The following is a 57,671-nucleotide window of genomic DNA, read 5'->3' as shown; positions in this document are numbered from 1 at the left end:
CATCTGCTGAGAATAGCATCAAATCTATAAAATCGCCATGAATTGCGAATACTTTTACTTTCGTAAAAAAAGGTAGGAATTTTGAAAGATCAAAAAATCCAAATTTCAGAATCTCGACACCATCTAATCTTTTATCAAAAATTGTATTATAATCATCATCTTCATTAAACTCTCTAATCACCACCTTTTCTTCCATATCAATTAAAAACAATTTATTTGGAGGGACTGTTCGCTCGTACATAACTGAATCAAGAATTAAATCTGAATCATCTAGCTCTAAATCACTTTTAATTAATTCATATTTTAATTTTTCCGAAGTCAATATTGACAATTCTTTTATTTCCATATCATCTTATTAGGTTCTAGTTTTCATCTTTTTCAATGTTCTTATAAATTATATTAAAACAGCGATTTAACTATAAACACTATTCCCACCACCATAATAATTAGAATAAATATGCTGATAAATTGTGACAGTTTTAAGGCTTACTTCTTCATCAGTATACGCTTCTTGAGGGAGCCATAACAATTGGTTGTAAATTTCACTTTTCACTTGAGCAGTAACTTCTCTTTTTTCTCTCCAACGATCAATTTTTAATTTTTCAGCCTTTAGTTTTTCGAGTGTTTCCTGAGCTACTTTTTTAACTTGTTTAAGCTCTTTACCTTCAAGCTCTTTACCTTCTCGTAGTAAATCAAAAATAGCCAAGGTTTCCTGGTCATTAAGATTTTCTCTCATGGCTCGTTGCTCTTCAAAAGTCAAATCTGTAATATAATTGCTCAGTTTGTCAAATGTGGCAATGGTATCTTCCATCGATTTACCTCTGTTATATTCGGCTACAATCTCTTTGTATCGCTCATAAAAATCCAAACGCAACGGATTTTCTTTAAGCATTTGTTGTAGTTTTTGATCTATGGCCTTTTGCAAATCAAACACTAAGCTGTTTTTGTGAGGTGCTTTTGCAAAAGCTGCTTTTAACTTTTCAAAGTCCAATTTACTTAAATCAACATAGACTTCCTCCTTTGCCTCATTCATTTCGCTTTTCTCTAAATGTACACTTTCGTTTACGATACTTTGCAATTGCATCATAATGGTTGTAACATCCGCAGACTTTACATTTTGATTAAGTAAACTATAAATGGCATCAATAGCATTGAATTCTTTGATGTATGGTTTTGCTTGTTCTTCTGGAAACAAGGCTTTATACTTCCTGAAAACAGAACGAGCCATCATTTCAAAACTGGTACGGGTTGTTTCATTTAAACATATACAATCCCCAGCTTTCTTAAGCAAACCAATTTTTTCCATTGGTTTAACATCAAATAAAATAGAAAGTTTGAAATCTAATGTTTTCAAGTATTCCTTAACTTCTTTGATTGCCTTTTTTAATTCTTTCTCTAAATCAGCAATTTCTTCAACAGCTTTACCTGTTTCTTGGCCTGAACCTCCTTTTCCTCCCTCTCCGTAAACGGAGTATGCTTGTTCCAATTTCTTATAGACATTTCCGTAATCTACGATCAGTCCATTCTCTTTTTCGTCGTCATACACTCGGTTTGCCCTTGCAATGGTTTGCATCAGTGTATGGCCTTTTATGGGTTTATCCAAATAGACTGTCGAAACGCATTGCGCATCAAAACCGGTGATCCACATAGCACAAACGATGGCTAAACGGAAGGGATTTTCAGCATCTTTAAACTCTTTTTCTAAATTGCGCTCCACCATTTTGCGTCGGTGTTGCTCAATATCTAAATTCATTTTCCTGAATTTATCAACTTCATTTTGTTCACTACTAACTACTACACAAATCTCTGTTTCGGCAACCTTGTTGTATTTGCGTTGTAATTCTTGCGCTTCTTGCTGGTCTTGTGCTGCTGCAATTCGAGCTTCAAGTTCTTTTAAGTATAAAGGCCAATATTTGGTTACCAATTGATGCATTCGTACCGCTGTAGGCTTATCTAGCGCCACATACATTGCTTTTCCTTGATAACCCCTTTCGTTAAAATGCCAAACCAAATCTTTTGCAATATCGTCCAGTCGCTTTTCAGCAGTAAGGATCGGATAGTTTTTTTGAAATAAATAGGATAGTTTTTTCTTTTGATCGTCTTCAAGATTTTCATCTTCAAGTACCTCAGCCATTTTATCATCCAACTCTGGATTATCTAACTCTAATTTTTCTCCTCTGTTAATGTAAAGTAATGGAAGTGTTGCTTCATCTTCAATTGCTCGTTTAAAGTCATACACAGAGACATATTCACCAAATATATTTTTAGTTAATTCCTCTTCATCCTTTATTATTGGAGTTCCTGTAAAACCGAGATAAGAGGCATTGGGTAAACCAAAGTAACGCATGTTTCTAGCATAAGTTCCGCCTTGTGTACGGTGTGCTTCATCAGAAATTACGATGATATTTTTACGATCTGTAATTAATGGATATTCGGTTTCTTTATTAGGATCTATAGAAAACTTATGAATTAAAGTAAACACATAACGATGGTTCTCTGCTAATAATTCTCTTAGATGATCGCGTCCTGTTATTCCTGTTTTATTTCCTGCAACAATATTTTTATCATTTACGATGCCTGCTCCAGAAAAAGTGTCATACAATTGATTTTCTAATTCGGTTCTGTCAACTGCAATTAAAAAGGTGTAAGCACCTCCAAATTTACGGTGCACTTTTTCGCACAGGAAAACCATGGAATAGGACTTTCCGCTACCTTGAGTATGCCAATAAACTCCTAATTTCCCTTGAAGGTCTTCAATATTTCTAACATTTTCTAATACTTTGTTTACTCCAATGTACTGGTGGTTTTTGGCCATTAATTTGACCACATCTCCACTATTTTCGTCAAATAGTAAAAAATTCTCAAACAGATCCATCAAACGATGTGGTGCGCAAGTTCCACGAAGCATAGTATCTAAACTCACAACACCTTCCTCGTCTTCTTCAATACGTTTCCAATCCAAAAAGAATTTATACGGACTCGTAACTGTACCTACTTTAGTATCCACACCATTACTCAATACAATAAAAGCATTAGTATGAAACACCTGTGCGATGGTGTCTTTATAATCTTTGATATTGTCATTATAGGAATTACGTAAATCAGTATGATGTCCTTTTAATTCGAAAAAAACTAATGGAATGCCATTTACAAAACCAATTACATCTGGACGGCGGCTGTACAATTCTCCCACAATCTCTAGCTGGCGGACTGCTAAAAAATGATTGTTTGTGTAGTTATTATAATCAAAAATTTTGAGTTTCTTTTTTACTAGTTCACCGTTATCGTTAGTATAGACTACCGGAACACCATTTTTAAGCAGCTCGTACTTTTCTTTATTAATACTTCCTAGCTTTTTATCGGCAGCTTTTTGAGCTATAAGCTCATAGGCCTGTTCATAGACAGAAAGAGATAAATCAGGATTTAAGTTAGCCAAAGCCTGGATAACATAACGTTTTAAAATCACTTCTGATTTGTTCTCACGACCTAATAAACCATGCTCACCAAAGGATTCTTTTGTCCATGCGGTGACTACTTTCCAACCCAACTCTTCTAATACATCGTGAGTGGCTTGTTCTATAAGGGCGTCTTCTGAATATTCGTAGCTCATTGATTATTGAATATGATTTTCAAATAAATTTATAATTTTAACTCTATGTATTTCACACAGACCCCAATTCCAACTATCGTTTTGGAAAATTAAATCAGATTTTAGTGAATCAAGACGTTTTTTATCTCGAAATTCAGCTCGTTTTACATTGTAGGTTTTGTTGCTATATTCTGAATTCATTCCAGGAGATAGTAAAACTAAATTTCCAAAATCATCCTTTTTTGTTTGAATAGTTGTTTGATCATCATCATGACTGAACACAATGTTTATTTCTTCTGGCTTAGGATTTTGAGGTGAAATATGCTCAACTGAATTCTTAGCAGTCATTCTATACTCCTGCCAATGTTCGCACTTTAAATCTTTTCTGTTTTTCCACAGAATATACTCTGTTTTATAAAACCAATAACTTGGGTAACCCGTTCCATAGGAGGAATTTAAAACAGTTTTAGCGAAAGTAAAATCACCTACAAGATCTTCATCATTATAAAACATCATTTCATAACTCATTGTTCTTAAATCACGTTTTTTACTACAAAACATGGCATTATCCAATTTTTCCAAATAGGCATAAAGCTCATCTGTATCTTCAACATCAAGCATTTTATTTAAAAGCGGTGTCAACCAATAATGTGTAATTATTTGTTGTGAATGATAAAGCATACTTTGAAGTAAAGCAAAACCCTCATTTGCTGTAGGTGCTTTTCTTTGAAAAGCAGTTTCGTTTTGGTATAACTTTTTAATTAGATGCACCTCTTCATTATTTTCTTCAACACTAACCCATTTGATAATATGTCGGTCAAAGTTCTTTCTTATCTCCCAAAGTAAATCAATAAAGATTTTAACATCAGTGGGTTCTGCAAAATAATGATTGTGTTTTTTAAAAATTTCAATTAAGTCTTTTCCTTTTACTTCTGCACTGTCCTCAGTATTAATAATATCTTTATACCTATGCTGAAATATACGTAATGTATGTAACAAAAGCATAGGGAAATTAATTATACTTCTCACTTTTCCAGATTCATAATCATTTAGAATTGCTTCAGTATTTCCGAGCTGTTGTAAATCTGTATCATTTATGTCTTCACTTAAAATAGAAAGTAAATTTCTTTGTTTTACTTCTAAATATTCCTTTGTCAATCTGGAGTGAATATCGATTGGAAGTTGAACGATTTTTTCTGATTCATCCGTCACTTTAGCAAATAAATTTTTCCAATTTAAGTTAGCGACAATTTTAATGTTTTTTTCTAAATATTCATCCATTATAGAACAAGCGTCCCACAACAAACTATACCGATGCATCTCGGTTTTGTTACCTTTTAAAGCGCTCAACAATGTTGATTTTAAAATTTCATGTTGCTGTAATTGTACACCACGATTATTCATTGCTTCAAAAACTTTGTTTTCATCTGTTTCCTCAGGCATGTGAGTAGCAACCAAAAAAACTTTTTTATAAATAAATGCTGCAAAATCTTTTCTATTTTCCACCGTTAATTTATTAACGAATGTTTTAATAAGTTCTTCTCCTGATGAAATGGGTTGTAATTCTTCCCATTCTTCTTTTGTTAAAATGAGCTCTGAATTATTCGAATCAAAATAACGATTGGCGAAATCACGTACTGAAAAACTAATTCTAGATTTTTGTAGCTTATTTAAAGTGTAATTTTGAAAATGGACTAAATCATGACCAAGTATTTTACTAATTAACCAAAGAGTGGTAAATCGTTGTTGCCCATCAATTAAATCAAGTTTTTCATCGTTTTGAGTAACCATTATACCTCCTAAGTAATATTTAGGTTGGTCTTCTTCAAAAGCTTTAAATAAATCTTCTAAAAGCGTATTAATTTGATCATTTCCCCAAACATATAAACGCTGGTAAATAGGAATATTATATAAATTCTCGTTTGCTACCACTTTTTCTAAAGTAATATCTGTGGAGACAATAGGCAGTTGTTTACTTGGTTTCAAGATATTCATATATCCAGCTCTTTTTTGATGTTAATTTAGTGTTGTTTTCTTTTTTGTAAAAAGAGAAATTGGCATTTTGGTAAGTCATCCTAACACCATGTCTAGCATCATTTGTTAAGTCTGTACCGTAATGATTATCATTAGTAATTGATCTTATAAAATGAAACACTTCTTCTGGACGATATGCCATTTCAATAACATCTAATAGATTTTGAGAATTCTCTTTTAAAATTTTTAGCACTGTTTGAGTCACTATAGTCTTCTGGTTGATACGATAGCTACCCAGTAAATAATCCATCCACAGAGCAAAAGCTATTAAATGATCGTCTTTAAACTTGTCATAATATACAACACTAGCTAATCTAAAAAATGTTTTTAGATAGTTGCTGTTTTGCGAAAGTAATTTATCATAAACTTTTGTAAAATGTTTACTATTTTTCTTAAAAAACAATTGATTGTAAATCGCATAATATTTTTCAGTATACAGGAAAAATCCAATTCCTTTTTGAATGGGTTGGCGTATTGAAAATGGATAGTCAGAAGCTCTTGTTTGAAGATTTAAAATATTTGGACGAATACTTGCGCCAACTTCTGAATCATAAGCCAATTGATTTGCTAGAGCATTGAATATATTAGGATACAAACGAATAACATCATTGTTTTTCTCTTTTATTGTTTTCTTTTGAAAATCTTTTAAAATTGCATCTTTGTTTTCAAATGTTAGTACACTTCCTTTCCAACTTCTGCTTCTCCAAAGTATTAAATCAAACAACTCTGTTAAAAATTGCGCTTTATTATTACTATCCCATTGTTTAGCAAATAGACGTTGTAAATCTTCTTTACCTTTTAGTTCCCTTAAATGATACGATTTTAAAAAATCAACAGCACTTAAACTAACACCGCGACTATTTTGACTGTCAAAGAATGTAAAAGCTTCATCCTCTGAGTTAGTTTTTATAACTGTAAAGACCAATTTGGAGAAAATAAACTTTATATGTTTTTTGATTTGTAGGTCTACATTTTCCTTTAAATAGCTGTAATTTTGTTTAATGACAGCTGTAGAAAGCATCGAGCTATATTCTAAATTCCACTTCTTTTGAGAAAGGTAGCTTTCGCCTTCATTCCAGGAATGATCAAGAATAAGCAAGCTCGTAATGCGCTGTTGTCCATCAATAATTTCAAATTCATTTTGGCTTCTTTGATATAGTAACACACAACCTAAATAATAATGAGGTGCGTTGTCATTAAATCCATCAATAGTAAAAAAATGATCTTTAAAATCTTTTAGAAGTTGCTTTAATTTCTCTGTATTCCATACATAAGGACGTTGATAATCTGGTAAAGTAACAAAGGTATCTGTATCAAAAAATTCAGTAGTGCTTATTGTCCCTACTTCAAGAAGAAGTTCTTGATATTGTTTTTGATTTTGGTTATTTTCAATTTGCAATATTTCGCTCATATTTTATTCGTGCCAATTTTCAACTTTAAAAACCCTTTCATCTATTTTTGAATGCCCTACAAACTCAAAAGCCTCTGTATTAACCAATATATATTTTAATTGGTGATTATGTTTCCATTTATTAATAGTGTTTCTCAATTTTTGTTTCAAAAAAGAAGGTGCAACATTAAATGCTTCGCCTTCTAATTCTTCACCATTACAATTGATAGTGAAATCTCCTTTGCCGACATGATGGGTAGTGCCTAAGCGAAGCGTAAATAAAGCATTTTTTAAATTTTTGTTCTTCTCGACCAATTGTAATAAACCATTGATGATAATAAGATCTGATGCAATACGATTCGCAGCTTCAAAAACCGTTATGTTTTCATATGCACCTATTTTTAATGCTTGCGATTGATTTTTTCTTTTGAGGTAAGTTATTACATCATGAAAGGATCCCGACTTAGGAGGTTCTGGAAATGGATTATCATTTAATAGCTGTAAATAGTAAGACTTGAAATTCATCAAGCCGATAAAATCTAAATTTTCAATTTGAGTTCTATCAAATAGATAAACTACTTTTTTCATTTGTATACTTATTTCGATTTTTGATGATTCTTAGCCGCATCTTTATCCATTACTTAAAACCAAAATTTATTGTTCTAAAAAGAATCCCAAAAACTGTTTTTTTATATCCGAATTTGTATTTAAAACGTCTAGTATCGTTTCGCAATCACCCAAATACTTATACGCTTCATTAACAGGCATTTTATCGGTTCCAGGATATAAGTAGGCAACATATAACAAATTGTTATTTACCATCATCGCTAAGCGAGAAACAAACTTTTTGGCAATACTATCTGCTCTATGCGGATCAAGCTCTACAACTATGTACATATCAAGCACTTTGTTATATCCATAAATATCAATACTATCTTTCCTGTTTGTATCAGGTTTGAATTCTGTTTGCCATTGGTAATCTTCAAAAGTTGTTCCTAAATAATCTTTAAGACCTTTTTGTAAATGAGTTACCTGCAATTTTAGATCAGCCGTAATTAGATTTTTATTTCGCTTAAAGTCAAATTTAAAATTTTCCAAAGCCATTTTTACTTGCTGCTTTATATCAAGTGATTTGGATTTATCTTTATCTTTTACGTCATTTATTATTGGTAAAATATCAGTTTCAATAGCATTGATATGAAAAAAGAGTCTTTTTGTGCTATTTCCGCCTTTTTCCGTTCCAGATTGTCCAGACAATCTAATTTCCTTGCTTAGTTTTGTTATAAACGTATCAATATCAATTGTAGCAAAATCAATTTTAGATGCACCATCTATAGATAATAATCGATCCGAGAGATTAGGATATTTTGAATTAGTTGCAGATGCAATGTAAATCTCAATATCTTTTGCAGCACTATTTTTTAAAGTTTCTAAAGTGTATTGCAGTAGTAACTTATAATCAGGATTTCGTTGTGCATTTGATTTTTTTGCCCCACCACGAGATTCTAGAATGATACCTTTCATATCTCTAAATTCTCCTTTAAACAACCACTTATTCTCGGTCATATTACTTAGTTTTTTTGTAAAATATCTTTTTTATATTCATACCCATCAATCACCTCACCCATTAATATTGACAGTTAATATCTCCAGTTGCTTTGAGGTTTTAATGGTTAATAGACCTATTTTTTCAATTTCTCCAATGTCAATTTCAACACCTCTTCATCGATATCTTTCTCTATTTGTAACAGAGGTGATTGGTCTAGAGTATTTATTTTTTCAAAGATATCGACATAAAGAGTTCTGAATTTTTCTGGATTCTCAACTTCGTGAGTTTCGATAAAATCAGTTGCTTGTGCGCTTGCAATAATTGGATTGACATAAAAGTAAAAGTCATCATCATTCATTGCTTGCTCAAGATCATGATAATTTTCAGCTATGATCTCGGCAAAATTACAGGTAAATATATATCTGAAACTTTCAGACTTGCTTTTCAGTACCGTTTCTTCAAAAGCCCATGCATAGGCCCTACAATATACTTCAGAATAAAACCCCGCTGCTTTCTCATTTGCATATACTTGTGAGTACAAAAAAGACTTGCCCTTTGCTAGCTCCTTGTTAAATATATCAATATAGGCTTTAGACCTGTGGACAGCTTTTTCAGAAAGAACTCCTATGTCAATTAAATTAATATAATAATTTACCTGCATCGGATCTGTAATTCCTAATGATTTACAAAGAATGATAAGTTCATTCTGAGCCCATAATGTGTCATTTTTTTTTATCTCATCATATGCTTCAGATATAATAACATCCTCTTCTATTTGACTAGACGATGCAAATTCATGAGCCCACTTTGCTGAATGTCCTTTGTCAAGCTGTTGCAATAAGATAGGCATGTAATATTTAAAACAAAAATTTAATGCTCGTTCTGCAGGTGTACCCTCCTCATCCACATTTCCAGTATAAACCTTAAATGCTTGGTTGTATTGTTCTATAAAGTAATTGGCAAATTCAGCATCTCCTTTCACTTCAGAGTACGCGTTAACCAATTCTTCTAATGTATGTTTGGTATATATCGGTGTTTCCAAGTTTTTTTTTTAGCTAGTTTGTATCGTTTCCATTTGCAATTGATCAACATCAATCATCCCGCTCATTAACCTTGGCAATAAAATATCTCGTGCTTCTTTGAGAAGTCGGTTTTGAGATTGTAATGATTGTTTTAAATCAAAAATTGGTTTAACGAGATGATCAAATTCTTTGAGAATATTAGATTCAGGAAGAAATGTTTGTTTTAAATATGCAGAACTGCGATTTAGTCCAGGTACAGCTGCGTCGTTATTAACAAAGGTTTGGCTCAGTAAATTGAAGAAAATAAAATATAAACTTATTTCAGATACAACATAATAAACTGTATCGATTGGAAAAAAATCATTTTCTTCCCAAAATACGGATCCAACATTTCCCTTTCTTCCTACTATAACACCAGGCCCTTTTACTATTGCCCTTTCATGGGTACCAACTATTCCAGAAGAACCATATACATTAAATATTCCTTCTATTCTGGTATCAGCCTTTAATGCTTTACCATAGCTCAGTGTAACAAATTCCCCAATAGTTTTCTTCTCCCACCCCTCAGGCAATCCCGTTACATCATCAAATACTGCCGTTTCATAACCTGGAAAACGCATTTTTACAAACCATTCCTCATACGTGAGTTGGGCTTTTTCTTCTAATAATTTGATGCGCTTGAGGTTATTTTCAATTAAATCATCATAAGAAGATAAGATGGAAGCTATTTTACGTTGGGTTTGTAGTGGTGGAAGTTGGATTTTTGTTTTTTGTATCTTATAAATACCTAGCTTGGGTTGTGCAGAACCAGAAGCAATATTTATGAAATTATCATAAATACTTTGTGTTCTAAAAGTATATTTTAAAAATAATTTGAAAATTAATTCTTTGTTACAAATTAATTTGACCGCATTTTCAGTTAGGCTCGCACCGTTAAATTTGTCATCAACCATAGCGGTTTCGCCAATTGTTCCCGCTATAGTAAGAATGATATCTCCTTCATTTACAGTATAATTTTTAATTAGTGAAAATGTATTCTCGTTTATATAAACAGGTTGATCAAAATTTATTTTGCCTTCCTTTATATCTCTGGCTCTTATATATGGATGACTTGTTATTCCTGCCTGCAAATCATGCCCCTTAGGCAGTCTTTTCCCTCCTTTAATGATACAAATATCTCCTATTTCAACCTCTCTCCATCCCTCTCTCATAACTGCACGCTTTGAATTTGTTGCATCAATTGAATCGCTTCTTTATTCAAAGTTGCCAACTCTTTATGAATTTCGGTTATGCGGCCTTGGTAATCAAAATCCATATCCATATCAACGACTACACCTACATAACGCCCGGGCGTAAGGCTGTAATCCTGTGCGGCTACTTCTTCTACATCTACAATTTTGCAGAGGCCTTCTACATCTTCGTATTTTCCTGTTGGAAACTTTTCGTTAAACCATGCATTGTTAGCTTTTACTTCTGGTTTCTCGCCACGGAAAAGTTGCATGATGGCGGTGAGTCCTTCCAGTTGATCGTCGCTAAAATCACTAATTGTTGTGGTTACTTTACGATACGTATTGCGCGCATCGATCATCAGGATTTTGTTTTTGTTCTCTGGTTTTTTGCCTTTGTTGTAAAACCAAACATGACAAGGCAAAGAGCGGGTGTAGAAAAAGTTGTTTCCTACCGATACAATACATTCTACCGCTCCCGTTTCTATCAGTTCTTTACGGATTCTTTTTTCGGCATTACCTGCATCTGTAGCTGAGGATGCCATGACGAAACCAGCACGTCCTGTAGTGTTCAAATACGAATAAAAGTATTGCATCCAGAGGTAGTTTCCGTTCCCGATAGAACCTGCAACAGTTAGTGGCGCTCCAAAAGGAAGGCGCTCATCCTCGGCTAGGAATTTGTTTTTGGCATCAACCTTATCCACATTAAAAGGAGGATTAGCCATTACAAAGTCGCATTTTCCCGTAAGGTTATGTGGGTTGGTATAAAAACTGTTGCCTTCAATGATTTTACCTTCAATACCGTGAATAGCTAAGTTCATTTTGGCTAGTTTGGCGTTGTTGCTCTTGAGCTCAGTACCATATACGGTAATGGCCTCGTTGACACTTTTGCTATCGTGGTCTTGTATAAAATGAGCTGTTTGTACGAACATACCTCCTGATCCGCAAGCGGGATCGTGTATGATACCGTGATTGGGCTGAATGAAATTGACAATCAAGCTTACCAATGACGGAGGTGTGAAAAACTCTCCACCTTCCTGTGCACCGGCTCCCTGCATGGAGAATTTCATCAAGAAAAATTCGTAAATACGACCAAAAACATCGCCTTTGGCATTTCGCACTGCATCTTTATTAAAAACACGTACTAGATCACGGAGTAATTTATCGTCAAATTCTTGGTAGCTTTTAGGAAGAATACCCGCTAAATCAGGATATTCTGCCTCTATCAATTTCATCGCATTGTTGATGGCTTCGGCAATATCTTCACTTTCAGGCAGCGCCGCAAGGAAATCGTATTTTGCTTTTTCGGGTAACATAATGGCTCCCGCGGCTGCATAATCATCTTTGGTGGCTTCCCTTTGTATGCCTGTTCTTGGGTTTATAGGTAATGAATTAGTTAAAGCAATTTTGGCATCTTCGTAGCGATTTTGCGCAAAGCGTAAAAGTACTAAACCTAGTAAAGGGTCTTTGTATTCGGCAGCCGTTAGTTTGGAATTACCCCTTAGTTCATCGGCGGCATCCCACAATTCTTTTTCTAAATTCTTTATTTGTTCTTGGGTCATGATGTGTTATAAAACGTGTGTTTTGTCTGATTTTTATAATCAAAAGGCTAAAGTAGCTAATATTTATTGAAGTGTTAGGCCTATACCTTCGGTACTCCATTTTTTATAGTTGTGACACTATTTATTTTACTTCTTTTTCTTGAGTTATCGAAAGTAAAATACCAATCGCAATTATAACATCAATGATATTCCAAATGGTTCTACCTAAAGCTAACTTGAAAAAAGGTTGAAATAAAATTGCTAAAGCCATATAAACAAACAATTCATTTTTTCTGTTCTGTTCACTTGCTGAATACGCTAGATAGGCAAAACCAACCATCGCTGCAAAACGCACGAATTGAAAGAAACCATATGGCATGTCTAAAAGACAGAGCAAGAGTAATATTGCTAGTATTATTTTTATGATTGAATTATTCATTTTTCAAATTCTCCACATTTAATTGTTCAAATTTTGGTATTTCAACAGAACTGAAATAATTACTTATAAGTTTATCTAGTTTGCTTTCAATATTAATATCTTCTTCTAAATAAAACTCTAAATCTGGGTATTTAGTTAAAATAATTTCATCGGTAATAGTAAGGCATTTACGAATAGCTTTAAAAAACTTAACCTCTGAATATTCAACTACTTCATCGGCATTTATAGTTTTAATTGCGAAATCAATAATGATAAGTTGCTCTTGTTCGGATAAATTGGAATTGTTGAGTACTTGAAAATAATTTTGAATAAATTCTGTTCCGCGCTCGTTAATTTTTTCGAGAAGAATATTGATTTCATTTGTAAAATCAAAATCATTAAATAGTGGTGATTGACCGCACATAATCTTTATCAAATCAACTTCTCTTGTATCTATTTTCCCATCAGAAGCCATGCAACAAAATGCAGTTTTTAAAAGTAATTTGTCAAAAGTAATTGTTTCCATTTTATTTATTTTTTAAAACCTATGATCGGGCGTTCGTTAGTTGAATTATTTGTCGAAGTATTAAGGCCATCCATTTTTTTTCGGAGCCTTTCGTATTTATGTAACTCCGCAATTGAAACCGAAGGTTGTGCATTTTTTATCACATTTTCAATTACTTCCATCGTAATTCTTCCTTTACTTCTTAAAGCATTTCTGGCAGCATCATTCACTAAAAGCTCAATATCAGCTGCCACAAAATTATCTGTTAACGTTGCTAATTTTTCATAATCCATACCAAAGTCAATCGGTCTTGATTTTAGGCACATCTCAAACATAGCTTTTCTTGCCGCAAAATCAGGTGGGGATAAATAGATTTTTTTATCCAATCTTCCGGCTCTTAAAATAGCAGGATCAATCATATGCGGATAATTAGTAGCACCAATAATAAATATTCCTTTTTCACCCGTTCTGTCCATTTGCGCGAGCATTTCATTCACCGCACTCTTAGACATTTCGTGAGCATCACTGTCTCTATTTGGAGCTAATTCATTTATTTCATCAATGAAAATAATAGTTGGTGCATTTTCTTCTGCCTCCTCGAACATTTTTGCAATGTTTTCTTGAGTAGCATTTACGAACCGACTCTTTAATGACGATGGTTTAATTAGCATAAAATTAAAACCCACTTCCTCTGCAAAATGCTTCGCAAAAAATGTTTTACCGCAACCTGGTGGACCATATAACAACATACCGTTAGGAATTGTAACACCGTATTTTTCATACTCTTCGGAATTTCTTAATGCATCAATAACTTCAACTTGAAGTTGATTTTTTAATTCCTCCATTCCAGCAATAGCGCTAAACCCTTTCCCCTTTGCAACGGAACTAAACTTGGCTTTCTTGTTTATGGTATCTTTGTCAGATTTTTGAATTTGAACAGTATCAATATCATCAACAATTATTTCTCCTCTTAGCGCTTTTATAAATTCATCAGCAGAACTAAATCGTACTTCTGTATCAGTATGTAATGCTCTTTTAATAATTTTGATTATCTCTTCATTGAAATCAATAATATCATCTGAAACGTCTGGAAAATTAATTTTTTTTGTTCTTTCGTTTATAATTTTATCTTCCAACTCAGATTGTTGGCCTTTAAATTTTGATCCATCAATAATCCAAGGTAACGAAATGTAAATCAGTTGGTATAAAATTATACCAACCGAAAATAAATCAGATTGTGGCGAATAAATGTTATGAAAACACTCAGAGGCTAGGAAATTAGGATTTAGTCCTTCTCTATTAAAAACTTTTGATGATTGATGAAACTCTCTAGCATAACCAAAATCAATAATTTTAGGTTCTGGATTGGCTTTAGCTAAATCTAACATTACGTTTTGTAATGTAATTTCGTTGTGAATAATAGGATTGGCTTGTTGATGTAAATACTTTACTCCTTCTAAAATTCCAATAACAAGACTCTTGATATCATAAAGGGAGGTGTATCTTTCGCGGATAATTTTTTCAGATAAAGTTTCTCCAGCAATAAAATCGAGAACCAAAAAGGCATATTTTTTATTTTCAATTATAATTTCACCGCTGTCTTTGTATGTAATTAATTTTGAATGCTGAATTGATTTTACTAATTCAATTTCAAGAATATTTTTGTTATCATCAAAAGCTGATTTATGCAATTTAGAATAATTGAAAAGCTTTAAAAAATAAAGCTTTCCATCATTCCCCTTAACTCGATAAGTATCTGCGTACAGCCCTTGTTTTACGAAGAGTAAAACTTTGTAATCACCATTTATAGAAAAGTTTTTCGACAGCATTTTTTTGAAAATTATAATTTTGTCAGCTTACTATTTGTTGAGCCATTTTCTTGTTTCATTATCTACATCATATCTTAGTCTACATCATAAGTGGATCGCTATTAGAATTTTCTTCAAATCGATCTTTTTGGGTCACAATATGATTCTTTTCAATTTTTGCCAATTGAAAAGTCTCTTCAAATGTACTTATACAGTCGCCATTTAATGAGTTGAAATTTACGAATGGTTCCATTTCACCTGGAGTAAATTCATAAATCCTTCTAATTAATTTGCTCGCAAAATCAGCACCAATTATTTCCTTTATTCTATAATCAAGAGTATACACTATACTGTAGCGGCCAATTTGGTCACAACCTAATGATACTATACAAAATGGAGTAGTGCATTGATAAATAGTAGAAAGATGTGTGGGAGAATTACAATAATCACTTTCAATCTTGTATCTCACCTTATCTTTATCCATTAAACCCTGAATTCTGTTTATGCATTCAATTATAAATTTGTAAGCAGATATCAATTTAGTATTTCTTGTTTGTATAAATTCTGGTGTAAACTCAGCTATTTTGCTATGATGAAAAATTGAAAAATAATTTTTTATAAATTCTACTTTTGATGGATTATATGCTACTTTCTGATAATTTTTTAATTCACTAAGAACAACACTGTCAAACAGGTCATTATAATTTAGTTCGTTCAATAGTTTTAAATGATTGTCTTCATTTTCCTCATTCCATTGTGTATTTTGCATGAAAGTACAGTCATCCTTAATGCCGATTTTTTTAATAGATGAACTAACAAGTTCTTCGAATGTTTCCTCAAACGCATTTGTTTCATTATCTGAACTAACGCTATTAACTTCAGTTTTTTCTTTATTAAATATTTTCTTGAACATAATTTGGTGCTATGATATTTTCGAAATTATCTAGTTAATTTACCTGTTAATTTTTCTGCATCATCTCTATCCATAACTTCCAATATTTGAATCAGTATGGGTCTTAAGTTAGAAACATTACCATTGTTAATAGATTGGATAGCTTGGTTTAATAAAGTTCTAGCTTTACTATTGTCTTTCCAATTTATATTTGAAAAATTAGAGTTAATGTTATTAATCATAGAAATATCCATTTGAGGTCCAGCTAAAACATCTCTAATATTAAAATCCAAGCTATCTATCTCTTCGATTAACTCTTTAGCGTGAATTACACTTTTATCTTTTATAATTTGTTCAATTTTCACCCTAAACTCCTGCATATGAGCATCTATAGCTTCCATTTTTAAATCTCCTTCATCACCATTACTTTTAACTTTATTTAATAATCCTTCTAATTCATAAAAGTTTTCTTTTAATTCTTTTTCCACTTTTGGCCATTCCGTTTCACTATCCAATTTGTCTAAAGCTCTAAGTTCTTTTAACAAGTTATCTTGGACTTCCAGTTTTCCACTATCACCACCACCTTTGTTATCCAACTTTTCGGAAATTTCATTAATGTTGCCAATAATTTTTTCAACTTCTTTTGAATTATTTTCTCCCTGTAACCTTTTTGCTGTTTTTCGTGCTTTATTGATTTCTTTCTCCAACCATTCTTTACTTACCGATTTCCCTTGTATTATTTCAACCGTTTGTTGTTCCGTATGGCTTAAATAAGGGAAGAAAATAGATACTGTCATTTGCTCGGAACGATCTACTTTTAAAGTAATTTCAACATCACTTCCAGCTGGAAGTAATGAAGGTAAGTCTTCACCGTTTACTTTAACATCGTTTATATGGGTGCTATGAATAGCCGTTGTTCCTTCCGCATCGTACCCTCCTTGATAAATAGGGATTATAATTTCGTCATTAACCATTCCTGGACGAATATCTTTTTGTGTTTTCAAACCATAGGTTACGCCTGTTGCCGGTAATGTTTGATTTTTTTCTAATCCTTTTATTGCTGTTAATAAATCTTTTTCTTGAATACGGTCAGTGATTTCAAGTGCAATATGATAGGGTAATGTTGCTTGACCAGGATTAATTCCTTGTAAAATATTGAATGAATTAGGTTGGCATTCTAATTTGTTTCCTTGTTCATCATATAATATGATTTCAAAAGTGTTTGATGCACCCGAATTTAATTGGACATCAACTAAAGTAGCTTTTTCACTAATTTGTTTTTTACCACTTGACCAAGCCTTGTCTCCACGAACCACATCTGCAAAAACTTTATCTGGGACAGTGCCTTCAGTTTTTTCCTTAAGGATTTTAATGTTCACCATTTCTTCCTCTTCAACTGTTGTTGCTTCGTGTTTAATTTCTAACTGTAACTTTGTAGTATCTCTGCTCTGTTCCATCACTTCCTCTGAAACAGAAATAGTCGAAGCAAACAACGCGGCACCATAGGCTACAGAGGTCATTGGATCAATACTTGTGTTGATTTTATCCGTGATTTGCTCTTTTAACATTTTTCTCAAAATAGGAGAATATGTTGGACCACCCACCAATAATACCGTTGTTAATTGAGAACCTTTTAGATTATTTCTTTTTAATAAATCTTTGCATATATCAATTGACTTTTGGAAGATTGGAGCTACAGCAACTTCTAAACTATCCTGTGTTACATCAATATCTAAAGTTAATTCTTCTCCTTCTTCATCTTCTATTGGTAAATCTCCTAAGTCAGTCAATATATTATGTTTATCCATGAATGACATTTGTATTTTACATTCTTCAGCAAAATATTTAACGGAGTTTCTAAGTACTTCTTTTTGATTTGTAACTGACAATGTATTCTTAAAAGAAAAATTACTTTCTATGTAAGGTAAAATAATTTGGTCTAATATTGCCTCATCAAGATTTTTTCCACCCAACCAGTTGTCGCCTTCTGTGTCAACAACTTTCATAATTCCTTCTTCTACTTTAATCAAAGCAGCATCAAAAGTCCCACCACCAAAGTCATAGACCAACCAGATTCCATCTTTGTTTTCAGCATCAAGTCCGTACGCCATTGATGCCGCAATTGGTTCTTGCAACAATTCAATATGTTCAAAACCGGCTAATTTACCCGCTTTTACAGTAGCATCTTTTTGAACCATTGTAAACTTCGCAGGAACAGTTATTACAATTGATTTTACAGCTTCGTCCGTAATAAATGATTTTAATTTCATTAAAATTTCAGCAGATAATTCTTCAGATGAAAAATCTTTTGCCATGTTAGAACTCGGATATTTAATATCTGTACCCATTGTTCTTTTAAATTCAATATATGCATTATGATCCTCGCTCTTCAAGGTTTTAAGTGCTCTTGTTTTATCTAATTTTAAGGCATTAAATGCAGCATCACCTGACAATACATTTTTTTTCTTGTTAACGCTAACACAAGAAGGAATAGTGTCTTTTAAAGTGTCTGATTTTTTAATTACTGGTTTCCCATTTTCAATTCTTGCAATAGCTGAATTTGTAGTTCCTAAATCGATACCGTAGTCTATTTTTGTTCTCATTTTATACTTATTTATTGTCCAACAGAAACTTCTACTTGAGCTGATTGTATCTGTACTCCTTTGTAGTTTACTTGTGGCTTGATTATTTTAGTTATTATTTCAATTCCTTTTTCTAAATTTTCATCCTCAACCATGTTTGCAATCATTTTCATTCTTGGGTCAAATGGTTTGTTTAGTAATTCCGGCATATCATAACCGTTTGCAGCGAAATTATCCTCAATGCGTTTTACAGATGCTGAAAGTTGTTTTAAACCTTTGGTATTTGCATCCATATTAGATAAATTCTTGTTTATACGTACAATTTCATCAGCAACTTTTAATGCCAAGGAATGGTCAACTTCATCCGATTTATTTGCTGGTACTTTAGCTCGTTCTTCTTGTACTAATTTCAATTGTGTTTCCAGTACTTCTGTCAATTTGGTGTCTAATTTAATTCCTTCTTCTTCAAGCGTTTTCTTAGTTTTACTAATTTGTGCTTCAACAATTGTTTTATCGTTAGTTTGGCGTTTACTCACTAACCAGTAAACCAATCCTGAAACGATAATTGCTCCCAATATTCCTATAATTGACCATAAAGAATTTTTGCTTAATGAATTATCAACCTGTGTGAATTTTTGATTCGTTGTTGTTTCTGAATTGGCTATTCTTCCCTTTAACTCTGAATTTGTTTTTTTAATATCGGAAGCATTAGATTGCACTTTTTGATCGAGTGTTTCGAGTTTTTGATTAACCGTTGCTACTTTAGAATTTATTGAACTAATTTCAGATTTCAGTTTATTATTCTCGGATTGAAGTTGTACTATTTTTTGAATTAGTGGTTTTAATTCTTTTGTTTCATCTAGTTTTGCCATTTGTGCAAATACACTGAAAGAAAAAATTATGATAATGCCGAAGGATAGTTTGTATTTCATTGGATATTTAGATTAATTTATTTTTTAAAAAAAGATCTCTGATCAATAGACGAAGTTGAAGCATTGCCGTTTTGAACTGTATAAAGTGTTATTGTTGCATTCGTATAACCCCTTGAACTATCTTCGAAATATTCTTCACCATCAAACTCTGTAAAATTTACATCGGTTTCAAAACTTCCTTTTGTACCGCAACTATTTTCTAAATCTGGATTCCAATCATTTCCAGAAAAAACACGTATTTTGTAATAACCTTGAGCGATACTAGACATTTTAAATGAGGAGTTTTTTTGAACATACTCATTTCTGATTGTTCTATCATTTGAAATACTGTATAAACAAACAATTGCGTCTGAACTACCACCATTTTCTATTGTCAACGTTGCATTTCCTTGATATTCTCCAGAACCAAAACAAGCTGCGAGAGGCGACGTACCATTTATAAGCTGATTACCAATATAAGGACTAGAGTTACTTTCTTCTTGAAAACTTGTTGTGGCCGTATCTAAAACATAGGTTGATGTATCGGGCGCTGACACGATTGCTTCGACAGGTACCGCAGAGGTATCTACTAAACTTTCATTGGATGAGGAATCACTTCGATTATTGTTTATTGCACTACAAGCTTTAATTACAATTATAAAAAGAATAATACTAAAAATCCATCCAACCCAATTCGTATCATTTGAATTAGAAGGTTTGGGTGTTGGCCTTGGAGTTGGTACTGGATCTGGCTTTGGAGTGTATATTGGCCAACTGTTATCATTACTAGTACTAACATCTAATTGATTACAAAGTTTTCTTAATGCTTGTTTGTTTTGGCTAAATCGTCCTATCTTAAAATCATATTCCATATCTAAAGTACCAATTAAATTGGTTACTTCCCATCCGGTTCTTAATGCTGTTTTTATTTTATTTAAAGTTCCATATCTATCCACAGTAATTTTATACTCAAAATTGTCTTGGGCATTGTTTACTTCTTCAATAACATAGCTTTGTGCTTGACTTGCAACACGTGTTGAAAGTTTTAAATACATTTCATCAGAAGCACCTAAAATATTTTTTATGTTATTTAACAGGGGTTTACTCAGAGTAATTAATATACGTGCATTTCCAATTGTTTCTGCTTTTTTTTCAAATTCATCGAATATTTCAATTAAAGCATTTAGATCAGCACTAATCCTGTTGTGTTTGTCTCTCTCTGGTTTTTCATCAATCCAATCTTGGAGGTTCTCTGTGTTTTCCTGACATCTTTGAATTGCTATGCTACCTACTGCAAGTTTTTTTGCTTTCTTGAATAAATCCATCGCTTTAGCACCTGGATCAGTAGTAGTATCTCTGAAATTTTTAAAATAGACAATTCCACATTGTAATATTTCATCCGAAAGTTTATCCGAGATGGAAGTAAATTGAATATTGCTTTTACCTAGAATACTTTGAATTGTGATTATTTTTGCACTTCCAATTTTATAAAGGCTATTTCCTAAAACATATGCCTTACTAGGACTTTCTTTTCTTACTTTTTTATTTTCTTCAATTAAATTTTTAACAACTTCAATTGGCTTTGAAACGAAGTCATTCAAATATTTTTGCTTTGCGTGAAAGTTAATTTTTGAAATACATTCGAGATACCAATCCACAAGGGATGCATCCATTTTTTCGATTTCCTTGTAAACTTGATTTAAGAAGTAAATTTGTAACTCTTCTTTGGATAGTTTATAAGTTTCGTCTGAAGAGAGTTTAATGAAATCATTTATAAAATCACTTCCTAAAAATTTCAATTTTAAAGTAATTCCTTTCTCGAGTTTATTTTTAGAAATAATGGCATTATTAAAAGCACTATTTAGATATAAAGTAGATAGATTTTGAAAAGCCGACGCATTTCTTTTTGTGACTTCATCAGCTGCTGCTAGTTTAATCCAAACATTAATTACTTCCTTCGCTTCTTCTTTCGAAACTTTTAAAGCATCAAACATAGGTTCGTCGGTTATTGCATTTCCAATATAAAACCAGAATAAAGAAGCATTAACACGATCACTATTCAAGTTTAGTTTTGAAATGGCATCATCAATAGTAATTACATTCCTTTTGAAAGAACCAATAATTGGAAAACTATAATCCTCTGGAACTTTCTGTTCCGCCTCAATATACATTTTTAGTTTTCTAATTTTGGTATGCTCTTCTTTGGTAGATGTTCCAACTAATATCCCTAATACCCTATATGGGTTGTTTTTGATTATATCCATTTCTAAATCAATTTTTTAAACTTTGATATGATATTGCTTTTAGTCCTAATTTTTGAATAGTCTAACTTCTCCTGGAAACAATATAAAACTGCCAAGAATATCCTTGATTACTATTTAGATTTTCAGTACCTAAGTACGGAATAACACCTGGAGCTGAAGCTCTGAAGTCATATTCGCCTGGAGTTAGATTAATGTTTTTTGTTTCGTATGGGCTGAAATAAAACAGCTCTGTATTTAACTTCAATGTAAGTGTCTTTCTTGTGTTATTGAATATTTTTACTTCTGAATTGTAATTCGAAGTTTGCCCATTTGGGGTAAATACACTTTCATTACTTTTACTTATCAGTTTACCAATCTTCACAAAAGACTTATGAACATAACCTTCTTTGTCAGTATTTATATCAATGATATTGTAGTAGTCATTCTCTGTTTCAAGTGAGATAATAAAGATTTGTGTCTGTGCTTTTAAGGAACTAATTATCTGATCAGAACTGCTAGCTCCTGCTCTAAAATTTACTTGCTTGGTAATTGAGCCGAGGTAGGATTGGCTGTAAATACAATTTGATAATAACAGAAAAAGTAGTACTATTTGTTTTTTCATATTTCAATTTTAACGTTGTACCGTATAGCATAAGTTTTACCAAACCTACAAAGAATAAAAGATCGCACTTTACGGTTTTCCACATTTACGAAAAAAAATAAACCCGTATTTCATAGCAATTGATTTGGTTGGGCTCTATTTGATTCAAAAAACGTAAAATAGCACCTATTTTTCTTTATTTCCTATACCCACTTTTAGTGATATTTCTTTGCAATGAAATTCATTGAAGTGAACAATGGGCATTTGAAAAACTGATGAAGATATTATATCAAAAAAAGTAAGGTCTCGGTTGATAATTTCAATTTGATTTAAAATGCATCGTCAAGTAAATAATTTCGGATTACTAAAACATCCCCAACCTACTTTCCAATAACTGCAAATACTTCTCTTTCATATCATATGAAAGAAAAGAAATTTCAAGCAACTGCTTCCATTCAGGAGCTGCTTTCTTCATTTGTTCGAGAATACTTGCTATCGTTTTTTCGTTGAGTTGTAATCTTTCCTTACCGTAGTAATCTATGAAATCAGTTGCTTTTAAATTACTTTTTTTTCCCATTAAGGTCAGTGCAATTTCCTCTTCTGGATTTTTAATTGCTATGGTAGAATTTAGAAAATCATAAATAGGTGCCAGTGTTGTTTTTCCATTTTTGGTAATGAGTGAAAAATTTTTCAAATGCATGTCTTCATTTCCGGTCAGATAGCAAAAAAGAATTCTTTTAAAAAAATCAGCTTTTTCAATTGCAGGAAAGGAACAGTACTCGTCCAATACAGGAATCAATTTTTCCATCGTAAAACGATACTTGGTGTCTCTTGTATTCCCAGTCAATTGCGCAAAATCTTCTGTCGCGAACTTTCTTCCTTTCCCATAACGATCAAAACGTTTAATGAAATAAGACAAACTACCATCTTTACCATAAATCATCCCGTGAAATGGCACTTCTAAACCAAATACTTTCGCCATTCGCATAGTCACATCTTCATTTTCTGGTAATTGTGGAAATAAATCATTTTGAGGCTTTATAATGTAGGTTCCAAATTGGTCCACAATTTTAAATTCTTGATCCACTATTGAAATAGCGGCACTAAGCTTTGGCTGCACACCCTGTATAGATAGCTTTTTAGCTCTATTTGCGGCTTCCTGACGAAGTTCAACAACTGTATAGGGTAAATCATTTAAATACGTCAGTTTAGGAGCTATCAATCGAAGTCCTTTTTCACTGTAGGTAGCAGTACCGCACAACTCATATGTAATCGGACATCTATTCATCTTCCATCAATTTAACCGTTACTGCTCCAACAAGATCATTTCCTGTTGCTACCAGTTGAGAGAAATAATCTTTTTTATCAATTTTCACAATTCGCAATAATCCCTCTAACATTACTCCTTCAGGTAATAGCCCTTCAAAAAAAGGAGGAAAGAATGTATAGCTATATTTTTTCTGAGTTGTAGGCATAGTCATTGAAACTGCTTCACCATCATAATTCTCATCATACTCAAAATGATAGTCGTTAGCAGCAATCTCCGTTAAAATTCCAGCTCTTTTTCCGTGTGCAAATACAATTGCTCTTCTCATAATTATTTATTTAGAGGACTTTTGAATTCTAGTTTAATATTTAGCACTCGGAGTACTGCCAAGAGATTGTTCAAACGAACTGTTTCTTTATTTTTTTCTATATCAAAAACAGTGGTCTTACCTACTCCCGCTAAGTCGGCTAGTTCAAGTTGTGTTAATCCTGCTTTTTTTCGATGGTCTTTTATGAAAGTACCTAAATCAAAATCATCCATTTTATACTGTTTTAACGGTAAAAATAATCAATTTAACAATACAAATGTCTTAAATCATTATAAACTTTATAATTTTACTGTTATAACAGTAAATAAACCAGAAAACCAATACAAGAACATAATGATAGAAACAAAACACATCAATTACTGTTATAGCAGTAAAAATTAATTAAAAATAAATCTCCCTACAAATTCATTTCCTGCAATTAAAAATAATATCAAAAGACAAAAAAAGTTATTTTCTTACAAATATGAATTTTAATTTTTTATGCTAAAAATGATCAAAAAAAGGCTTATTTTTGACTGTGCAAACTTCTGTAGACCAAAATAGCAGGCTAAAAAAAAGTTGTACCTAATTTGTACCTCGAAATGCGAGATACCGCCATTACTATACAACTAAACTTCCTGTATCGGGAAATAATTTTATCAACACTTTACTCCAAACATTCTGGCTGCCAACTCCTGCTATTCACTACAAGTCCGCGGGAATCGCCTTAAAAACATAAACCCAAAACGAGCTTCCGTTGGTCGCTGTTTTGAGTTTTGTTTTTATTGGGCTCCCACCCTTGCGGGCTTTTCGTAGCTATCAGGGGCAGGGTGAATTACTTCAATTACAGATAGTCATCGCTGATAAATTTTACGTACCGATTTTCAAATCGATTTAGTTTTTCTCCGCAAGTAACAAAAGACAAATTTAAAACAACAACCAAGGCTCCTCGCCTGTTGTTATTTTAGTAGCTACAAAAGGTGCGGTGTACGGAAACGCAAAGGAATTAATCGGTTCTTGGTTCAACCACTTGTCTTCATCTTCAGGATTTAAAATGATCGGCATGCGCTTTTTGTGATTGTGAATTTCGGCCATTAATGGGTTGGCTTCGGTAGTCAAAATGGTATAGGTGTTTTTAATTTCACCCGTACGAGCGTCTTTCCAATGCGAATAAAGGCCTGCAAAAGCAAAGAGATCCTCATTGGCAATTCCGACTTGATATTTTATTTTGTTTTTTCCTTTACTGTCAAGCCATTGCCATTCATAAAAACCATTGGCAATAACCAAGCAGCGTTGTTGTAAAATCTCTTTAAAAGAAGGTTTCTCTGTTACAGTTTCAATACGAGCATTTAAGGTTGATGCTTTGATTGTATCGTCTTTGGACCAACTCGGAACAAGTCCCCAATTATAATGTTCAATAATCGTAGGATCTGTGTTTGTAATTATAGGCGTTTTAGGAAAAGTAAAACCATTGTGATGTTCTTGTGGTGCAAACTCGTGTTTGTCCTTGATCTTCGCATTAAAACGCTTTTCAATTTGTTTGGACAGTTTGTTTTGAATAGTATGAAAACACATGACTTTACTTTATGAATTACAAAAAAATAATATCAGAACAAATATACTGAATCCTTGAGCAAAAGAATACGCTCGTTTTTACCAAAAGAATGCATCGAAAACTATCGTTTTTTACTCTTCAAAAACTACTGAGTCGTTCCTTTGTGCCAGCATTACTTTACGTGGGTATTTTTGTGCGTAAGCAAATAAAAGCTGCCTGATATATTGATTCGATTTATAAGGTGTAATATACTCCTTAACCTGTGTAGCATCATGAATTACAACATCAGTATCAAGGTAACCCATACCGTAAAAATGTCCTTTTTCGACCCAAATGCAACTGCGTTCTTGTGGCGTTCGTCCAGAATCGATAATAGCAAAACTAGGTCTGCTATTGGTATAAAAATCCAAAGCTGCCTGTATTTGATCGTTATGAATATCCAAATCAGGTAATTCAGTAACAGCTACCGTTTTTGTAAAAACATCCTCGTTCATGCTGCCGTATTTACAAAAACGTTGGTCAATTTCAAATTTCTTACTGAGTTCCTGCAATACCTGTATGCCTTCGTAAAGCGTGTCGAAAGTTTCTAAGCAGGTTTGATTTTTGGTCAATTTTCCAATGGCCAAATAACGGTAACCGTTTCTGGCTTCGTATTCAAACAATCCAAATTTAGGCTCAAAACGTTTTAATGCCTTATTGTGTACGGGCCATAATTGCTTTATTTCGCTACATTCAAGTAACAACGCCATGAGTTCAGTACCGCAAAGCTCGTAGCTAATAGCGTAAATATCTCGTAAAAAATGCTGTCGTTGAGGCGTAATTTTATGACCAGTAAAATGCGATGCTACTCGTTTTTTTAGGTTCAATGCCTTACCAATGTAAATTACTTTTTTATGTTCGTCATAAAAATAATATACACCCGGTTTTTCAGGTAATTGTTCAAAATCTTCGCGTGGTAAGTTAGGTGGTAAGCGTTGATCTTGCGCTGTCTTTTTGATCATTTTACCCATTTCCTGCTCCGTATCCCAGGCTAATAATTTGGTAAATAAAATAGCGGTTGCATCGGCATCACCTCCTGCTCTATGCCGGTTCTCTAAATCAATTCCTAGCGAGGTACACAAACGCCCTAAACTGTAAGACGGTAATCCTGGCTTGATCTTGCGGGCCGCTCGTACGGTACACAATTTTTTAGCGTTCCAAGGCAAACCGGCGCGCTCTAACTCATGTTTTACAAATGAATAATCAAAATTCACATTATGCGCCACAAAAATCCTATCAGATAGTAGTTCAAAAACCGTGTTAGATATGGTTTCAAAACTAGGTGCATCCTGCACCATTTCGTTGGTAATTCCGGTTAGAGCAAAAATAGCATCCGGTATGTATTTTTGCGGATTAACCAAGGTTTCCCAGCGTTCAATTACTTGCGTACCATCATGTATGATAATGGCTATTTCGGTAATACGGCTGTGACTGGCATTGCCGCCTGTGGTTTCAATATCGACTATAGCGTATTCTTGTTGTTTCATTTTTGTAGGTACTGTTTTGTTTTTTTGGGGTAAAAAGTGAAGTTGTACTCCGCTACTAGTTTAACTATTTGTTAAGCCAATACTATTTTTTACTTCGGCTAAATCTCTTTTTAATTCTACAAACATATTTTTGATCGCATCACTTTCTAACAACTCTGTACGTTGGTCATTTTTAGAAATGCTACACTGGTATTCCCAAATTTCAAGAATATCTGAAGCTTTTATTTCGTAAGGCGGATAAAAATAATTATCCGAAGCCACTACCAGCGCGTTCTTTTTATTTTTATTGAGTCGTTTGTAGACCATACCTTCGCTTCGGGTGATAAAAATATAGGTTTTCCCATCTAGTACTTCGCCCAATTGCTCTACATAACTCCCTACAATAATATCACCATCTTGGTGCGGTGGCATCGAGTCGCCCTCAACCGGAAAACCACGGTATTTGCCCACTCCCAAAAATGGTAACGAAATTTGTTGCAATTGCTCGATATATTCCGGATCAGCATATCCGTTTAAGTATCCTGCTTTTACTTTTTGGGTGACTACTTCTATACGGTTTTCACCCATTTGATCGACTTGAATAGGCAAAATAAGGCGGTTATTTTCGAGTTTTAACAAATCCGTTACCTCAATTTTCCTGATATCAACAGAGAGCAACAAATCAATACTAATTTGGTAATACTGCCCTATTTTTTTTAAAATTTCATACGGCGCTTCTGAAGTTCCATCTTCGTATTTTACATACCTACCCCTAGTAATCATAAGGCTTTTGGCTACTTTTTCTTGCGAAATTTTGTGCTTTACTCGCAAGGCTCTGATATTGTCTGAAAATAACGACATAACTATTTTGTTATAATTTGGAACAACAAATATAATAAAAAATGTTACTATCTGTACTAATTTTGCAATCTAAAATAAAAGGAAATGGCACGTGCAATTGTACATATGGATTTAGATACTTTTTTTGTTTCCTGTGAACGCTTGAACAACTCGCAACTAGAAGGGATTCCGCTTATTATTGGTGGCGGCGATCGCGGTGTGGTGGCCTCCTGCTCCTACGAAGCTCGACGTTTTGGAGTGCGCTCCGCAATGCCAACTGCTATGGCGCTCAAACTTTGTCCGCAAGCCAAAGTAATCAAAGGCGACATGGAGCGCTACTCACAACTCTCACATACCGTGACCGAAGTGATTCAGGAAAAAGCGCCTATTATGGAAAAAGCCAGTATCGACGAATTTTACCTAGACATTACCGGCATGGATCGGTTTTATGGTTGCTACCAATGGACCAATGAGTTGGCACAACGCGTAGTCAAAGAGACGGGATTACCTATCAGTTTTGCACTTTCTATCAACAAAACAGTCTCCAAAATTGGTACTGGCGAGGGCAAACCCAAAGGCCACTTAGACATTCCCGAAGATAAGGTTCGGCATTTTTTGAATCCATTATCGATACAAAAAATACCGATGGTAGGCGATGTCACGTTTCAAACCTTATCGCGTATTGGCATTCGAACCATTCAAACCCTTGCCGAAATGCCTGCCGAAGTCTTGCAACGCATGATTGGTAAAAACGGAATCGAAATCTGGAAAAAAGCCAATGGCATTGACCACAATCCCGTTGAACCGTATACCGAACGTAAATCCATAGCTACTGAACACACTTTTGTACAAGACACCATCGATATGGCGCAACTAAAATCTGTTTTGTGTGGCATGGTCGAAAAACTAGCCTTTCAATTGCGATCTGAACAATGGCTGACCTCGACTGTAGTTGTTAAAATTCGGTATGCCAATTTTGATACCGAAACCAAACAATGCAAAATTCAATACACCTCAGCCGATCATGCGCTTACGCAAAAGGTACTCAGTCTGTTTGAAAGCTTGTACCATCGAAGGATGCGTTTACGTCTCGTTGGAGTTCGGTTTAGCGGACTCGTTCGAGGCACCTACCAAATCGACCTTTTTGAAGATACGCAAGAAATGCTCTCGCTTTATGCCGCGATGGATAAAATGAAAAGTCGCTACGGATTTGATGCGGTTATGCGTTGTGCTGGCGCAGCTATAAAACCCAATACGAAGGATGTTATTTTGAAGAGGGTGAAAAGTGAAAAGTAAATTGTGAATGATGAGTGGTAAAATGTTCATCACTAATCTAAAAGAAGCGATTTATCTACTATTCAAATAGTTGATAGTGATTAAAAGATCCGTCAGTTCGAGTGTTTTTTTGTGAAGTAAAACGGAACAAAAAATGTATCGAGAACTATTTTAATACATTTTTATTTCTAAATAATTCACAAGAAAAGTAATCTTATTGATAAAGAATTATCCTTAAAATTAATTACTAAAATTACAAAACCGTATGTACTTAAATTGCCATTCGTACCATTCCTTGCGTTACGGGACTATTCCGCTAGAGGACCTCATCAATAAAGCGGTTCAATCTGGCGTTACGGCTATGGCACTCACTGATATTAATACCGTAACCGGAATTTATGATTTCATAACTGCCTGTAATCAAGTAAACATTAAACCTTTGGTAGGAATCGATTTTCGCACCAATAACGAATTCAAATATATTGGCCTAGCCCAAAACACTCGCGGATTAGCGGCTATGAATCGGTTTTTGACACATCATAATTTTAAGAATATTCCATTGCCTACTATAGCTCCTGAAATGGAATCGGTAGTGATTATTTACGCTTTTGCGAATGCGCCAACCTCTTTAAAAACGAACGAATACATCGGCATTCGCCCCGAAGAAGTAGGAAAGTTATTTGGCTACAAAGGCAATCTAGACAAAATAGTAATCCTGCAACCCGTAACTTTTAGAACCAAAAAAGAATACCGCTTGCATCAAATTTTGCGCGCCATTGACACCAACACCTTACTCTCAAAACTGCAAGAAACAGATGTAGCAACGCCTTACGAAATCATGGTCAATCAAGACCGCTTGCTTGCTGCTTACAAGGATTACCCGCAAATCATTGCCAATACTCAAGCGATCATCGATAGTTGCGATTTTCAATTTGACTTTGAAACCCCTAAGAACAAGAAATACTACACCAATTCTCAAGAAAGTGATATCGCACTGCTAACCACATTGGCGCATCAAGGCCTGCATTGGCGCTACGGAAAAAACGATGCTGTTGCCTTAGCTAGAGTGCAAAAAGAATTAAAAGTAATTGACGAATTGCAGTTTAGCGGCTATTTCTTGATTACTTGGGACATTATTCGCTACAGTAACAGCCGTGGTTTTTTGCACATTGGTCGCGGTAGCGGTGCCAACTCCATCATTGCCTATTGTTTAGGAATCACAGACATTTGTCCCATTGAGCTCGACTTGTATTTTGAACGTTTTTTGAATGAAAACAGAAAAAGTCCTCCTGATTTTGACATCGATTGGAGTTGGCAAGAACGCGATGTCATTTTAGAATATATTTTTAATCGGTATGGGTACGAAAATGTTGCGTTTTGCGGTACCAATGTGGAGTTTAAATACCGTTCTATTTTTAGAGAAGTGGGAAAAGTTTTTGGTTTACCCAAAGAAGAACTCGATCATTTGGCTAAAAATCCTATGCGTTTGCAACAAAGCAATAGCATTGTCAAAGAAGTACAAGAATACGGCATGCTACTAGAAAAATACCCAAATCAGCGTAGCATGCATTCGTGTGGAGTCTTGATTTCTGAAGAACCCATTACTAATTATACGCCTTTAGAAATGCCTCCAAAAGGGTTTCCAATTGTGCTATTTGATATGTATGTGGCAGAATCAATTGGGTTTGAAAAGTTCGATATTTTGAGTCAACGTGGCATTGGTCATATTGACGATACAGTAAAACTCGTAGCCAAAAACAGAGGTATCCGAATTAATATTAGAGACACCAGCATTTCTAAAAATGAAGCCACCGCCAATACGTATTTGGCAAGAGGCAAAACCATTGGCTGTTTTTATATCGAAAGTCCAGCCATGCGCGGTTTGTTGCGCCGCTTGCAATGCAACAATTATAAAACCTTAGTCGCTGCTTCATCAATAATTCGGCCTGGAGTAGCAAAATCAGGTATGATGAAAGAGTATATTTTTAGGCATAATCATCCCAACCAATTTGAATATTTTCACAGCGTTTTTGAAGAACAATTAAGTGAAACCTATGGGATAATGGTCTATCAAGAAGATGTAATTAAAATCGCACTGCATTTTGGTGGATTACCCGCTGCCGATGGCGATATTTTGCGTAGAGCGATGAGCGGTAAAGGGCGTTCCTTAGCAGCTTTGCAAAAAATTAAAGATGATTTTTTCGTGAGCTGCGCCAAACAAGGTCATGACGAAAAACTCAGTCAAGAAATTTACCGTCAAATAGAATCGTTTGCAGGCTATTCGTTTTGTAAGGCACACTCAGCTTCGTATGCCGTAGAAAGCTATCAGAGTTTGTATCTAAAAGTATATTATCCTATTGAGTTTATGGTGGCCGTAATCAACAATCAAGGTGGTTTTTACAGAACTGAAGTTTATGTACACGAAGCACGAATGGCTGGCGCTACGATTCATAATCCTTGCGTGAATAAAAGTGAATTTACCACAACATTGTATGAAAAAGAGGTGTATTTAGGATTCATGCACATGCAAGGCTTACCCACAAAACTAGCCGAAGAAATTGTAACCGAACGAGACAAAAATGGCGATTATCTTTCATTAGAAGATTTTTGTAATCGGGTTTCAATTGGGTTAGAAAGTCTTAAATTATTAATATTCATAGGCGCTTTTAGAGACACAGGCAAAACCAAAAATGAACTCCTAATACTGGCTAGTTTGCTATTTAACTCGGCACCACAAGACCATCAAATGTTATTGTTGCAAGAAGCTGTCAAAGAATTTCAATTGCCTAAACTAGAACGTTCCTTCTTTGAAGATGCTTTTGACGAGATTGAATTATTAGGCTTTCCTGTTTCTTGCACACCGTTTGATTTGTTACAAAGTCCCTACAGAGGCAATGTTATGGCCCAACATTTACTTCAATATCATAAAAAAGAAGTCCGCATGCTAGCCTATCTTATTTCTCGAAAACAGGTTCCTACGGTACGTGGCACGATGTTTTTTGGCACTTGGATAGATCATGAAGGTACTTATTTTGACACCACCCATTTTCCTGATAATTTACAGCTGTATCCGTTTCAGGGAGGCGGTTGTTACCTACTTTTAGGAACTGTCGAAGTCGATTACCACTTCCCTACACTAACGATTAGCAAAATGGCAAAAATGCCCTTTGTACCTGACCCAAGATATTCTGATGCTAAAGACCATCAATTTTTAGCCCAACAACGCATCAAAGAAGATATAAGCAGTACCAATAGAGCGCCTTATCCGAGAGCGCATGAAATTAATTTACCTAGATTTAAAAGCAGTTAATAAACGTAACCCATACCATTTACTCCCTTATTTGTCTCGAACTAAGATAAAAACCATTAAGGAATTTAAGAAAAATTAAGTCCAAAACTTAATAAACTTACGTTTTTACTGAAAATTTTTTTTTGCCCTGAGTTTTTATCGAACGGTTAGATCTATTTTTCTATCGAAAAACGAAAAGACGAAATCATCTTCAAAAAACAATTACACCCAACGCATTAGACCCTTAAAAAAAGTTACTACAAACAAAAAAATCGGGATAGTAGCCCATCCCGATTTTCAATTTGTATACAATATCTGTTTAATCCAAAATAAAACTAACCATCACATTAGCTGTGATTGTGATTTCGCCTAAGGCCAATGTTTCTCTTGGCTCGTTAACATCCATAGCCTCTGATTTTCTCATCATGGCATACATCGGTTGCGGATAATAGGTTTGTGAATTATCAGTAATTGTCAATGCTTTACCTACTTTTTGACCCAATACAGATACATAATCTTCCGCTTTTAACTTGGCATCTTTCATAGCCAATTTACGCGCCTCTGATTGGTATTGCGCCAATTTTGAAGACTGAAAAGTAACCGCATCAATTCTGTTAATTCCTTCATTTACCAAACCTTCCATCAATTCATCGTATTTACCTAAATCACGGAGCAAAATCACGATAGTTTGAGTGGCATTGTAGCTGTGTTTCTTTTTTTCGTAATCGTATTGCGGATTGAGTGCTACACGCTCTGTTTTAAAATCAGCTGGAGCTACATTCATTTTTTTGATGAATTTTAGAACCGCATCTATCTTCGTATCATTTTGTTTTTTTACATCTTTTGCGTTGTTCCCCTTCGTTTCAACCGTTACCGAAATACTGGCTTGATCAGGCGTAACTTTTACTTTTCCTTCGCCGTTAGCGCTAATTTGCGGAATTTGTTTTGTTTCCTGCGCTTGCGCAAATGATAGAAAGAATACGGATAAAATGATAAGTGCTTTTTTCATGATATGCTATTTTAGTTGTTTGTTGTTGTCTATTTCAAAAGTTATGCCACTATAATTTTCCGAGCTTAGCCATGATAAATAAAATCACGATTGGAATGGCTAGTAAAACAACCATAGTAATATTGTTGACTAACAAACTAGGCTCTTTCAAAAGCGTAATGGCATATCCACCAATGGCTCCTCCAAAATGAGCGGTATGACCAATGTTATCATTTTTAGCGCGCATGCCATAAATAGAGTACAGTAAGTATAAAATCCCAAACAAATAAGCTGGTATTGGAACAATAAAAAAGAGCCCCAACATCATATCAGGCTGCAACAAAATAGCAGAATACAATACTCCTGTCACTGCACCCGAAGCGCCTACTGCTCTGTAACTGTAATCGTTTTTATGAAACATCAAACTGAGTAAATTGCCAAAAATCAAACTCCCTAAATAGATCAAAACAAAAGAAAAATTGCCCAAATAACCCAGCACAACCGGAGCAAAAAACCACAGTGTCATCATGTTAAAAATCAAATGCAACATATCAACATGCAAAAAACCAGAACTTATCATTCTAATCTGTTCGCCAGCTTTAATACTTCCGATATGAAACTCGTATTTTCTAAAAAAAGAAAGGTCGTTAAACCCTTTGTAACTAAATAATACATTGATAACAATAATGGCGATAAGTGCGCTATTCATAACTAATTTGTTTTTATTGGTAAAGATAATCATTATCAAATAGGGTTGCGTGCTGAGGCGTAATTTTATAACAGCAATCATTTTTCCGTTATATTTGCAAAAAAAAATTCATGCAATTACTTGTCTTTATTATTGCTTATCCCTTTTTGTGGATTGTTTCAATATTGCCTTTTCCTATATTTTATTTTCTTTCTGATTGCGTTTACCTACTTGTATATCATGTCATTGGATACCGAAAAAAAGTAGTTCGTGCTAACTTGGCTTTGGCTTTACCTCATCTTACAGCAAAAGAACGATTGCAAATTGAAAAAAAATCATACCATCATTTGTGCGACATGTTTTTAGAAATGGTAAAAACAATGACCATCTCCTCAGCAGAAATGAACAAACGCTTTGTGGTTACGAACCTTGAGGTGATGACAGACTTGGAAAAAAAAGGAAAAAGTATCATGCTCATTGCTTCACATTACGCAAGCTGGGAATGGCTACTTTCTTTTAACCAAAAAGTATCTATCAAAGGTATCGGGGTTTATAAAAAACTGGCCAACAAGCATTTTGATAAATTAGTTCGCGATATACGTTCGAAATACAACACGGAATTGGTACCTACGAACCAAACGATTCCGTTAATTGCAAACAATCAGAGAAATAACATTCAGTGCATTTACGGCTTGGCAAGCGATCAATCGCCAAAAGCAGACCGAATTTTTCATTGGCAAAGTTTTATGGGTATCGAAGTTCCCGTGCATACAGGCCCCGAAATGCTAGCAAAAAAATACGATATGAATGTAGTTTTTGCCAAGGTAAAAAAAATAAAACGAGGGTATTACGAACTCACGATTGTACCTTTGAGCGAAAACGCCAAATCGGTTCCTGATTTTGAAATCACAGAGGCCTACATCAAAGAAGTCGAAAAACAAATTGCTGAAGCTCCTGAGTACTATTTTTGGACTCACAAACGTTGGAAACACAGAAGGTAAATGAAATAGTCGAACAGTCTCAGTTCTCAGTTTTCAGTTTTACCTTTACTTTTTTAGAGATTCCTATTGCATTATTGATTAAGAAAACCAAGTTGTTACAAGAGCATCCTCTAGTGGCTGGGCTTGTTTATGAACAAACTCATTTGTGGCAGAATTGTACTCGTAATCTAAAGCCCAAGTAGTATGATTTTCTGCTAGTGCTTTAATGCCATTGCAAACAAATTCAATTTCGGCATTAGTTGTTGTTGGATGAATAGACATGCGAATCCATCCTGGTTTTCTGATTAAATCGCCCAATGAAATTTCATCAATCAGTTTATTAGAAGTTTCTTGGTCTACATGCAGTAAAAAATGGCCATAAGTACCCGCACAACTGCATCCACCACGAGTTTGAATTCCGAATTTATCGTTGAGTAACTTAACACCTAAATTAAAATGTAAGTCTTCAATAAAAAACGAAATCACTCCCAAACGTTCTTGGTGTTGGCCAGCCAAAATTTTAATGTTAGGTACCCACTTTAACTCTGAAAAAATATAATCAACCAGTTCGTGTTCTCTATTCAGAATATTTTCAATCCCCATTTGATCCTTCAATTGAATGGATAAAGCGGTTTTAATAACTTGTAAAAAACCCGGGGTTCCGCCATCTTCGCGCTCTTCAATATTGTCAATATACTTGTGCTCTCCCCAAGGATTAGTCCAGCTCACCGTGCCACCACCCGGATTATCAGGTACTACATTTTGATACAATTTTTTATTAAAAACTAGGATTCCAGATGTTCCTGGACCTCCTAAAAATTTGTGTGGCGAAAAGAAAATGGCATCCAAATAACTCTCGGAATTTTCCGGATGCATGTCAATTTTCACATACGGACCGCTGCATGCAAAATCTACAAAACAAAGTCCGTTGTGTTGGTGCATAATTTTAGCCACTTCATGGTACGGCGTTTTGATACCGGTAACATTAGAACATGACGTTATTGATGCGATTTTGAACGATCTTTCTTTGTATTTTTCAAGTAAAAGCATCAAGTTTTCAATGCTAAATAAACCATCTTCGGTAGCCGGAATTACCTCAACATCTGCAATCGTTTCAAGCCAAGAAGTTTGGTTCGAATGGTGCTCCATGTGCGAAATAAAAACAATTGGCTTTTTTTCGGCAGGAATTGTGATGAAATTTTTGAGGTTTTCAGGAACTTTTAAACCCAAAATACGTTGAAATTTATTGACCACGCCCGTCATTCCGGTTCCATCTGTAATTAAAACATCATCTGCATTAGCGTTCACGTGCTGCTTTATTAGGTGTCGCGCATGATGATAAGCTTTGGTCATTGCTGTTCCCGAAACCGTAGTTTCAGTATGTGTGTTGGCCACAAAGGGGCCAAATTCATTCATTAATTTTTCTTCAATTGGTCGGTATAAGCGTCCGCTCGCTGTCCAATCGGTATAAATAATTTGTTTTTTCCCATAAGGAGAATCAAACGTTTGATCAATCCCAATAATCTGCTCACGAAATTGCTTAAAATAAAGTTCTAAAGTAGTAGGTATTGTTGTCGTTGTCATCTGATTTGTAATTTGAGCTCAAAGATATTCAATTTTGTGAAATAGACTTTTTCAATTGCGTTAAAAAATCGATTTCGTACGCACAAAAAGAGATTCAAAAAACAAGCTATAAAATTTGAAATCAGACCAACTTTTCCCCCTCAAATGAAAATATTTTGGAAACACAATTGAAATGTAAAGTACATGACAACAAATACAATGAAGATTGAACTTAAATATCTACCAGAAATACTTCAGCAAAAAACTTTACTTACCACCATTGGCTCTCAAATCAGCAATGCATTGTGCATCTAATTGTGGAGCTGAACCACTTGAAACCATATTACCAATACCGCCACCAACTTCCGCAGACCAGTACATCAAACACGTTTTTTCAATGCAATGTTTAGGGTGCGCTGCATCTTCATGATTGCTTTGCAAGGCAGTTCCAAAATTGGTCAATCCTAAAATATGGCCAAACTCATGAGTAATAACTGTAGTTTCTAGTAGGGTTCGGTTGGGTTCGAAAGCGCTGTCGCTCAATCCGTGAATGGTTTTTTCAAAAATCACAAAGGATGTATTTCTGTAGGCGGTACCTAATACCACACCATCGGCAGTATCCTGTGCTGATTTTCCATCGGCGAAGAAAGCCCAAACTGTAAGCTCCGTACCTGAGTTGTATTTTGTCCTGTTTGCATCTTCAAGAGCTACTATTTGCTGAGTGGTAAAAGTAGCATTACCAGGAGATGCAATAGCGCGTTTGATTACATTTATACCTGCAGGCTTGAAGGTACGAGCGCTAATAAATGACACAAAATTATTTATTGCTGCAGCACTTGGCTCAAACCCGTTTACGTAAACTATTTCGATAACAAGGCTTTTAAACTTTCTATCGGATAATAAATCGTTTGCTGAGCTTCCTGTTACTTGTTTATTGGCTGTTGTATTTACTGCAGCTGAACCGCTTGATTCAGTTTCGTCTTTGGCACAGGATACAAAGAAACATAAGGCTATGAGGCTTAAAAAAGATATTTTTTTCATTACTAAATTTATTTTTAAGTTTATTTATATAAAAACAGCTACCCTTTTTGAAGGTAGCTGTACTTAGTTTACCACCAACTTAAATCAAGCTATATTTGTTTCAATACTAATGTTACTGCTGCATTAGTTGAGCTTTGTAATGTAATTGTCGAAGCAGTAAAACTGGTTACTTTCCATGTATTGTTTAATAATGCAAACGAAGCGTTACCCGAAAAATTTAATTTTAGAAAAACATTTAATTCCGAGCTTACTGCATAAGTACCATTTACAGTCGTGTTCACCAAATTTACAGCAGTTACCGATAAATTATTTGCAAAATCAATTGTAAAATCTTTGTAATTCGTTGCTGAATTAACTCCTGCATTCACGTATGAATCTACCTTGAACTTACCATTTACTAAAATTGTTTCTACTTTTTTTCTATTTTGAGCTGCTAGAGCAATAGTCTCTTCTGTTTTTAATGACGCGCTTATAGCTGCTTGTAATTCTGCATCACTTGTAATAGTTGTTTTAGTTCCATCAGCAATTTTTACTGAAATAGGATATTTTACTGAATACAATTCTGAAGCGCTAATATTTGTCATATACGTATATAATTGCTGTTCGGATGTAATGACAACACTACCCGTTTGCTGAAAACTAAGATTGTAGGTTAAAATTGTTATAGGAAAGCTCAACTTAACAGATGAAATTGCATCCTTTCCAGAAGCTTCGGCAGAAGAACAAGCATTTAGAATCGCATTGTACTCTGTTTGATTGGCAACGGTTACTTCTGTGTAATTACTAGTTTTAATTTTTAAAGGAAATTGCAAAACAACAGTATCCTGATCGTCATTTAATTTACCAAAAATAGAAAGTACTTGTTGATAATCTACTTGGCTTAATAGAGAAACCTGAACTCCGTTAACTTTTGCAGTAGCCGGCAATACAATAGATGAGCATGAAGCTCCATCCAAGAAATCATCAAATGAACCATCGTACATCGAAGTACGTTTTAAATTAGTTGTTGTGGTTGAATTAGCTGAATTTGTATTTGGATTTTCGCCTTGTACGTCATCAACTTCACTTTGGCATGATGTAAAACCTAAGACAGCCATCAATGCAATTCCGGAAACAATTTTTAATTTTTTCATGATTTTCAAATTTAAGGTATTTTTATATTTACAAGCGATGTTTTTAACGCCTTTCTGTTAGTAAGACAACTACGCTTATTTTTACCCTACGTAAATTTTTAAAAAAATTAAAAAAAATTTCAAAACATTAAAAATCAATACTTTAAAACAACGAATATTTTTAAAAAATAAGCTATCATCAGTAACACAACTGCTTTTTGAAAAAATAATTTACATTTACAACCTACAAAAAATGAATTAATATTCCATGAGCGACGAAAAAAGTAACCTTTGCGAAGAAAATCACTTTAGAGACTTTTACTTAAAGCACGTGCAATCAGCAACTAATTTTGCTTATTACAAATGTGGTGATGATGAAGCTGCATTAGATCTGGTACAAGATGCGTTTACCAAGATTTGGGAAAATTGTTCTAAGATTGACTTTAGTAAAGTCAAAACGTATTTGTTTACTAGTATTAATAATTTATTCCTGAATAACATTAAACACCAAAAAGTAGTATTAAGGTACGCCAAAGATGCGCCTAACTTAGATACCAATAATCAAAGTCCAGAATATTTATTCGAAGAGGAAGAATTCAAACTTAAACTCACCAACGCGATCGCATCATTAAGTGATGCGCAACGGGAAGTGTTTTTGTTGAATCGAATAGATGGAAAAAAATACAGAGAAATTGCTGAGTTACTCGATATTTCTCAAAAAACCGTTGAAAAAAGAATGTCTGGAGCATTACAACTATTGAGAGCCCAAATCGAAAATATATAATTAATCATTTAACTATAGGGTAATTAAAAAGTCGGTTGTCTTATAAACATAGAGATAGAAAATGGAAAACGAAAAAGAAATATTAAAATGGTTCAATGATGAGCTTTCAAGCCAAGAAATCGAAGATTTAAAACAATCAGAAGATTTACAAACGCTAGAAAAAATCGCTCATTACGCATCACAATTACAGGCACCAACCGTTGATGCTCAAGCTGCTTTAGAAGCTTTTAAGGTCAAAAACCATTCTAAAAACAAAATTAAAGTAAGAACTTTAAACTTCAAATCATTCTACAAAGTAGCTGCAGTTGTGGCCGTTTTGCTAACATCTAGTTATTTTTTGTTGTTTAATAACATTACCTCTTACGAAACTCAAATAGCACAAACAAAGTCTGTCACACTTCCCGATAATTCTGAAGTGATATTGAACGCTGCTTCAAAACTTAGTTTTAACGAAAAAAAATGGGCTGACCAAAGAGCTTTAACTCTTGAAGGAGAAGCTTTTTTCAAGGTGCAGAAAGGGCAAACTTTTAGTGTAAATACCGCGGCCGGAGTTGTTACGGTTTTAGGAACACAATTTAATGTAAAAGAACGTAAAAACTTTTTTGAAGTGCATTGTTATGAAGGCTTGGTGAGTGTTACACATAAAAATAAAACTATCAAATTACCTCCCGGGAAAACATTTCGAGTTATAAATGGCACCATCGAAAATGTAGCAGATTTTGATGCACAAAATCCTTCGTGGATTCAACAAGAATCAAGCTTTTCTAAGATTCCATTAGAACAAGTCATTGCAGAATTAGAACGTCAATACGATATTAAAATCAAAGTGGAAGGTGTCGATACTTCGAAACTTTTTACAGGAAGTTTTACTCATACCGACAAAAAAATTGCGCTTCAAGCAGTTACAATTCCCTTGAAATTAAGTTACAAAACGGAGGGTAAAACCATTATATTTTATAATTATGGCGTTCAATAAATGGCTAGTTTTTCTGTTAATTTGTTGTAGTTGTATTTGTTTTGGACAAAATTCAACTAAAAAGAAATCTTTGACTGCCTTGATTTTTTCCCTCGAAAAACAATTTAATATCAAATTTTCGTATGCCGTTGAAGATGTGGCAAATATTGCAATTGAAAGGCCAAACACCTCTTTTACTTTACAAGAAACAATTGATTATCTAAACTCGAAAACGCTTTTGAACTTTAAAGCTCTAGACGATAGGTATGTTACCATTTCAGTGCTAAACAAAACAATATCTGTTTGCGGAATTGTTTCTGATGAAAAAAAATCTCGTTTAGTTGGCGCATCTGTTTTTGTAAACAATAGTGGAAGAAGCACAATTACAGATGGAAATGGTACATTCAAATTGCAGAATATTCCAATACATGCAACGCTGACCATTTCGTATGTGGGTTTTGAATCCAAACAATTTTCGCCTAACGAATTATTTTCGGCACAAAACAATTGCAAGGAAATTGTTCTCACAACAAAAAATGAAGAGTTGAATCAGGTTTTGATTCCAATATATTTAACTTCAGGATTACAAAAATATTTGGATGGAAGCACCGTTTTAAACACAAAAAAATTTGGTATCCTTCCCGGATTAATTGAACCCGATATTCTACAATCAGTTCAAGCACTTCCTGGTGTGGAAAGTACCAACGAAAGCATTGCTAATATCAACGTTCGCGGTGGAACTAACGATCAAAATTTAGTAGTTTGGGATAATATAAAAATGTATCATTCTGGTCATTTTTTCGGGTTAATATCTCCTTACAATCCTAACCTAACTAATAAAGTTATCGTTAGTAAAAACGGAACAAGTGCTGAGTATAGTGATGGCGTTTCCAGTACTATAAACATGTATACAAAAGATGCAATAAGTAATACCTTTTCTGGTGGTGCAGGAATTAACTCCATTAGCGCCGATGCCTTTTTAGAAATCCCGATAACTAAAAAATTAGAACTTCATATTTCGGGACGTCGTTCCCTTACTGATTTAGTGAAATCACCTACGTACGCTAAATACTTTGACCGTAGTTTTCAGGACACTGAAATCAACGCAGATAGCGACCAACATGATACGTCATCTGATTTTTATTTTTACGATTATACCGCTAAGTTACTTTTTGATTTAAACGAAAAACATCAATTCAGAGCAAATATCATTGGCATCAATAACGCTTTAGATTATTCGGAACGTCGTATCAATACAACCCAAACCCAATCTAAAACCAGTAATTTATCTCAGAGAAATATTGGTTACGGCGGGAATTGGAAAGCACAATGGAATTCAAAACTAAGTTCAGAATTTATCACTTACTTCTCCAGATATAATATTGATGCTATTGATTACAGAATAGAAACGGATCAGCGCTTGACAGAAGCCAATGAAGTGCTAGAAACTGGCGCTAAAATCAATACCAATTACAAAAAAAATGACCACCTAAATTTCTTGTTTGGATATCAATTTAATGAAACAGGAATGTTGAATCAAACCACTGTTAGTGCTCCATTTTTCTCGAGTACCAAAAAAGATGTTTTGTTGAACCATGCCTTGTTTTCTGAGGTAGAATACAATAAAAATAACACCTATTTACGAGTTGGATTGCGTTTGAATTATTTTCAAAAATTCGAAAAGTTTTTGGTGGAGCCAAGAATAAACATACGTCAAAAATTATCCGATCAATTTGCTTTAAAATTAGAAGGGGAATTTAAAAATCAATCGACTACTCAAATCGTGGATTTTGAAGATGATTTTTTAGGTGTTGAAAAAAGACGTTGGGTTTTAGTCAATGATAAAGACATTCCAATTGCCACAAGCAAACAAGGTTCTTTTGGTGTGGAATTCAATAAAAACAAACTAAATATCGAGGCCACAGCTTTTTATAAAATGGTTGATGGTATCACGGCTTCTAATCAGGGTTTTTATAACCGTTTTCAGTATGAGACCGCAAATGGCAGTTACACAGCCAAAGGTTTAGAATTTTTAGCCAATAAAACTGCGCGTCAATATAGCGTTTGGGTGAGTTACACGTTTAGTACAAATGACTATACATTTGATACTTTCACCCCTTCAACTTTTCCAAATAATGTAGATATAAGACACTCTGTATCGCTAGGTTTTTATTATGATATTCGTAAAAATTTAAAGATATCGGTTGGTGGTATTTGGAGAAATGGGCAACCGTATACAAAACCAATCGAAGGGAATGAAACCGTTCAAAATGGAAATAATACCTTGGTAAATTATGATTCACCAAACAGTGAAAACTTAGATAATTTCATGCGTTTAGATGCCTCTCTCAATTATAATTTTAATCTTTCGGAATCAATTAGAGCGTCCTTAACAGCCGGAGTAATGAATATTACCAATCAAGATAATGAGATCAATCGTTATTACAGAATTAATCCAAATGACAAGAATGATGCCATTCAAGTAGACAATAAGTCACTTGGCTTAACGCCAAATATAAGCTTTAGAGTGAATTTTTAATTTCATTTTACATAGTACTCAAAAGAACAAAACCCTTTCAAAAATTGCTTTGAAAGGGTTTTGTTTTTGAAATTATTCAGAATTAAATTCCGGCAATAACTTTTATTTCATCAATAATACGTAACGCCAAAGCATCTGCTTTTTCTTGTGAAGAAGCTTCTGTATAAATACGAATAATTGGTTCGGTATTCGATTTACGTAAGTGCACCCAATTGTCAGCGAAGTCAATTTTCACTCCGTCAATGGTTGTAATATCTTCGTTTTTGTACTTTTCAGTCATTGCAACAAGAATCGCATCCACATCAATTTGTGGTGTCAATTCAATTTTGTTTTTGCTCATGTAATATTCTGGATACGAAGCACGCAATGCCGAAACTGTCATTTTTTTGTTCGCTAAATGAGTCAAAAACAAGGCTACACCTACCAAGCTATCACGTCCGTAATGAAGCTCTGGATAGATGATTCCACCGTTTCCTTCGCCACCAATAATTGCATTGTTCTTTTTCATTAATTCCACCACATTTACTTCGCCTACAGCACTAGCTTCATAGTTTCCGTTGTGTGCTTTTGTCACATCACGCAAAGCCCGAGACGAAGACATATTAGAAACCGTATTTCCTGGAGTTTTGCTCAAAACATAATCGGCGCAAGCCACCAAAGTGTACTCTTCGCCAAACATTTCGCCATCTTCACAAATAAATGCCAAACGATCTACATCTGGATCTACAACAATTCCTAAATGTGCTTTTTCTTTAACAACCAATTCGGATATATCAGTCAAATGTTCTTTTAACGGTTCCGGATTGTGCGGAAAGTGTCCGTTTGGTTCGCAGTACAATTCTACTACTTCAACTCCCATTAACTCCAATAATTTTGGGATAATGATTCCGCCTGACGAATTTACTCCGTCAACAACAACTTTAAATTTAGCCGCTTTAACAGCTTCAACATCAACTAGAGGTAAATTCAACACTTCATCAATATGAATATCCATGTAAGCATCATTGCTGATTACTTCTCCAAGCTGATCTACATCCGAGAAATCGAAAGCTTCCGCATCAGCAATCGTTAGTATTTTTTCGCCCTCAACGCCATTTAAAAATTCCCCTTTTTCGTTCAATAACTTCAAGGCATTCCATTGTTTTGGATTGTGCGAGGCAGTCAAAATAATACCACCATCCGCTTTTTCTAAAGGAACAGCAACTTCTACTGTTGGCGTAGTCGAAAGTCCCAAATCAATCACATCAATACCTAAACCAATAAGCGTATTCACTACCAAATTGTGAATCATCGGTCCTGAAATACGTGCATCACGACCTACAACCACAGTTAATTTTTCTTTTCCAGCATAATTTTTTAACCATGTTCCGTAAGCCGATGCAAATTTCACCGCATCAACCGGAGTTAAATTATCACCTACTTTACCGCCTATTGTGCCACGAATTCCTGATATTGATTTTATTAAAGTCATTTAGTATGAGTATTAAATTCTGATTTCAAATTAAAAAAGATTACAAATATAGGAATTGAAGAATTACAAACGTAAAATTGATTTTAAAATCAGCAGATAAATCCTTAAATTGTGCGAATGAATTTTTTAGCACACATCTATCTTTCTGGTAACAACGAGCTCCTAAAAATAGGCAATTTTATGGCTGATGGTATTCGAGGTAAGCAATTTGAAACTTATCCTAAAGCCATTCAAAACGGCATACTTTTGCATCGAGCAATTGATTCTTTTACCGATGCGCATCCTGTTTTTAGACAAAGTACGAAAAAACTACACGAAAACTATCATCACTACTCAGGTGTAATTGTCGATGTTTTGTACGATCATTTTTTAGCCAAAAACTGGAATGTCTATTCCTCTGAACCATTAGCCGATTTTGTACATCAATTTTACCAATCGCTACGCAAAAACTACGATTTATTATCTGACAAAACCAAGAATATTTTACCCATCATGGAAGAGGAAAATTGGTTGCTGAGCTACCAAACCGTTGATGGCATCAAACATATTTTAACGCAAATGGATCGACGCACGAAGAATCAATCTAACATGCGTTTTGCAACTGAGGAATTAATACTCCACTATGCCGAATTTGAAAAAGAATTTGAGCTTTTTTTTGAAGATCTACGTGCATTTGTACACCAAAAAATAAACGAATTAGAAGTATAAATAACTAGCTTTTTAAACTATAACGAACCAAAAAATGACCCTAACCACTCGAATTTCAACCCTATTTTTAGCACTCCTCTGCAGTAGTGCTTTTTATGCGCAAAAGCAAAATACAAAACCAACAGGATTAGTAACCGCTCACGCAATGGTTGTTTCTGCTCGTGAAGAAGCATCAGCAATTGGTGTGGCTATCATGAAAAAAGGAGGCAACGCTTTTGATGCTATGGTTGCCACCGAATTAGCATTGGCAGTAGCACACCCGCAAGCCGGAAATATAGGTGGTGGCGGCTTTATGGTGTACCGAAAAGCCAACGGTGAAACGGGCGCAATTGATTACCGAGAAAAAGCACCTTTGTTGGCTTCCAGCACGATGTATCAAGACGCAAACGGAAATGTTATTCCTGGTAAAAGCACTGCTACAGCCTATGCCGTAGGAGTTCCTGGGACTATTGCAGGTATTTTTGAGGTGCACAAAAAATTTGGTTCTTTACCGCTAAAAGATATTTTAGAACCTGTAATCGCATTGGCCGAAAAAGGAGTTGTTGTAACACCCAATCAAGCTAAAAGTTTGACTGCTTTTCGAGCTGTTTTTCAAAAAGTAAATGGTCCAGAAAGTCTTTTTTCGAAAGTATATCAGGCAAAAGATACAATCAAATACAAAGCCTTAGCAGCTACTTTAAAAAGGATTGTTCAAAACGGTCACGACGAATTCTACACAGGCGAAACAGGACAAAAATTAGTTGCTTTTCTCGCTAAAAAAAACGGAATCATGAGCACAACCGACCTGCAAAAATACCAAGCAAAATGGCGTACTCCCATTACGTTTAATTACAAAGATTTAAAAATAACATCGATGTCGCCTCCAAGCAGTGGAGGAATTTGTTTGAATCAAATCATGAAAATGATAGAGCCTTATCCGCTGGCGCAAATGGGACACAACAGTACAAAAAGCATTCAACTCATTACTGAAGCGGAACGTCGTGCGTATGCCGATCGAAATTTTTATTTGGGCGATCCCGATTTTGTATCCATTCCGACAGCGCAATTATTGGATGATTCTTATTTAAAAAACCGCATGAAAAGCTTCACTTTCGACAAAGCGACCAAATCAGCCGATGTGGCTCAGGGAGAAATCGTAGGCTACGAAAGCGACCAAACAACCCACTACTCCATCGTTGATTCCTTTGGGAATGCAGTCGCAGCTACAACTACTTTAAATGACAATTATGGCTCCAAAATTTATTGTGATGAATTGGGCTTTTTCCTAAACAATCAAATGGATGATTTTAGCTCTAAACCTGGTGTACCCAATTTATATGGTTTAACAGGTAGCAAAGCCAACAGTATTGCTCCTGAAAAAAGAATGCTCAGCTCAATGACACCCACCATTATCGAAAAAGATAAAAAACTTTATATGGTAGTAGGAACTCCCGGCGGTTCTACCATTATCACCTCAGTTTTGCAAACTATTTTAAACGTTTACGAATTTAATTTAAGCATGCAAGAAGCGGTGAATGCAGCTCGATTTCACCATCAATGGTTGCCGGACTTAATAACTTTTGAACCCAACTCCTTCCCAAAAGAAACTTTGAAAAAATTACAAGCAAAAGGTTATACAACCAACGAAAAAGACAAAGAAATCATAGGAGCAGTTGATGCAATTTTAGTTTTACCCAACGGAAAATTAGAAGGCGGTGCCGACAAAAGAGGTGACAACAAAGCAGTTGGATATTAATTAAAACAGATTGCTAATTCCTGAGCAAAAAACAACTAAAAATATGCCGAAGCGTAAAATAATAGTAGCTTTGTAGCCTTCCTATAAATTACAATATGTTCAAAAAAATTCTATCAAAACTAGAGGCCATCATTGCCATTGCTCAATCATTACTTAGTCCGAAACAGTTCATTTTTATGTCGGCAGTTTTGGTGGGTATTTCGGCGGCATTTGCTGTAATTGTTTTGAAAACATTTGCTCATGGCGTTTTTTCATTTGCAACCTATGTCAGTGGTATTTTGAAACTCGGATTTTTAAATAGTATTCTACCTATAATTGGAATTTTACTCACCGTTTTGGTTGTCAAAAAAGTTTTAGGTGGTTCCATTCAAAAAGGAACTTCTCAAATATTATATGCAGTTGCTAAAAAAGCGAGCATCATTCCCAAAAAACAAATGTATGCCCAAATTGTTACTAGTTCGTTAACCGTAGGCTTAGGAGGATCAGCTGGTTTAGAAAGTCCGATTGTAATTACCGGAGCCGCATTCGGGTCTAATTATGCCCAAAAATACAAACTCAGTTATAAAGATCGCACTTTGCTGATTGGCTGCGGAGTTGCTGCCGGAATTGCAGCTGCGTTTAACGCGCCAATTGCTGGTGTTTTATTTGCTATCGAAGTATTATTGGTCGATGTAAGCATTGCTGCCTTCACGCCTATCATGATCGCAGCCGCAACAGGTGCTTTGGTATCGGTTATTGCCTTAAATGAAGAAATTCTGCTCTCGTTCAAGCGTCAAGAAGATTTTGATTACCACAACATCATTTACTACGTTTTACTAGGCATGTTTACTGGTTTTGTATCAGTTTATTATTCTCGTAATTTTCAACGCGTCGAACATTTCTTTTCTCGATTAAAACTAACTCCTTACAAAAAAGCTCTTTTTGGCGCCTCTATTTTAGCCATATTAATTTTTATTTTTCCGACACTTTTTGGCGAAGGTTACGAAAGTATTAAAACTTTATCCGAAAGCGATCCGGGCAAACTATTAGAAAACACCTTGTTTGAAGGTTTCAGAGACAACAATTGGGTTTTACTTCTTTTTGTGGGTGCAACTATGATGATCAAAGTATTTGCTTCAGGAATCACTCTTGGTAGCGGCGGAAACGGGGGTAATTTTGCGCCCTCACTATTTTTAGGATCGTATGTTGGTTTTTTCTTTTCAAAACTGATCAACCTTATCGGGTTGACAAAACTACCTGTGAGCAATTTCACCTTGGTAGGAATGGCTGGAATTTTAAGTGGTTTGTTTCATGCGCCACTCACAGCCATTTTCCTTATTGCTGAAATTACGGGTGGTTATAACTTGATGATTCCGCTTATGATTGTAGCTTCGATCAGTTTTGCTATCTCCAAACGTTTTGAAAAACACTCAATGGATGTGAAAAATTTAGTCAAAAAAGGACACGCTTTTACCAGCAACAAAGACACGAACGTACTTTCGACTCTTGAAACAAGCGCAATCATACAAACTGATTTTTTAACTGTAACTGCAAACGAAAATTTAGAGCGTTTAGTCGACTTAATTTCGCACTCTAACCAAGTGATCTTTGCAGTGGTAGACGCAGAACAAAACCTACTCGGAATTGTGCATTTCAATGACATTCGAGAAATTATTTTTAACAATTACCGCGTAAAATACACTTTGGTAAACGAAGTGATGACAGCCCCAACTGCAGTAATTTCACCCGAAGATTCTATGGGAGTGGTTATGAACAAGTTTGAAAGCGCTAATAAGGCCTTTTTACCCGTGTTAAAAAACGATAAATATTACGGATTCATCTCTAAATCAGTTGCTTTAGAAGCTTACAGAAGCAAGCTAAAATCGATGACAATAGAATAACTAATTGTAGAAAAAAAGCAGACCTATAAGCCGGATTCTGTATCTCGATTACTCGAAACCCTTATCATTTATCTAGATCCAAAATTACTTTTGGACTCAAGCTATCTACCCTTCAGCAACGAACGAGAAGCCCTTAAATGCTGATATACTTGATATTTCACCGCATAGAGTTTACCTGGTTTCACTACAGCATTACCTGTACATACTTTCTGTTGCACTTGTCCTAATTCGCCAAGGCGAACCGACGGGTGTTACCCGCTATGCTTCTCTGTGGTGTCCGGACTTTCCTCCCTCCCGATAAATCGGGACGACGATAAGGCGGTCTGCGGGGCAAATTTACACTATTAAATCGACTTTTATTCAGCACAAAGCTACTTTATCCCCTAACTAAGCAAGCAACTGATATCAAATCATTTAAAAACGCACATGTTTTCAATTCGAGCTAATAACCTCTAAAAATGTGAAACAATACAATTAAAAAAAGTCGTTCAAACTAATTTTTCATTCCTTTGAAATACTATTTATTAGGAGCTATTTAGCTCCGCTGAATCTTCGATGTCCAGCTATCCGCTACAATCTTATTCGCCATTCCGAGGTGTCGGGATTGGCGCATAAGGATTTTCACTACTATCTGGGCTAAGTCTATCCATCGTTAAGTTACACGCCTAAAATTCTAAAATCTTTCAATCCTTAAATTTTTAAAGCAACAAATTAAAGCCTATATTTGCTATCCAAAATTAAGATTTTTATGGAGCAATTTGTAGTATCGGCACGTAAATACCGCCCACAAACATTTAAAGATGTTGTAGGGCAAAAAGCCATTACCAATACTTTATTGAACGCCATAGAAAGCAATCACTTGGCTTCCGCCCTATTGTTTACAGGACCACGTGGAGTTGGAAAAACCACTTGTGCTAGAATCTTAGCTCGCAAAATCAATCAACCCGGTTATGATGACCCAAATGAGGATTTTGCTTTCAACGTTTTTGAACTTGATGCCGCCTCAAACAACTCTGTTGACGACATTCGTAATTTAATTGACCAAGTTAGAATCCCACCTCAAACAGGTCAATACAAAGTATATATTATTGATGAGGTGCACATGCTATCATCGGCCGCCTTTAATGCTTTCTTGAAAACATTAGAAGAACCGCCGAAGCACGCCATTTTTATTTTGGCCACGACCGAAAAACACAAAATCATCCCAACGATACTTTCTCGTTGTCAAATATTCGACTTCAAACGTATTACCGTAAAAGACGCCAAAGAGCACTTAGCCGAAGTAGCAACTAGTCAAGGTGTAGTTTTTGAAGATGATGCACTGCATATCATTGCGCAAAAGGCTGATGGAGCCATGCGTGATGCACTATCTATATTTGATCGCGTCGTGTCGTTTTGTGGTAAAAACTTAACACGACAAGCAGTAACCGAAAACTTAAATGTTTTAGATTACGAAACCTACATCAATGTCACCGATTTGATTCTGGAAAATAAAATTCCACACCTATTAATCGCCTTTAATGAAATTTTGGCCAAAGGTTTTGATGCACATCATTTTGTATCGGGCTTGGCTACACATTTTAGAGATTTATTGGTATCAAAAAATCCTGCTACTTTAACTCTTTTAGAAGTTGGTGAAGCAACACAGCAAATGTATGCAACGCAATCACAAAAATGCAGTCAAGATTTTCTACTACAAGGAATTGAAATTGCAAACGATTGTGATTTAAAATACAAAGTCAGTCAAAACCAGCGACTCTTAGTCGAACTTTGTTTAATGCAATTGGCCTCTATCACTTTTGATGGAGAAAAAAAAAAGTTGAGCAATTTATAATCCCGCCCACACATTTCCGTAAATCGGATTATTCTATTGTTGATAATAGTTCTAAGACAACTGCTACTGCTACAACAGCCGAAGTAGAAAACATAACTAAAACAACAACAGTTGAACAACCAAAACCATTGGCACCCGTTGAAGCAAAGCCAAATCCTATTGAAGCACCCGCAGCATCTGGACCCACAGAAGGAAAAGTATCTGCATTTTCACTTGCCAGTATTAGAGCTAAAAAAGCACTAGAGGAAAGCACCAAAGGCATTGTAAAAGAAGTATTGCACTTACCTACAGAACCTTTTACAGAGACTGAAATGCTGGTGTATTGGAACAAATATGCACAACGCTTAGGAGAAAAAGGTTTCAAAATTATGGAGTCGCTCCTATTGATCAACGATCCAAAACTGAACGGAACCGCTATTACTATTGAACTTCCTAATGAGGGTTCAAAGTTAGATTTTGAAAGAGAATTGATTGGATTATTGGGTTATTTGCGTGGTCATTTACACAATCACGATATTACTATTGAGGTGATCGTAAATGAAACTATAGAACACAAACGCAGTTTTACAGATCAAGATCGCTACAACCGCTTTTTAGAAATCAATCCAAACATTGAGCTTTTACGCACAACATTCGGATTGGATTTAGATGCTTAATTTATATTTTACCAAAGTACATAGCTTTTACAATTCCGTCAGAAAGGCCAATTTTTGGCACATAAATCTGTCGGGCACCACTCCATTTCATAGCATTCAGATAAATTCGAGTGGCCGGAATAATTACATCAGCGCGATCCGGATTCAAGCCTAATTCCGCAACTCTTTGATCATACGACAAGGAGTTCAAAAATGCATATTGAGAGTTGATGTAAATATATGAAAGTGGCTTTTCTTGTGGCTTTCCAGACATTTTAAATAACTTATTGATGTTTCCACCGGAACCAATTAAAGTTACCTCTTCGTAATCTTGCGTGTTGGTTTTGATCCATTTTTCAATTTCGTCCCAAACTACATCGCAAACCATATTATTTAACAAGCGCACCGTTCCTGCTTTGAACGATCTCGAATTAATCATTTTACCATTCGAAAACAGCGTAAATTCGGTACTTCCACCGCCTACATCAACAAACAAATAGGTTTGATCTGTTTTTAGCAAATGATGCAAATCTGTTGAAGCAATAATTGCCGCTTCCTTTTTTCCATCAATAATTTCTATTTTAATATCGGCCTTTTTCTTAATGATTGCCACCACCTCTTTGGCATTGTAAGCTTCGCGCATGGCAGAGGTTGCAAAAGCCATATAACGCTCTACTTTATGCACTTTCATAAGCAAGTTAAATGCTTTCATAGCATCGCACATGCGGTCAATATTTTCAGGTGAAATTTCACCTACTGTAAAGGCATCCTGCCCCAAACGAATGGGCACACGTACCAGGGAACTTTTATTAAATTGTGGCTCTTTACCGTCTTGCTCTACAATGTTTGCAATCAGCAATCGCATGGCATTTGAGCCAATATCTATTGCTGCATACTTTTTAATTTTAATCATTTTTTACTGCTGTTATTTCTTTGCAATTACACTGTTTTTTTCATAAAAATCGAATACAAAAAAGACTCGCTAATTTTGTGCCAATTCTTCGTTATGAGCAAGTTCATCTAATTTTTTTTGGTAATATTTGTACGTTTCTAATTGTGCTCTAAAAATAGGATTATGATTGCGCGCTCGGTATTTGTTATCTAATTTATAGGAGTGAAAACGGGCTTTTACATTTCCTTTCCAAGCGATATCAAAATTAGCAATCAATTCATTTTTAATATTTTGATCGTAAATAGGACATGTAACTTCTACACGGCCATCTAAATTTCGAGTCATAAAATCAGCCGAAGAAATGAAAACTTCTGTTTGCCCTGCATTACCAAAAATATACACTCTAGAATGCTCCAAATAATTATCAACAATACTGATAGCTTCGATATTTTCACTCATACCTGCAATACCCGGAATCAACGAACAAATACCTCGAATTTCAAGCTGAATTTTTACACCTGCTCTACTCGCTTCGTACAATTTATCGATCATCTCTAAATCAGATAAACTATTCATTTTAAGCTTAATATGCGTTTTTCTTCCAGCTAAGGCGTGTGTAATTTCACGATCAATCAGTTTAATAAATCGTGTTCTTGTGTAATGCGGGGAAACGATCAAATGCTTGTAGCGATGCACACGATAATTGATGTCAAAAAACTCAAAAATACGCATGATGTCTTTTAGAATTTGTTGGTGACTTGTAAAAAGAGTTACATCGGTATATATCTTAGCTGTTGACTCATTAAAGTTACCCGTCGAAATAAATCCGTAACGTTTGATTTTGAGATTTTCTACTCGTTCAATAACACATATTTTACTGTGTACTTTCAGGCCTTTGATACCAAAAATAAGTTCAATACCTTCGAGTTGCATTTGTTCTGCATACGAAATATTCGAAGCCTCATCAAATCGGGCTTGCAATTCTATTTGAACAGTAACTTTCTTACCATTTTTCGCAGCATTGATCAACGAACTAATAATTTGCGAATTCTTTGCTAAACGGTATAAAGTAATTTTAATAGAAATAACTTTTGGGTCTAAAGCCGCTTCGCGCAAAAACTTAGTCAAGTATGAAAATGATTGGTAAGGAGCATGAAGCAAGTAGTCGCGTTCGCTAATTTTTTCGAGCATACTTCCTTCTAAACTCAGACCAGGAATTGGCAACGGATCATTAGTTTGATACAACAAATCGTGTCTACCTAAATTTGGAAAATTCATATAATCTCTCCTATTATGATACCTTCCTCCGGGAATAATACTATCGGTAGAAACGATTTTCATTTTATCCAAAAAGAAGTTCAAAGTGTCTGGCTCAATCAATTGATCGTATATAAACCGAACCGGCTCACCAATACGTCGGTCTTTGACACTAAGTGTGATTTTTTCAATCATACTCTTACTTAAATCACTATCGATATCTAATTGAGCATCTCTAGTAATTTTTATCATGTGTGCAGAAACACTTTCGTAGTCGAAAATATTAAAAATGTTGCTGAGATTATGACGGATCACATCATCAAGCAAAATAATATATTGTTTTTCATTGACCGTAGGCAATACGACAAAACGATTTATAGTAGTGGGTATTTCGATTACTGCGTAACGCACTTCGGCAGTATGATTCATCACTAATTTAACAGCCAAGTAGCCTGAGGTATCTTTTAAAACAGGGAACTCAGCCAGATCGTTAAGGATAATTGTAACCAACTCAGGGCTGACTTTTTGGATAAAAAAATCTTTCAAAAAAAGTTCTTGCTCGGCATTGATATCAGCCTCAGTGATGATGAAAATGTTTTTAGTTTCCAATTCACTTTCGATGATATTCAGAATTCGCAAACTTTCGGATTGTTGCTGAATTACAATTTCAGTGATATCCTTCACTAATTGTTGCGCGGAGATCCCACCAAGATACTTTTCACCAGTGATTCCAGTTAAACTCAAACGTCTGATTGCGGCAAAACGAACTCTAAAAAATTCGTCTAAATTATTCGAAAATATACCTAAAAATCGAAGTCGATCTAGTAAAGGGACCGATGAATCCCCCGCCTCCTGTAATACGCGAGCATTAAATGCCAACCAACTTTTTTCACGATCAATATATTTGTATGTAACTGCTTTATTCATTTTAAATCTTTGGGAGATAGTACTGTTTTTGTTATACCTTTTTTATTAAAATTCCAATCATCGCTTTCAAATTGTATAGCTACAAAACCTGCAGTTGATACATTAGCTACAGGTACAGATCCAAATTTATTTACAAAATCAGTTAAGGCATTATTATGTCCGAAAATGATTAAATTATCAATAGCATTTGGGCAACTTTTTATAACTTTTTCCAGCTGCTTGCATTCAAAAGTATAAAGGTCGTACTTGTAATTGATACTTTCAAGAGGAAAGCCAACATTTTGAGCAAAAATTAATGCGGTGCTTGATGTTCTCTTAGCCTCACTGCACCAAATTGAGTAGGATTTTGGCAATAAATCCTTTACATGAAGCGCAATAGAATGAGCGTCTTTAATTCCTTGACAAGTTAGACCTCGATCAATATCTTTCACAGGAACTTCCCAACTAGATTTGGCATGGCGAATCAAAATAAGTTCTTTCATAAACTTTTATTAAAAACTTTAATTTATTAACGTTGAAAGTTACTCGAAATAAAACACTTTTACAAACAAATATTTTTTACAAAAAGTAACATAAAAGGAAATCAATAATTAGCAGCACAAAATCATGAATTATTATAATTTACTTACAAAATTAGCAATAAGCACTCAAATGCTGACTTAAATCAAAACATACGTAGAAGTACTTGTATAATGTAATTCAACGGTTATTTAAGTTTTTAAAAGGAAAAATAATGGTAATACAATTTTAACATATAATTTAGCAAAGTGTTAATAGATACTTGCGTAAAAGTCAAGTTGATAACAATTAAATAAGCAAGCAAAAATTAAAATTATTTTATATATAAACATCTGATTAAAAGACACATAAAGCCAAAATAAAGTTATAAAAAACATAATTATTATCCTTTAATTTTTAGAAAAATTAAGGTGAGATTTAATTACTGTTTTGTTGTTTTAGTAGACAAAATAATCAATACATTAAACAAATAAAAAGCTGCACTAATAAAAGCTGTTTTTTCTCAAAATAAAAGAAACACATGAGCAAAATTACTCACAAAAAATTAAAATTAATTCAGGGATTTATATTCTTTATATTCTTTTTTATCTCCCTTTCTAGTTATAGTCAAACTCCGAGATTTACTGATCCCACATTATACTCGGGAATAGATAAAACGGCTGGAGCTAAGTACCGTTATACAAACGTAACCAATGTGAACGGTACAGATGTTGATGCTATTTTATCTGTTGTAAGTATTAAAGATGCCACAATTGTGGACATTGATAACCCCAACAATGGTAGTGGAAGTTTGAGAGATCGATTTCAACCTGTTATTACTACAAAAAGGTCAAATGGTTATGTTCAATTCACTTTTGATTTTTACAAAGCGGGAACTTACGGCACGCCTCAAGAACTTAAAATTGATTTAAGTTCATTTACCTTTGAAGCGTTAGATTTAGATGGAAATGAATTTTTCGATGTGCTGCGACCTTCCAACGAATTAATAATTCTAGAATTAAACAGTTTCCTTACTATTCTTCCAAATTTAATTGATCAATTTACAAGAATTCAAGGACCATCTAATTCTGTAGACCCGATAAGCATAACAAACACTAGATATATTGCTGCTATTAATTATGGTAATGTTAATTCTGTAACTTTTAGATTAGGAAATAGTACTCAATCAAGTAATAGACAAAGTTCCATAAGTTTCGGAGAAGTTACGTTTTCTGTACCAACAGCTCCAACTGCAAATAATGATAATAAATTGTGTAATACTTACGGACCAGTAAGTATTGACGTTACAGCAAATGATGTAGATGCAAACAGAAATTTAAATACAAATTCAGTTGATTTAAACCCAACTGCTGTGGGTAGACAGACAACATTATCTGTAACCAATCAAGGTAACTGGTCTGTAAACAATACTGGCGTGGTAACTTTTACTCCATTAACGACTTTTAAAGGAGACCCAACACCTATTAGATATACAATTAGCGACAGTACACCATTAGTGTCGAATGAGGCTACCATAACAATAACATATACACCCGAAAAACCAATTGCATCTGTAACCTCTCAGCCTACTTGTGCAGTAGCAACAGGATCAATAACTGTTTCTTCTCCAACAGGAAATGGATTAACGTATAGCATTAACGGAACGAATTATCAAAACACAAGTGGGATTTTTACAAATATTCCAGCAGGTACTTATTTTGTTACAGCTAAATCATCTACTGGCTGTATATCAAGTGCTACTTCTGTAACAATTAATAGTCAACCTGCAACTCCTAATGCTCCAGTTTCTGGAGGAAATCAAACTGTTTGTAGTGATGGTAGTACCACTCAAACGTTAACTGCAACTGCAACAGGTGGAACCATAACTTGGTACGATGCAGCAACTGCTGGAAATGTAGTTAATGCTCCAACGCAAGTTGGTGTTGGAACTAAAACTTATTACGCGCAAGCATCAAACGGAACTTGCTCTAGTTTGACTAGAACTGCAGTCACTTTAACAATCACTCCTTTACCAGGACAACCAATTGCAACAAACTACGAATACTGCCAGGATGCTATAGCGCAACCTTTAAGCGCTAATGCAAGTTCAGCTGGAGGAACATTATTTTATTTTAGTTCGTTAACAGGCACTGCTCAATCCAGCATTACACCAAGTACTAGTTCGGCCGGGCAGTTCACTTATTATGTTGCCGAGCAACGTAATTCATGTTTTGGTCCAAAATCTCCGATATCTGTAATCGTTCACCCGAAAACAATTATTACTTCACAACCGACTTCAAAATCTATTGTCTACGGAAGTAGTACTTCATTTGCCGTTTCAAGTTCCAATGCCACAGCTTTCCAATGGCAAGTAAATACTGGATCTGGTTTTAGTAATATCACAAACAATTCTATTTATAGTAACGCAACAACTTCAACCCTTACAGTTAATAATGCAACTGTTAGTATGAATTCATACCTGTATAGAGTAATACTGACCGGAACAGGAAATTGTAACCAAGTAACTTCAAGCGAAGCGACTCTTACTGTTACTCCTAAGACTGCAACTGTCGTAGCTGGTGATAAAACGAAAGTATACGGTGACGTTAATCCAGCTTTGACTGCAACTGTTACTGGTGCTATCAATGGAGATACTATTAACTATACCCTAGCAACCACTGCAACGACTACTTCAAATGTTGGAACTTATCCAATCGCAGTAACTTTAGGTAGCAATCCTAATTATACTGTTTCTAAAACAGATGCAAATCTTACTGTTACCCCTAAAACTGCAACTGTAGTAGCTGCTGATAAAACTAAAGTATACGGTGACGT

44 protein-coding genes and 1 other RNA gene (1 of these 45 running past the window's edge) are annotated in these 57,671 nt (G+C 34.6%); 12 read left to right on the top strand and 33 right to left on the bottom strand.

Features of this window, described 5'->3' with window-relative positions; genetic code table 11:
* The 23 genes from KBJ98_RS13670 to KBJ98_RS13560 all read right to left on the bottom strand — a co-directional run.
* Positions 1 to 346, bottom strand: the beginning of a protein-coding gene (locus KBJ98_RS13670; RefSeq protein WP_210791456.1) for a leucine-rich repeat domain-containing protein. It extends 1,709 nt beyond the left edge of the window; the window shows 346 of its 2,055 coding nt (coding positions 1-346); it begins with the start codon at positions 344 to 346; the stop codon falls past the left edge of the window.
* A gap of 66 nt (positions 347 to 412) precedes the next feature.
* The gene (locus KBJ98_RS13665; RefSeq protein WP_210791455.1) at positions 413 to 3,610 is read right to left on the bottom strand and encodes a type I restriction endonuclease subunit R; all 3,198 of its coding nucleotides are present in this window, start codon (positions 3,608 to 3,610) and stop codon (positions 413 to 415) included.
* A gap of 3 nt (positions 3,611 to 3,613) precedes the next feature.
* Positions 3,614 to 5,584, bottom strand: a complete 1,971-nt coding sequence (locus KBJ98_RS13660; RefSeq protein WP_210791454.1) for a DUF262 domain-containing protein — start codon at positions 5,582 to 5,584, stop codon at positions 3,614 to 3,616.
* Positions 5,562 to 7,034: a DUF262 domain-containing protein gene (locus KBJ98_RS13655; RefSeq protein ID WP_210791453.1), complete on the bottom strand. Its 1,473-nt coding sequence runs from the start codon at positions 7,032 to 7,034 to the stop codon at positions 5,562 to 5,564. The genes KBJ98_RS13660 and KBJ98_RS13655 overlap by 23 nt, the downstream gene beginning before the upstream one ends.
* 3 nt (positions 7,035 to 7,037) lie before the next feature.
* A complete protein-coding gene (locus tag KBJ98_RS13650) occupies positions 7,038 to 7,601 on the bottom strand; it encodes a hypothetical protein (protein WP_210791452.1) in 564 nt (187 codons plus the stop codon).
* A 66-nt stretch (positions 7,602 to 7,667) separates the two neighbouring features.
* Positions 7,668 to 8,537, bottom strand: coding sequence for a hypothetical protein (locus tag KBJ98_RS13645; RefSeq protein WP_210791451.1), 870 nt, complete (start codon positions 8,535 to 8,537; stop codon positions 7,668 to 7,670).
* 158 nt (positions 8,538 to 8,695) lie between these two features.
* Entirely contained in the window at positions 8,696 to 9,604 is a 909-nt protein-coding gene (locus KBJ98_RS13640) for a hypothetical protein (protein ID WP_210791450.1), read from the bottom strand.
* A 9-nt stretch (positions 9,605 to 9,613) separates the two neighbouring features.
* Positions 9,614 to 10,795, bottom strand: a complete 1,182-nt coding sequence (locus tag KBJ98_RS13635; protein WP_210791449.1) for a restriction endonuclease subunit S — start codon at positions 10,793 to 10,795, stop codon at positions 9,614 to 9,616.
* Positions 10,792 to 12,372: a type I restriction-modification system subunit M gene (locus KBJ98_RS13630; RefSeq protein ID WP_210791447.1), complete on the bottom strand. Its 1,581-nt coding sequence runs from the start codon at positions 12,370 to 12,372 to the stop codon at positions 10,792 to 10,794. Before KBJ98_RS13630 ends, KBJ98_RS13635 begins: the two co-directional genes overlap by 4 nt.
* A gap of 121 nt (positions 12,373 to 12,493) precedes the next feature.
* Positions 12,494 to 12,790 (bottom strand): DUF6804 family protein, encoded by a 297-nt coding sequence (locus tag KBJ98_RS13625; protein WP_210791446.1) that lies wholly within the window; start codon positions 12,788 to 12,790, stop codon positions 12,494 to 12,496.
* Positions 12,783 to 13,295 (bottom strand): tellurite resistance TerB family protein, encoded by a 513-nt coding sequence (locus tag KBJ98_RS13620; RefSeq protein ID WP_210791445.1) that lies wholly within the window; start codon positions 13,293 to 13,295, stop codon positions 12,783 to 12,785. Before KBJ98_RS13620 ends, KBJ98_RS13625 begins: the two co-directional genes overlap by 8 nt.
* A gap of 5 nt (positions 13,296 to 13,300) precedes the next feature.
* Complete coding sequence (locus tag KBJ98_RS13615; protein WP_225899144.1) at positions 13,301 to 15,103, bottom strand: AAA family ATPase; 1,803 nt, start codon at positions 15,101 to 15,103, stop codon at positions 13,301 to 13,303.
* A gap of 79 nt (positions 15,104 to 15,182) precedes the next feature.
* A complete protein-coding gene (locus tag KBJ98_RS13610; protein ID WP_210791444.1) occupies positions 15,183 to 15,995 on the bottom strand; it encodes a hypothetical protein in 813 nt (270 codons plus the stop codon).
* Positions 15,996 to 16,021: 26 nt separating this feature from the next.
* The gene (locus tag KBJ98_RS13605) at positions 16,022 to 18,577 is read right to left on the bottom strand and encodes an Hsp70 family protein (protein ID WP_210791443.1); all 2,556 of its coding nucleotides are present in this window, start codon (positions 18,575 to 18,577) and stop codon (positions 16,022 to 16,024) included.
* 11 nt (positions 18,578 to 18,588) lie between these two features.
* Positions 18,589 to 19,488 (bottom strand): hypothetical protein, encoded by a 900-nt coding sequence (locus tag KBJ98_RS13600; protein ID WP_210791442.1) that lies wholly within the window; start codon positions 19,486 to 19,488, stop codon positions 18,589 to 18,591.
* A 17-nt stretch (positions 19,489 to 19,505) separates the two neighbouring features.
* A complete protein-coding gene (locus tag KBJ98_RS13595; protein ID WP_210791440.1) occupies positions 19,506 to 21,731 on the bottom strand; it encodes a hypothetical protein in 2,226 nt (741 codons plus the stop codon).
* Positions 21,732 to 21,792: 61 nt separating this feature from the next.
* Positions 21,793 to 22,332: an SH3 domain-containing protein gene (locus KBJ98_RS13590; RefSeq protein WP_210791438.1), complete on the bottom strand. Its 540-nt coding sequence runs from the start codon at positions 22,330 to 22,332 to the stop codon at positions 21,793 to 21,795.
* A gap of 343 nt (positions 22,333 to 22,675) precedes the next feature.
* Positions 22,676 to 23,599 carry a HipA domain-containing protein gene (locus tag KBJ98_RS13585; protein WP_210791436.1) on the bottom strand — a complete coding sequence of 308 codons (924 nt, stop codon included), beginning with the start codon at positions 23,597 to 23,599 and terminating at the stop codon, positions 22,676 to 22,678.
* On the bottom strand, positions 23,592 to 23,906 hold the full coding sequence (locus tag KBJ98_RS13580; RefSeq protein ID WP_210791433.1) for a HipA N-terminal domain-containing protein: 315 nt from the start codon (positions 23,904 to 23,906) through the stop codon (positions 23,592 to 23,594). Before KBJ98_RS13580 ends, KBJ98_RS13585 begins: the two co-directional genes overlap by 8 nt.
* A gap of 2 nt (positions 23,907 to 23,908) precedes the next feature.
* Positions 23,909 to 24,118 carry a helix-turn-helix transcriptional regulator gene (locus KBJ98_RS13575; protein WP_210791431.1) on the bottom strand — a complete coding sequence of 70 codons (210 nt, stop codon included), beginning with the start codon at positions 24,116 to 24,118 and terminating at the stop codon, positions 23,909 to 23,911.
* A 694-nt stretch (positions 24,119 to 24,812) separates the two neighbouring features.
* Positions 24,813 to 25,460 (bottom strand): SOS response-associated peptidase, encoded by a 648-nt coding sequence (locus tag KBJ98_RS13570; RefSeq protein ID WP_210791429.1) that lies wholly within the window; start codon positions 25,458 to 25,460, stop codon positions 24,813 to 24,815.
* A 111-nt stretch (positions 25,461 to 25,571) separates the two neighbouring features.
* Positions 25,572 to 26,966: an exonuclease domain-containing protein gene (locus tag KBJ98_RS13565; protein ID WP_210791427.1), complete on the bottom strand. Its 1,395-nt coding sequence runs from the start codon at positions 26,964 to 26,966 to the stop codon at positions 25,572 to 25,574.
* A gap of 60 nt (positions 26,967 to 27,026) precedes the next feature.
* On the bottom strand, positions 27,027 to 27,806 hold the full coding sequence (locus tag KBJ98_RS13560; RefSeq protein ID WP_210791425.1) for an XRE family transcriptional regulator: 780 nt from the start codon (positions 27,804 to 27,806) through the stop codon (positions 27,027 to 27,029).
* An 84-nt stretch (positions 27,807 to 27,890) separates the two neighbouring features.
* Between KBJ98_RS13560 and dinB the strand changes: the two genes are divergently transcribed.
* Complete coding sequence (dinB, locus tag KBJ98_RS13555; protein WP_210791422.1) at positions 27,891 to 29,081, top strand: DNA polymerase IV; 1,191 nt, start codon at positions 27,891 to 27,893, stop codon at positions 29,079 to 29,081.
* A gap of 244 nt (positions 29,082 to 29,325) precedes the next feature.
* Positions 29,326 to 32,370, top strand: a complete 3,045-nt coding sequence (locus KBJ98_RS13550; protein ID WP_210791420.1) for a DNA polymerase III subunit alpha — start codon at positions 29,326 to 29,328, stop codon at positions 32,368 to 32,370.
* A 298-nt stretch (positions 32,371 to 32,668) separates the two neighbouring features.
* Here KBJ98_RS13550 and KBJ98_RS13545 read toward each other — a convergent pair whose 3' ends face one another.
* Together KBJ98_RS13545 and KBJ98_RS13540 are read right to left on the bottom strand one after the other, a co-directional pair.
* Positions 32,669 to 33,358: an SIMPL domain-containing protein gene (locus KBJ98_RS13545; RefSeq protein ID WP_210791418.1), complete on the bottom strand. Its 690-nt coding sequence runs from the start codon at positions 33,356 to 33,358 to the stop codon at positions 32,669 to 32,671.
* A 49-nt stretch (positions 33,359 to 33,407) separates the two neighbouring features.
* Positions 33,408 to 34,046: a rhomboid family intramembrane serine protease gene (locus tag KBJ98_RS13540; RefSeq protein WP_210791417.1), complete on the bottom strand. Its 639-nt coding sequence runs from the start codon at positions 34,044 to 34,046 to the stop codon at positions 33,408 to 33,410.
* A 110-nt stretch (positions 34,047 to 34,156) separates the two neighbouring features.
* Between KBJ98_RS13540 and KBJ98_RS13535 the strand changes: the two genes are divergently transcribed.
* Positions 34,157 to 35,026, top strand: a complete 870-nt coding sequence (locus KBJ98_RS13535; protein ID WP_210791415.1) for a lysophospholipid acyltransferase family protein — start codon at positions 34,157 to 34,159, stop codon at positions 35,024 to 35,026.
* A 78-nt stretch (positions 35,027 to 35,104) separates the two neighbouring features.
* Here KBJ98_RS13535 and KBJ98_RS13530 read toward each other — a convergent pair whose 3' ends face one another.
* The 3 genes from KBJ98_RS13530 to KBJ98_RS13520 all read right to left on the bottom strand — a co-directional run bounded on the left by KBJ98_RS13530 (position 35,105) and on the right by KBJ98_RS13520 (position 38,742).
* Positions 35,105 to 36,589: an aminotransferase class V-fold PLP-dependent enzyme gene (locus KBJ98_RS13530; protein WP_210791413.1), complete on the bottom strand. Its 1,485-nt coding sequence runs from the start codon at positions 36,587 to 36,589 to the stop codon at positions 35,105 to 35,107.
* Between the two features lie 246 nt (positions 36,590 to 36,835).
* Positions 36,836 to 37,609 (bottom strand): membrane metalloprotease, encoded by a 774-nt coding sequence (locus KBJ98_RS13525; protein ID WP_210791411.1) that lies wholly within the window; start codon positions 37,607 to 37,609, stop codon positions 36,836 to 36,838.
* An 89-nt stretch (positions 37,610 to 37,698) separates the two neighbouring features.
* Positions 37,699 to 38,742, bottom strand: coding sequence for a hypothetical protein (locus KBJ98_RS13520; protein ID WP_210791410.1), 1,044 nt, complete (start codon positions 38,740 to 38,742; stop codon positions 37,699 to 37,701).
* A gap of 247 nt (positions 38,743 to 38,989) precedes the next feature.
* On the opposite strand from KBJ98_RS13520, the gene KBJ98_RS13515 reads away from it, so the two are divergent.
* The 3 genes from KBJ98_RS13515 (at position 38,990) to KBJ98_RS13505 (ending at position 42,999) form a co-directional block, all read left to right on the top strand.
* Positions 38,990 to 39,505 (top strand): RNA polymerase sigma factor, encoded by a 516-nt coding sequence (locus KBJ98_RS13515; protein WP_210791407.1) that lies wholly within the window; start codon positions 38,990 to 38,992, stop codon positions 39,503 to 39,505.
* 61 nt (positions 39,506 to 39,566) lie between these two features.
* A complete protein-coding gene (locus KBJ98_RS13510) occupies positions 39,567 to 40,481 on the top strand; it encodes a FecR family protein (protein WP_210791405.1) in 915 nt (304 codons plus the stop codon).
* Entirely contained in the window at positions 40,468 to 42,999 is a 2,532-nt protein-coding gene (locus KBJ98_RS13505; RefSeq protein ID WP_210791403.1) for a TonB-dependent receptor plug domain-containing protein, read from the top strand. Before KBJ98_RS13510 ends, KBJ98_RS13505 begins: the two co-directional genes overlap by 14 nt.
* A gap of 82 nt (positions 43,000 to 43,081) precedes the next feature.
* Here KBJ98_RS13505 and glmM read toward each other — a convergent pair whose 3' ends face one another.
* Entirely contained in the window at positions 43,082 to 44,470 is a 1,389-nt protein-coding gene (glmM, locus tag KBJ98_RS13500; RefSeq protein ID WP_210791401.1) for a phosphoglucosamine mutase, read from the bottom strand.
* Between the two features lie 117 nt (positions 44,471 to 44,587).
* Here glmM and KBJ98_RS13495 point away from each other — a divergent pair, with 117 nt between their 5' ends.
* The 3 genes from KBJ98_RS13495 (at position 44,588) to KBJ98_RS13485 (ending at position 48,793) form a co-directional block, all read left to right on the top strand.
* The gene (locus tag KBJ98_RS13495; protein WP_210791399.1) at positions 44,588 to 45,178 is read left to right on the top strand and encodes an acyl carrier protein phosphodiesterase; all 591 of its coding nucleotides are present in this window, start codon (positions 44,588 to 44,590) and stop codon (positions 45,176 to 45,178) included.
* 34 nt (positions 45,179 to 45,212) lie between these two features.
* Positions 45,213 to 46,913 (top strand): gamma-glutamyltransferase, encoded by a 1,701-nt coding sequence (gene ggt, locus KBJ98_RS13490; RefSeq protein WP_210791397.1) that lies wholly within the window; start codon positions 45,213 to 45,215, stop codon positions 46,911 to 46,913.
* 95 nt (positions 46,914 to 47,008) lie between these two features.
* Positions 47,009 to 48,793, top strand: coding sequence for a chloride channel protein (locus KBJ98_RS13485; protein WP_210791395.1), 1,785 nt, complete (start codon positions 47,009 to 47,011; stop codon positions 48,791 to 48,793).
* 10 nt (positions 48,794 to 48,803) lie between these two features.
* On the opposite strand, the gene rnpB is transcribed toward KBJ98_RS13485, so the two are convergent.
* Positions 48,804 to 49,123: RNase P RNA component class A (rnpB, locus tag KBJ98_RS13480), an RNA gene on the bottom strand.
* A gap of 418 nt (positions 49,124 to 49,541) precedes the next feature.
* Between rnpB and dnaX the strand changes: the two genes are divergently transcribed.
* The gene (gene dnaX, locus KBJ98_RS13475; RefSeq protein WP_210791393.1) at positions 49,542 to 50,627 is read left to right on the top strand and encodes a DNA polymerase III subunit gamma/tau; all 1,086 of its coding nucleotides are present in this window, start codon (positions 49,542 to 49,544) and stop codon (positions 50,625 to 50,627) included.
* Between the two features lie 128 nt (positions 50,628 to 50,755).
* Positions 50,756 to 51,283, top strand: a complete 528-nt coding sequence (locus KBJ98_RS13470) for a DNA polymerase III subunit gamma/tau (RefSeq protein ID WP_225899143.1) — start codon at positions 50,756 to 50,758, stop codon at positions 51,281 to 51,283.
* 1 nt (position 51,284) lies between these two features.
* Here KBJ98_RS13470 and KBJ98_RS13465 read toward each other — a convergent pair whose 3' ends face one another.
* The 3 genes from KBJ98_RS13465 to KBJ98_RS13455 all read right to left on the bottom strand — a co-directional run bounded on the left by KBJ98_RS13465 (position 51,285) and on the right by KBJ98_RS13455 (position 54,820).
* Positions 51,285 to 52,175 (bottom strand): Ppx/GppA phosphatase family protein, encoded by an 891-nt coding sequence (locus KBJ98_RS13465; RefSeq protein ID WP_210791391.1) that lies wholly within the window; start codon positions 52,173 to 52,175, stop codon positions 51,285 to 51,287.
* A gap of 69 nt (positions 52,176 to 52,244) precedes the next feature.
* Positions 52,245 to 54,338, bottom strand: a complete 2,094-nt coding sequence (gene ppk1 / locus KBJ98_RS13460; protein ID WP_210791389.1) for a polyphosphate kinase 1 — start codon at positions 54,336 to 54,338, stop codon at positions 52,245 to 52,247.
* Positions 54,335 to 54,820, bottom strand: a complete 486-nt coding sequence (locus KBJ98_RS13455) for a SixA phosphatase family protein (protein WP_210791388.1) — start codon at positions 54,818 to 54,820, stop codon at positions 54,335 to 54,337. The genes ppk1 and KBJ98_RS13455 overlap by 4 nt, the downstream gene beginning before the upstream one ends.
* A 557-nt stretch (positions 54,821 to 55,377) precedes the next feature.
* Between KBJ98_RS13455 and KBJ98_RS13450 the strand changes: the two genes are divergently transcribed.
* Positions 55,378 to 57,671, top strand: a 2,294-nt coding sequence (locus tag KBJ98_RS13450; RefSeq protein ID WP_210791387.1) for an MBG domain-containing protein, incomplete at its 3' end; no start/stop codon positions are given.

The sequence above is a fragment of the Flavobacterium erciyesense genome (genome assembly GCF_018069925.1).
In the GTDB taxonomy this organism is placed as follows: Bacteria; Bacteroidota; Bacteroidia; order Flavobacteriales; family Flavobacteriaceae; genus Flavobacterium; species Flavobacterium erciyesense.
This window is presented reverse-complemented; position numbering and strand designations above follow the sequence as displayed.

What these genes read in the sequence shown, in the direction of transcription:
- KBJ98_RS13525 (WP_210791411.1), bottom strand. Translation starts at nt 37,609, where the DNA reads ATGAAAAAAATATCTTTTTTAAGCCTCATAGCCTTATGTTTCTTTGTA.
- KBJ98_RS13575 (WP_210791431.1), bottom strand. Translation starts at nt 24,118, where the DNA reads ATGGATGATTTTGATTTAGGTACTTTCATAAAAGACCATCGAAAAAAA.
- ppk1 (WP_210791389.1), bottom strand. Translation starts at nt 54,338, where the DNA reads ATGAATAAAGCAGTTACATACAAATATATTGATCGTGAAAAAAGTTGG.
- glmM (WP_210791401.1), bottom strand. Translation starts at nt 44,470, where the DNA reads ATGACTTTAATAAAATCAATATCAGGAATTCGTGGCACAATAGGCGGT.
- KBJ98_RS13620 (WP_210791445.1), bottom strand. Translation starts at nt 13,295, where the DNA reads ATGGAAACAATTACTTTTGACAAATTACTTTTAAAAACTGCATTTTGT.
- KBJ98_RS13520 (WP_210791410.1), bottom strand. Translation starts at nt 38,742, where the DNA reads ATGAAAAAATTAAAAATTGTTTCCGGAATTGCATTGATGGCTGTCTTA.
- KBJ98_RS13550 (WP_210791420.1), top strand. Translation starts at nt 29,326, where the DNA reads ATGTACTTAAATTGCCATTCGTACCATTCCTTGCGTTACGGGACTATT.
- KBJ98_RS13660 (WP_210791454.1), bottom strand. Translation starts at nt 5,584, where the DNA reads ATGAATATCTTGAAACCAAGTAAACAACTGCCTATTGTCTCCACAGAT.
- KBJ98_RS13630 (WP_210791447.1), bottom strand. Translation starts at nt 12,372, where the DNA reads ATGACCCAAGAACAAATAAAGAATTTAGAAAAAGAATTGTGGGATGCC.
- KBJ98_RS13515 (WP_210791407.1), top strand. Translation starts at nt 38,990, where the DNA reads ATGAGCGACGAAAAAAGTAACCTTTGCGAAGAAAATCACTTTAGAGAC.
- KBJ98_RS13590 (WP_210791438.1), bottom strand. Translation starts at nt 22,332, where the DNA reads ATGAAAAAACAAATAGTACTACTTTTTCTGTTATTATCAAATTGTATT.
- KBJ98_RS13545 (WP_210791418.1), bottom strand. Translation starts at nt 33,358, where the DNA reads ATGAAAAAAGCACTTATCATTTTATCCGTATTCTTTCTATCATTTGCG.
- KBJ98_RS13540 (WP_210791417.1), bottom strand. Translation starts at nt 34,046, where the DNA reads ATGAATAGCGCACTTATCGCCATTATTGTTATCAATGTATTATTTAGT.
- KBJ98_RS13505 (WP_210791403.1), top strand. Translation starts at nt 40,468, where the DNA reads ATGGCGTTCAATAAATGGCTAGTTTTTCTGTTAATTTGTTGTAGTTGT.
- KBJ98_RS13600 (WP_210791442.1), bottom strand. Translation starts at nt 19,488, where the DNA reads ATGAAATACAAACTATCCTTCGGCATTATCATAATTTTTTCTTTCAGT.
- KBJ98_RS13485 (WP_210791395.1), top strand. Translation starts at nt 47,009, where the DNA reads ATGTTCAAAAAAATTCTATCAAAACTAGAGGCCATCATTGCCATTGCT.
- KBJ98_RS13560 (WP_210791425.1), bottom strand. Translation starts at nt 27,806, where the DNA reads ATGTCGTTATTTTCAGACAATATCAGAGCCTTGCGAGTAAAGCACAAA.
- KBJ98_RS13650 (WP_210791452.1), bottom strand. Translation starts at nt 7,601, where the DNA reads ATGAAAAAAGTAGTTTATCTATTTGATAGAACTCAAATTGAAAATTTA.
- KBJ98_RS13610 (WP_210791444.1), bottom strand. Translation starts at nt 15,995, where the DNA reads ATGTTCAAGAAAATATTTAATAAAGAAAAAACTGAAGTTAATAGCGTT.
- KBJ98_RS13655 (WP_210791453.1), bottom strand. Translation starts at nt 7,034, where the DNA reads ATGAGCGAAATATTGCAAATTGAAAATAACCAAAATCAAAAACAATAT.
- KBJ98_RS13605 (WP_210791443.1), bottom strand. Translation starts at nt 18,577, where the DNA reads ATGAGAACAAAAATAGACTACGGTATCGATTTAGGAACTACAAATTCA.
- KBJ98_RS13665 (WP_210791455.1), bottom strand. Translation starts at nt 3,610, where the DNA reads ATGAGCTACGAATATTCAGAAGACGCCCTTATAGAACAAGCCACTCAC.
- KBJ98_RS13595 (WP_210791440.1), bottom strand. Translation starts at nt 21,731, where the DNA reads ATGGATATAATCAAAAACAACCCATATAGGGTATTAGGGATATTAGTT.
- KBJ98_RS13635 (WP_210791449.1), bottom strand. Translation starts at nt 10,795, where the DNA reads ATGAGAGAGGGATGGAGAGAGGTTGAAATAGGAGATATTTGTATCATT.
- KBJ98_RS13565 (WP_210791427.1), bottom strand. Translation starts at nt 26,966, where the DNA reads ATGAAACAACAAGAATACGCTATAGTCGATATTGAAACCACAGGCGGC.
- KBJ98_RS13535 (WP_210791415.1), top strand. Translation starts at nt 34,157, where the DNA reads ATGCAATTACTTGTCTTTATTATTGCTTATCCCTTTTTGTGGATTGTT.
- KBJ98_RS13510 (WP_210791405.1), top strand. Translation starts at nt 39,567, where the DNA reads ATGGAAAACGAAAAAGAAATATTAAAATGGTTCAATGATGAGCTTTCA.
- KBJ98_RS13495 (WP_210791399.1), top strand. Translation starts at nt 44,588, where the DNA reads ATGAATTTTTTAGCACACATCTATCTTTCTGGTAACAACGAGCTCCTA.
- KBJ98_RS13580 (WP_210791433.1), bottom strand. Translation starts at nt 23,906, where the DNA reads ATGAGAAGAGCAATTGTATTTGCACACGGAAAAAGAGCTGGAATTTTA.
- dnaX (WP_210791393.1), top strand. Translation starts at nt 49,542, where the DNA reads ATGGAGCAATTTGTAGTATCGGCACGTAAATACCGCCCACAAACATTT.
- KBJ98_RS13570 (WP_210791429.1), bottom strand. Translation starts at nt 25,460, where the DNA reads ATGTGTTTTCATACTATTCAAAACAAACTGTCCAAACAAATTGAAAAG.
- KBJ98_RS13465 (WP_210791391.1), bottom strand. Translation starts at nt 52,175, where the DNA reads ATGATTAAAATTAAAAAGTATGCAGCAATAGATATTGGCTCAAATGCC.
- dinB (WP_210791422.1), top strand. Translation starts at nt 27,891, where the DNA reads ATGGCACGTGCAATTGTACATATGGATTTAGATACTTTTTTTGTTTCC.
- KBJ98_RS13455 (WP_210791388.1), bottom strand. Translation starts at nt 54,820, where the DNA reads ATGAAAGAACTTATTTTGATTCGCCATGCCAAATCTAGTTGGGAAGTT.
- ggt (WP_210791397.1), top strand. Translation starts at nt 45,213, where the DNA reads ATGACCCTAACCACTCGAATTTCAACCCTATTTTTAGCACTCCTCTGC.
- KBJ98_RS13530 (WP_210791413.1), bottom strand. Translation starts at nt 36,589, where the DNA reads ATGACAACGACAACAATACCTACTACTTTAGAACTTTATTTTAAGCAA.
- KBJ98_RS13625 (WP_210791446.1), bottom strand. Translation starts at nt 12,790, where the DNA reads ATGAATAATTCAATCATAAAAATAATACTAGCAATATTACTCTTGCTC.
- KBJ98_RS13615 (WP_225899144.1), bottom strand. Translation starts at nt 15,103, where the DNA reads ATGCTGTCGAAAAACTTTTCTATAAATGGTGATTACAAAGTTTTACTC.
- KBJ98_RS13645 (WP_210791451.1), bottom strand. Translation starts at nt 8,537, where the DNA reads ATGAAAGGTATCATTCTAGAATCTCGTGGTGGGGCAAAAAAATCAAAT.
- KBJ98_RS13585 (WP_210791436.1), bottom strand. Translation starts at nt 23,599, where the DNA reads ATGAATAGATGTCCGATTACATATGAGTTGTGCGGTACTGCTACCTAC.